This is a genomic window from Bradyrhizobium sp. UFLA05-112, assembly GCF_053572325.1.
On sequence record NZ_JBANBK010000001.1, the window covers coordinates 113,257 to 168,239 of the forward strand.

Annotated in this window: 60 protein-coding genes and 1 pseudogene (2 of these 61 only partly in view); 11 read left to right on the top strand and 50 right to left on the bottom strand. The window is 64.4% G+C overall.

Annotation, left to right across the window (positions count from 1 at the left end; genetic code table 11):
• Both SO180_RS00530 and SO180_RS00535 read right to left on the bottom strand, forming a co-directional pair.
• A protein-coding gene (locus SO180_RS00530) for a class I adenylate-forming enzyme family protein (protein WP_449376889.1) crosses the window boundary here: on the bottom strand, positions 1 to 642 show its 5' end (the start). It extends 948 nt beyond the left edge of the window; 642 of the gene's 1,590 nt are visible here — the first part of the coding sequence; its start codon is at positions 640 to 642; its stop codon lies off the left edge, out of view.
• A 69-nt stretch (positions 643 to 711) separates the two neighbouring features.
• Complete coding sequence (locus SO180_RS00535) at positions 712 to 1,362, bottom strand: 2-hydroxychromene-2-carboxylate isomerase (RefSeq protein ID WP_449376890.1); 651 nt, start codon at positions 1,360 to 1,362, stop codon at positions 712 to 714.
• A gap of 215 nt (positions 1,363 to 1,577) precedes the next feature.
• Between SO180_RS00535 and SO180_RS00540 the strand changes: the two genes are divergently transcribed.
• Positions 1,578 to 2,087, top strand: a complete 510-nt coding sequence (locus SO180_RS00540) for a winged helix-turn-helix transcriptional regulator (protein WP_449376891.1) — start codon at positions 1,578 to 1,580, stop codon at positions 2,085 to 2,087.
• 34 nt (positions 2,088 to 2,121) lie between these two features.
• Here SO180_RS00540 and SO180_RS00545 read toward each other — a convergent pair whose 3' ends face one another.
• Positions 2,122 to 2,742: a TetR/AcrR family transcriptional regulator gene (locus SO180_RS00545; RefSeq protein WP_449376892.1), complete on the bottom strand. Its 621-nt coding sequence runs from the start codon at positions 2,740 to 2,742 to the stop codon at positions 2,122 to 2,124.
• Between the two features lie 195 nt (positions 2,743 to 2,937).
• Here SO180_RS00545 and SO180_RS00550 point away from each other — a divergent pair, with 195 nt between their 5' ends.
• Entirely contained in the window at positions 2,938 to 4,242 is a 1,305-nt protein-coding gene (locus SO180_RS00550; protein ID WP_449376893.1) for an amino acid deaminase, read from the top strand.
• Between the two features lie 70 nt (positions 4,243 to 4,312).
• On the top strand, positions 4,313 to 5,077 hold the full coding sequence (cnbZ, locus tag SO180_RS00555; RefSeq protein WP_449376894.1) for a 2-amino-5-chloromuconate deaminase CnbZ: 765 nt from the start codon (positions 4,313 to 4,315) through the stop codon (positions 5,075 to 5,077).
• 100 nt (positions 5,078 to 5,177) lie between these two features.
• On the opposite strand, the gene SO180_RS00560 is transcribed toward cnbZ, so the two are convergent.
• The 11 genes and pseudogenes from SO180_RS00560 to SO180_RS00610 form a co-directional block, all read right to left on the bottom strand.
• Positions 5,178 to 6,416, bottom strand: coding sequence for an NAD(P)/FAD-dependent oxidoreductase (locus SO180_RS00560; RefSeq protein ID WP_449376895.1), 1,239 nt, complete (start codon positions 6,414 to 6,416; stop codon positions 5,178 to 5,180).
• A complete protein-coding gene (locus SO180_RS00565) occupies positions 6,403 to 7,092 on the bottom strand; it encodes an amino acid ABC transporter permease (RefSeq protein WP_449376896.1) in 690 nt (229 codons plus the stop codon). Before SO180_RS00565 ends, SO180_RS00560 begins: the two co-directional genes overlap by 14 nt.
• Positions 7,089 to 7,760 (bottom strand): amino acid ABC transporter permease, encoded by a 672-nt coding sequence (locus SO180_RS00570; RefSeq protein ID WP_449376897.1) that lies wholly within the window; start codon positions 7,758 to 7,760, stop codon positions 7,089 to 7,091. Before SO180_RS00570 ends, SO180_RS00565 begins: the two co-directional genes overlap by 4 nt.
• Positions 7,757 to 8,572, bottom strand: a complete 816-nt coding sequence (locus SO180_RS00575; protein ID WP_449376898.1) for an amino acid ABC transporter ATP-binding protein — start codon at positions 8,570 to 8,572, stop codon at positions 7,757 to 7,759. The genes SO180_RS00570 and SO180_RS00575 overlap by 4 nt, the downstream gene beginning before the upstream one ends.
• Before the next feature lie 27 nt (positions 8,573 to 8,599).
• Positions 8,600 to 9,469: an ABC transporter substrate-binding protein gene (locus tag SO180_RS00580; RefSeq protein ID WP_449376899.1), complete on the bottom strand. Its 870-nt coding sequence runs from the start codon at positions 9,467 to 9,469 to the stop codon at positions 8,600 to 8,602.
• 371 nt (positions 9,470 to 9,840) lie between these two features.
• Positions 9,841 to 10,603: pseudogene (locus tag SO180_RS00585) on the bottom strand (serine acetyltransferase domain-containing protein).
• A gap of 170 nt (positions 10,604 to 10,773) precedes the next feature.
• Positions 10,774 to 11,259, bottom strand: coding sequence for a DUF2852 domain-containing protein (locus SO180_RS00590; protein WP_449376900.1), 486 nt, complete (start codon positions 11,257 to 11,259; stop codon positions 10,774 to 10,776).
• A gap of 121 nt (positions 11,260 to 11,380) precedes the next feature.
• Positions 11,381 to 12,124 carry a TetR/AcrR family transcriptional regulator gene (locus SO180_RS00595; RefSeq protein WP_449376901.1) on the bottom strand — a complete coding sequence of 248 codons (744 nt, stop codon included), beginning with the start codon at positions 12,122 to 12,124 and terminating at the stop codon, positions 11,381 to 11,383.
• A gap of 83 nt (positions 12,125 to 12,207) precedes the next feature.
• Positions 12,208 to 12,573, bottom strand: a complete 366-nt coding sequence (locus SO180_RS00600; RefSeq protein WP_449376902.1) for a hypothetical protein — start codon at positions 12,571 to 12,573, stop codon at positions 12,208 to 12,210.
• 52 nt (positions 12,574 to 12,625) lie between these two features.
• Entirely contained in the window at positions 12,626 to 13,048 is a 423-nt protein-coding gene (locus SO180_RS00605) for a YciI family protein (protein ID WP_449376903.1), read from the bottom strand.
• Positions 13,049 to 13,194: 146 nt separating this feature from the next.
• Entirely contained in the window at positions 13,195 to 13,569 is a 375-nt protein-coding gene (locus SO180_RS00610; protein ID WP_449376904.1) for a cupin domain-containing protein, read from the bottom strand.
• Positions 13,570 to 13,664: 95 nt separating this feature from the next.
• Between SO180_RS00610 and SO180_RS00615 the strand changes: the two genes are divergently transcribed.
• Positions 13,665 to 14,453, top strand: a complete 789-nt coding sequence (locus SO180_RS00615) for an SDR family NAD(P)-dependent oxidoreductase (protein WP_449376905.1) — start codon at positions 13,665 to 13,667, stop codon at positions 14,451 to 14,453.
• A 129-nt stretch (positions 14,454 to 14,582) separates the two neighbouring features.
• Positions 14,583 to 15,020: a hypothetical protein gene (locus SO180_RS00620; protein WP_449376906.1), complete on the top strand. Its 438-nt coding sequence runs from the start codon at positions 14,583 to 14,585 to the stop codon at positions 15,018 to 15,020.
• Positions 15,021 to 15,088: 68 nt separating this feature from the next.
• On the opposite strand, the gene SO180_RS00625 is transcribed toward SO180_RS00620, so the two are convergent.
• The 4 genes from SO180_RS00625 to SO180_RS00640 all read right to left on the bottom strand — a co-directional run bounded on the left by SO180_RS00625 (position 15,089) and on the right by SO180_RS00640 (position 17,941).
• The gene (locus SO180_RS00625; RefSeq protein WP_449376907.1) at positions 15,089 to 15,502 is read right to left on the bottom strand and encodes a VOC family protein; all 414 of its coding nucleotides are present in this window, start codon (positions 15,500 to 15,502) and stop codon (positions 15,089 to 15,091) included.
• 24 nt (positions 15,503 to 15,526) lie between these two features.
• Positions 15,527 to 16,063, bottom strand: coding sequence for an SRPBCC family protein (locus SO180_RS00630; protein ID WP_449376908.1), 537 nt, complete (start codon positions 16,061 to 16,063; stop codon positions 15,527 to 15,529).
• 223 nt (positions 16,064 to 16,286) lie between these two features.
• Entirely contained in the window at positions 16,287 to 17,576 is a 1,290-nt protein-coding gene (locus tag SO180_RS00635; RefSeq protein WP_449376909.1) for an RNA polymerase sigma factor, read from the bottom strand.
• Positions 17,573 to 17,941, bottom strand: a complete 369-nt coding sequence (locus SO180_RS00640) for a YciI family protein (RefSeq protein WP_449376910.1) — start codon at positions 17,939 to 17,941, stop codon at positions 17,573 to 17,575. Before SO180_RS00640 ends, SO180_RS00635 begins: the two co-directional genes overlap by 4 nt.
• A gap of 141 nt (positions 17,942 to 18,082) precedes the next feature.
• On the opposite strand from SO180_RS00640, the gene SO180_RS00645 reads away from it, so the two are divergent.
• On the top strand, positions 18,083 to 19,048 hold the full coding sequence (locus tag SO180_RS00645) for a 2-hydroxyacid dehydrogenase (RefSeq protein ID WP_449376911.1): 966 nt from the start codon (positions 18,083 to 18,085) through the stop codon (positions 19,046 to 19,048).
• Between the two features lie 26 nt (positions 19,049 to 19,074).
• Here the strand turns inward: SO180_RS00645 and SO180_RS00650 are convergent, their stop codons facing one another.
• The 5 genes from SO180_RS00650 to SO180_RS00670 all read right to left on the bottom strand — a co-directional run bounded on the left by SO180_RS00650 (position 19,075) and on the right by SO180_RS00670 (position 23,740).
• Complete coding sequence (locus tag SO180_RS00650) at positions 19,075 to 19,644, bottom strand: hypothetical protein (RefSeq protein WP_449376912.1); 570 nt, start codon at positions 19,642 to 19,644, stop codon at positions 19,075 to 19,077.
• A gap of 71 nt (positions 19,645 to 19,715) precedes the next feature.
• A complete protein-coding gene (locus SO180_RS00655; protein WP_449376913.1) occupies positions 19,716 to 20,129 on the bottom strand; it encodes a Rieske (2Fe-2S) protein in 414 nt (137 codons plus the stop codon).
• Positions 20,126 to 21,226 (bottom strand): amidohydrolase family protein, encoded by a 1,101-nt coding sequence (locus SO180_RS00660; RefSeq protein WP_449376914.1) that lies wholly within the window; start codon positions 21,224 to 21,226, stop codon positions 20,126 to 20,128. Before SO180_RS00660 ends, SO180_RS00655 begins: the two co-directional genes overlap by 4 nt.
• Positions 21,223 to 22,329: an amidohydrolase family protein gene (locus SO180_RS00665; RefSeq protein ID WP_449376915.1), complete on the bottom strand. Its 1,107-nt coding sequence runs from the start codon at positions 22,327 to 22,329 to the stop codon at positions 21,223 to 21,225. Before SO180_RS00665 ends, SO180_RS00660 begins: the two co-directional genes overlap by 4 nt.
• Positions 22,330 to 22,360: 31 nt before the next feature.
• Positions 22,361 to 23,740, bottom strand: coding sequence for an MFS transporter (locus SO180_RS00670; protein WP_449376916.1), 1,380 nt, complete (start codon positions 23,738 to 23,740; stop codon positions 22,361 to 22,363).
• Between the two features lie 125 nt (positions 23,741 to 23,865).
• Here SO180_RS00670 and SO180_RS00675 point away from each other — a divergent pair, with 125 nt between their 5' ends.
• Positions 23,866 to 24,786, top strand: coding sequence for a LysR family transcriptional regulator (locus SO180_RS00675; protein ID WP_449376917.1), 921 nt, complete (start codon positions 23,866 to 23,868; stop codon positions 24,784 to 24,786).
• A gap of 30 nt (positions 24,787 to 24,816) precedes the next feature.
• Here the strand turns inward: SO180_RS00675 and SO180_RS00680 are convergent, their stop codons facing one another.
• Positions 24,817 to 25,467, bottom strand: coding sequence for a TetR/AcrR family transcriptional regulator (locus SO180_RS00680; protein WP_449376918.1), 651 nt, complete (start codon positions 25,465 to 25,467; stop codon positions 24,817 to 24,819).
• A gap of 109 nt (positions 25,468 to 25,576) precedes the next feature.
• Between SO180_RS00680 and SO180_RS00685 the strand changes: the two genes are divergently transcribed.
• Positions 25,577 to 26,221 (top strand): glutathione binding-like protein, encoded by a 645-nt coding sequence (locus SO180_RS00685; protein ID WP_449376919.1) that lies wholly within the window; start codon positions 25,577 to 25,579, stop codon positions 26,219 to 26,221.
• 42 nt (positions 26,222 to 26,263) lie between these two features.
• Here SO180_RS00685 and SO180_RS00690 read toward each other — a convergent pair whose 3' ends face one another.
• The 5 genes from SO180_RS00690 to SO180_RS00710 form a co-directional block, all read right to left on the bottom strand.
• A complete protein-coding gene (locus SO180_RS00690) occupies positions 26,264 to 27,124 on the bottom strand; it encodes a sugar phosphate isomerase/epimerase family protein (protein ID WP_449376920.1) in 861 nt (286 codons plus the stop codon).
• A 2-nt stretch (positions 27,125 to 27,126) separates the two neighbouring features.
• Positions 27,127 to 27,894, bottom strand: coding sequence for a substrate-binding periplasmic protein (locus SO180_RS00695; protein WP_449376921.1), 768 nt, complete (start codon positions 27,892 to 27,894; stop codon positions 27,127 to 27,129).
• A gap of 38 nt (positions 27,895 to 27,932) precedes the next feature.
• Positions 27,933 to 28,166 (bottom strand): c-type cytochrome, encoded by a 234-nt coding sequence (locus SO180_RS00700; RefSeq protein WP_449376922.1) that lies wholly within the window; start codon positions 28,164 to 28,166, stop codon positions 27,933 to 27,935.
• 200 nt (positions 28,167 to 28,366) lie between these two features.
• Positions 28,367 to 30,085 (bottom strand): pyrroloquinoline quinone-dependent dehydrogenase, encoded by a 1,719-nt coding sequence (locus tag SO180_RS00705; protein ID WP_449376923.1) that lies wholly within the window; start codon positions 30,083 to 30,085, stop codon positions 28,367 to 28,369.
• Positions 30,086 to 30,381: 296 nt separating this feature from the next.
• The gene (locus SO180_RS00710) at positions 30,382 to 31,239 is read right to left on the bottom strand and encodes an NAD-dependent protein deacetylase (RefSeq protein ID WP_449376924.1); all 858 of its coding nucleotides are present in this window, start codon (positions 31,237 to 31,239) and stop codon (positions 30,382 to 30,384) included.
• Between the two features lie 108 nt (positions 31,240 to 31,347).
• On the opposite strand from SO180_RS00710, the gene SO180_RS00715 reads away from it, so the two are divergent.
• On the top strand, positions 31,348 to 32,676 hold the full coding sequence (locus tag SO180_RS00715; RefSeq protein WP_449376925.1) for a dicarboxylate/amino acid:cation symporter: 1,329 nt from the start codon (positions 31,348 to 31,350) through the stop codon (positions 32,674 to 32,676).
• A gap of 8 nt (positions 32,677 to 32,684) precedes the next feature.
• Here the strand turns inward: SO180_RS00715 and SO180_RS00720 are convergent, their stop codons facing one another.
• The 12 genes from SO180_RS00720 to SO180_RS00775 form a co-directional block, all read right to left on the bottom strand.
• Positions 32,685 to 34,349 (bottom strand): hydantoinase B/oxoprolinase family protein, encoded by a 1,665-nt coding sequence (locus tag SO180_RS00720; RefSeq protein WP_449376926.1) that lies wholly within the window; start codon positions 34,347 to 34,349, stop codon positions 32,685 to 32,687.
• Positions 34,350 to 34,351: 2 nt separating this feature from the next.
• Positions 34,352 to 36,436, bottom strand: coding sequence for a hydantoinase/oxoprolinase family protein (locus SO180_RS00725; RefSeq protein WP_449376927.1), 2,085 nt, complete (start codon positions 36,434 to 36,436; stop codon positions 34,352 to 34,354).
• Between the two features lie 127 nt (positions 36,437 to 36,563).
• Positions 36,564 to 37,937 carry an amidohydrolase family protein gene (locus SO180_RS00730; protein WP_449376928.1) on the bottom strand — a complete coding sequence of 458 codons (1,374 nt, stop codon included), beginning with the start codon at positions 37,935 to 37,937 and terminating at the stop codon, positions 36,564 to 36,566.
• Positions 37,934 to 39,517: an ABC transporter substrate-binding protein gene (locus tag SO180_RS00735; protein ID WP_449376929.1), complete on the bottom strand. Its 1,584-nt coding sequence runs from the start codon at positions 39,515 to 39,517 to the stop codon at positions 37,934 to 37,936. Before SO180_RS00735 ends, SO180_RS00730 begins: the two co-directional genes overlap by 4 nt.
• Positions 39,518 to 39,529: 12 nt before the next feature.
• Positions 39,530 to 40,849: a dihydroorotase gene (locus SO180_RS00740; protein ID WP_449376930.1), complete on the bottom strand. Its 1,320-nt coding sequence runs from the start codon at positions 40,847 to 40,849 to the stop codon at positions 39,530 to 39,532.
• 10 nt (positions 40,850 to 40,859) lie between these two features.
• Positions 40,860 to 41,516: an aspartate/glutamate racemase family protein gene (locus SO180_RS00745; RefSeq protein WP_449376931.1), complete on the bottom strand. Its 657-nt coding sequence runs from the start codon at positions 41,514 to 41,516 to the stop codon at positions 40,860 to 40,862.
• Positions 41,517 to 41,523: 7 nt separating this feature from the next.
• A complete protein-coding gene (locus SO180_RS00750; RefSeq protein WP_449376932.1) occupies positions 41,524 to 42,408 on the bottom strand; it encodes a polysaccharide deacetylase family protein in 885 nt (294 codons plus the stop codon).
• Positions 42,395 to 43,210, bottom strand: a complete 816-nt coding sequence (locus SO180_RS00755) for an ABC transporter substrate-binding protein (RefSeq protein ID WP_449376933.1) — start codon at positions 43,208 to 43,210, stop codon at positions 42,395 to 42,397. Before SO180_RS00755 ends, SO180_RS00750 begins: the two co-directional genes overlap by 14 nt.
• A gap of 14 nt (positions 43,211 to 43,224) precedes the next feature.
• Positions 43,225 to 43,989, bottom strand: coding sequence for an amino acid ABC transporter ATP-binding protein (locus SO180_RS00760; protein ID WP_449376934.1), 765 nt, complete (start codon positions 43,987 to 43,989; stop codon positions 43,225 to 43,227).
• Positions 43,986 to 44,843 carry an amino acid ABC transporter permease gene (locus SO180_RS00765; protein WP_449376935.1) on the bottom strand — a complete coding sequence of 286 codons (858 nt, stop codon included), beginning with the start codon at positions 44,841 to 44,843 and terminating at the stop codon, positions 43,986 to 43,988. Before SO180_RS00765 ends, SO180_RS00760 begins: the two co-directional genes overlap by 4 nt.
• The gene (locus SO180_RS00770) at positions 44,840 to 45,667 is read right to left on the bottom strand and encodes an ABC transporter substrate-binding protein (protein ID WP_449376936.1); all 828 of its coding nucleotides are present in this window, start codon (positions 45,665 to 45,667) and stop codon (positions 44,840 to 44,842) included. Before SO180_RS00770 ends, SO180_RS00765 begins: the two co-directional genes overlap by 4 nt.
• A gap of 38 nt (positions 45,668 to 45,705) precedes the next feature.
• Complete coding sequence (locus SO180_RS00775; protein WP_449376937.1) at positions 45,706 to 46,662, bottom strand: N-carbamoyl-D-amino-acid hydrolase; 957 nt, start codon at positions 46,660 to 46,662, stop codon at positions 45,706 to 45,708.
• 151 nt (positions 46,663 to 46,813) lie between these two features.
• On the opposite strand from SO180_RS00775, the gene SO180_RS00780 reads away from it, so the two are divergent.
• Together SO180_RS00780 and SO180_RS00785 are read left to right on the top strand one after the other, a co-directional pair.
• Positions 46,814 to 47,731 (top strand): LysR family transcriptional regulator, encoded by a 918-nt coding sequence (locus SO180_RS00780; protein WP_449376938.1) that lies wholly within the window; start codon positions 46,814 to 46,816, stop codon positions 47,729 to 47,731.
• 39 nt (positions 47,732 to 47,770) lie between these two features.
• The gene (locus SO180_RS00785) at positions 47,771 to 48,523 is read left to right on the top strand and encodes a type 1 glutamine amidotransferase (protein ID WP_449376939.1); all 753 of its coding nucleotides are present in this window, start codon (positions 47,771 to 47,773) and stop codon (positions 48,521 to 48,523) included.
• An 87-nt stretch (positions 48,524 to 48,610) separates the two neighbouring features.
• Here SO180_RS00785 and SO180_RS00790 read toward each other — a convergent pair whose 3' ends face one another.
• The 9 genes from SO180_RS00790 to SO180_RS00830 all read right to left on the bottom strand — a co-directional run.
• A complete protein-coding gene (locus SO180_RS00790; RefSeq protein ID WP_449376940.1) occupies positions 48,611 to 49,078 on the bottom strand; it encodes a nuclear transport factor 2 family protein in 468 nt (155 codons plus the stop codon).
• Between the two features lie 75 nt (positions 49,079 to 49,153).
• Positions 49,154 to 49,561 (bottom strand): tol-pal system-associated acyl-CoA thioesterase, encoded by a 408-nt coding sequence (gene ybgC / locus SO180_RS00795; RefSeq protein WP_449377020.1) that lies wholly within the window; start codon positions 49,559 to 49,561, stop codon positions 49,154 to 49,156.
• A 113-nt stretch (positions 49,562 to 49,674) separates the two neighbouring features.
• Positions 49,675 to 50,586, bottom strand: coding sequence for a metallophosphoesterase (locus SO180_RS00800; RefSeq protein WP_449376941.1), 912 nt, complete (start codon positions 50,584 to 50,586; stop codon positions 49,675 to 49,677).
• Between the two features lie 86 nt (positions 50,587 to 50,672).
• Positions 50,673 to 51,542 (bottom strand): DUF6869 domain-containing protein, encoded by an 870-nt coding sequence (locus tag SO180_RS00805; RefSeq protein WP_449376942.1) that lies wholly within the window; start codon positions 51,540 to 51,542, stop codon positions 50,673 to 50,675.
• 93 nt (positions 51,543 to 51,635) lie between these two features.
• Positions 51,636 to 52,685, bottom strand: coding sequence for a Holliday junction branch migration DNA helicase RuvB (gene ruvB / locus SO180_RS00810; RefSeq protein WP_449376943.1), 1,050 nt, complete (start codon positions 52,683 to 52,685; stop codon positions 51,636 to 51,638).
• A complete protein-coding gene (locus SO180_RS00815) occupies positions 52,682 to 53,101 on the bottom strand; it encodes a cytidine deaminase (RefSeq protein ID WP_449376944.1) in 420 nt (139 codons plus the stop codon). The genes ruvB and SO180_RS00815 overlap by 4 nt, the downstream gene beginning before the upstream one ends.
• 46 nt (positions 53,102 to 53,147) lie before the next feature.
• Positions 53,148 to 53,765, bottom strand: coding sequence for a Holliday junction branch migration protein RuvA (ruvA, locus tag SO180_RS00820; RefSeq protein ID WP_449376945.1), 618 nt, complete (start codon positions 53,763 to 53,765; stop codon positions 53,148 to 53,150).
• Positions 53,762 to 54,289 carry a crossover junction endodeoxyribonuclease RuvC gene (ruvC, locus tag SO180_RS00825; RefSeq protein ID WP_449376946.1) on the bottom strand — a complete coding sequence of 176 codons (528 nt, stop codon included), beginning with the start codon at positions 54,287 to 54,289 and terminating at the stop codon, positions 53,762 to 53,764. The genes ruvA and ruvC overlap by 4 nt, the downstream gene beginning before the upstream one ends.
• A gap of 208 nt (positions 54,290 to 54,497) precedes the next feature.
• Positions 54,498 to 54,983, bottom strand: partial view of a YebC/PmpR family DNA-binding transcriptional regulator gene (locus SO180_RS00830; RefSeq protein WP_449376947.1) — the 3' portion only. The gene runs 261 nt beyond the window's last position; 486 of the gene's 747 nt are visible here — the last part of the coding sequence; the start codon falls outside the window, past its right edge; its stop codon occupies positions 54,498 to 54,500.

The following is a 54,983-nucleotide window of genomic DNA, read 5'->3' on the forward strand; positions in this document are numbered from 1 at the left end:
ATAGATGCGATCGCCGGGCGCGGTCCGGCGGAGATTGCCCGATACCCTTGCCGCGACGAGCAGATTGCGATGGCTGAGCATCACGCCCTTCGGCGCCCCCGTCGTCCCGGACGTGTACATCAGCGTGGCAACCTGCCGGTCGCTGCCCGCTTCGACCGGCTCGGCCTGCGCCGCATCATTCAGCGCGCCGACGCCGATGCTGCCGAACGGGCCGACGGCGCGCAAGCTTGCGCAAATGCGGTTCGCGTGCTCGGCGGCCTCCTTCGACAGCGCCGCATTGAACAGCACGCGGCGCGCGCCGCTGTGGGTAGCGATGAGATCGAGCTCGCGAGCAGAGAGACGCGGATTGACGGGAATCGCCCAGGCATCGATTTGACTTGCCGCAAACAGCATGGCCCCGAGCGCAACGCTGTTCTCGCTCACCACCATGACCCGATCGCCGGGCCTGATCGCGAGATCGGCGAAATCTTTCGCGGCCGCAGTGACGGCATCGGAAAATTGCCGGTAGGTCCAGACGCGTCCGGCTTCGATAAAGGCGGGCAGATCGGGCGAGGTCCGGGCGAAGGGGGCATAGACCTCATGAACCCTGCACGGCAGCCGCGCGATGAGATCGACCATGTCGACGTCGTTGACGCTGGTCATACAGTCCTCCCTGGTGGACAGGCGCCGGCCCTTGCCGGGCTCTATGCGCGTGCAGTCGAACGAAGCGAATCAGGACGAGGCGACGAGCCGCCTCGTGTCGGAGAGTTGTGTCAGGATTTCCTCTTCGACGTCGCGGAGCTGGTCCTTGCCGAAGAACATCTCGTCATTGACGAAAAAGGTCGGCGAGCCGAACGCGCCGCGGGTAACCGCGTTCTGCGTCAGCTCCATCAGGCGGTTCTTGACCGTCTGGTCCTGCGATTTCGCTGCGATGAGGGCAACATCGATCCCGGAGGCGGTCAGCGCCTGACGCATCACCTCGGGGTCGTCCATCTTCTTGGGCTCCTCCCACATATGGTGATTGACCGCGCGGAAATACGCCGCGAACAGCCCCAGCTCCTGTGCCGCGACGGCACCGCGCATCAGTTGCAGCGTATTGACAGGGAAGAACGGATTGGGGCGGAAGGTCGTGATGCCGTGCCGGCGCAGGAAACGCGCCGTCTCGACCTCCATGTATTCACGCTTGTTTCTGATGCCCTTCAGGGAATCGGCCGGCGAGGAATTGCCGGTGAGCTTGAAGATGCCGCCGAGCAGCACCGGTACGTAGTCGAACGTCACGCCGGTGCGGGCCTCGATCTCAGGAATAACGCGGTCGGCGAGATAGGCGTTCGGGCTGCCGAAATCGAACAGGAACTGCACCCGCACCGCTGGCGCGCTCGACATGTTTTGCATCCTCCCGCCGATTGACTCGCAGGGCCGCAAAGGGCCCATCTTCGGCGGCACCATATAGTTCTAAAACAGAACTGTCAAACATCTCGCGCCATCCAGGCTGGCGGAAGGGTAAGCATTGTCCTTCGGGTTATTTCATTCCATTTTGGAATTTTGTATTGTTGCAGTACGAACGCGTTGGAAAATGCGGCCTTTTCGGAGTTAGACGAATGCGATGGGATTTGCTTGAGCAGGAGCAGTGCTCGGTCGCCAGGACGGTGGCCGTGATCGGCGATCGTTGGAGCCTGCTGATCCTGCGCGACTGCTTTCTGCGCGTGCGCCGGTTCGAGGAGTTTCAGTCGCGGCTCGGGGTGACCCGGCACGTCCTCGCCGATCGCCTGAAGAAGCTCGTCCGGTTCGGCGTGCTCAGGCGCTCGCCCTATCAGGAGAATCCGACACGTTATGAATACATCCTCACCCAGAAAGGGCTGGATCTCTATCCCGTGGTGATGGCGATCGTGCATTGGGGCGACACTCACATGGTGGATGAGCGCGGCCGCCCCCTGCTTCACGAACACAAGCGTTGTGGCAAGATGTTCGATCCGGTGCTGGTCTGCTCCGAATGCGGCGAGCCGATCATCGCAAAAGAGGTCCACGTGCACGCAGGCCCCGGCGCAGCCGAAGGCGCGGCCGAGGAGATCGCAACGCGCGAGGCTGCATTGACTGCCCGCGCGAAATAGCGGCACGCCCAAACCGCGCGACGCACCGCTTGAGTCAGGATTTACGCGCCCGGGAGGGCACGGTAGCGTCACCGCTGCCCAGTTCGCCACCGTCAGCCAAGCCCAGCAGCTTCATGACGATCTTTCGGCGCTCCATATCCGTGAAGGGCGAGACGCCGGCCAGCTCCATGTACCAAAGCCCTTCCACCGCGAGGTGCACGATCGCCGCGCGGTCGAAGTCGATGCCCGCGCTGATCTCGCGGAAACGCTCCGCGTAGTAGGCTTTACCGGCTCGGTTATTCCATAGCCCGGACATGCGCAGCCGCGCACTGGCCTTGTCCGCCTTTGAGCGGTTGTGCATCGAGGCGATCGCATAGCCCTTGAGCTCGCGCGATGGCGTGTCCGGCAAGCTCTCGGTCGTCCTCTGGCGAGCTTCGGCATAGCGCTCGACGAGCCGCTCGGCGAGCGCATCGATCAGGGCTTCCTTGCTGAGGAAGTGGTAGAGCAGACCGCCTTTGCTGACGCCGGTGCGCGCCGCGAGCGCTTCGTAGGTCAACGCCGCCACGCCCTCCTCGGCAATCAGATCGAGGGCAGCATCGAGCAGCATCGGCCGCGCGCTTGGACGGCCAACACTGCGCTCGGTGGCCGACTTCGACTTGGCTGCCTTCTTGCTCATACGGCGACTATTTTCAGAAGCATCTCTGGCTGTCAAGCTTAATTACTGCACCGTATGGACGGTTTCTATAGCGAATAAGAGGAATCCCGATTCTGCTTGGATTTACCATTTGACAGGGTCGTTCACTGGAATATTTATTTACAGTACAGACGGTATAGTATTTGGCGCATTGTGCGCAGGACGAGACGCAAAAGAATGACCAGACACATTCCTCGCAACGACGAACGTCCGCTCGACGATACCGAAAAGGGAATCCCCGGCCACGTTGGCGTCATCCCCATCGATGCTTTGCGTATGCAGGGGTGGAACCTGCTGAAGGAAGACTTGCCGCTGCCGGTCGCCGTGCTGAAGGAGGACGCCGTGTGGCACAACGTCCGCTGGATGCAGCGCTTCATTGCGCAGAGCGGCGTGGCGATCGCGCCGCATGGCAAGACGACGATGAGCCCAGCACTCTTCGATCTGCAACTCGCGGCGGGCGCCTGGGGCATCACGGTTGCCACCGTGCATCAGCTTCAGGTGGCGCGCCGGTTCGGCTATTCCCGTATCGTGATGGCGAACCAGCTCGTCGGTCGTCGCAATATCGACTACGTATTGGAAGAACTGAAGCGCTCCCCCGGTTTCGAATTCTGCTGCCTCGCCGATTCGATCGCCAATGTTGAGCGCCTCGCAGATGCGGCGCGCCGCATCAACGCAGACCGGCCGCTGCGTCTCCTGGTCGAGATCGGCTATCGCGGCGGCCGCACCGGCTGCCGCGATCTCGAGTCCGCACTCGCAGTTGCGCGCGCGATCGCGGCAGGCTCACCCGTTCTTGCCTTGGCGGGGATTGAAGGTTTCGAGGGTCTTATGCACGGCGGCACTCCGGCAGAGAGCACTGTCCTGGTTGACGGTTTCCTCGAGCGGATGGCGTCCCTCGCCAGGGCTTGCGCAAAGGAGAGACTGTTTGCGCCAGGCGAGGTGCTGCTGAGCGCGGGCGGTTCGATCTACTATGATCTCGTCGCGGCAAAGCTGCGATCCATCGAGATCGGCCAGCCAACCAAGGTGGTGCTGCGGAGCGGCTGCTACATCACGCATGACGACATCCTGTACAGGCGCGCGTTCGAAGCCCTGCGTCTCCGGGACCCCGAACTGGCAGCCATGGGCGGCGGACTGCGACCGGCGCTGGAGATCTGGGCCTATGTCCAGTCGCGGCCCGAGCCCGAAAAGGCGATTCTCGGCTTCGGCAAGCGCGACGCGTCCTATGACGATCCGCCGCTGGCGCTGAAATGGTTCCGTCCGGGCAACACGATGACGGCTCCGGCAACGATCCCGCCCGGCCACCGCGTGACCCATCTGAATGACCAGCACTGCCATTTCGCCATTCCGCCTGACTCTCCTCTGGCCGTCGGCGACATGGTTGCGTTCGGCATTTCTCATCCCTGCCTGACCTTCGACAAGTGGCGCGTCATGCAGATGGTCGACGACGCGTACAACTGCATCTCGGCCATCAGGACCTATTTCTAGTCGCCGACCCGGCGGCGCCGGCGCTGAGACTATGCTTCTTCTCCTCCCACGTTCGAAAGGACACGCGACCATGTCGGCCTCTCACCCCGCAACCAAACCCACTGCCTCCGGCGGCTACTCCTACATTCCCTTCGAGTTTCAATACTCGTCCGGCGTCGCGGCGCTTCCCGGCTTCCGGCTGGAGCGGGCACGCTTCAACCGGCTGGTGCCAATGGCCGAAGGCTTCGCGCGGATCAAGGCGCATCTCGGCTCGCTTGGACGGCCGCTCACCGCATTTGCCGCATGTGAATTGCGCTCGACGCTGCCTTTCACCGCGGACGGCTTTCGCGAGTTCAATCTGGGCTATGCCCAGGTGTTGCGAGAGTGGGGCATCATGAAGGGCGAGGATAATCCGGTTGCACGAAGCAATGTATGTCCCGAACTCGATCCGCCGACGGAGTCCGGATTCTACGCCTTCACCTACACCGTTCCGGACACGTCCGCGGCTCCAACATTCCTGATCTCGGGCGGCGCCGAGACACGCAGCGCCACGGTGCCACAGGATCGGATCGTCGCTTTTGGAGACACCTCGCCCGCCGGATTGCGCGCAAAGGCCCAGCAGACCCTCGGCGAGATGGAGAAGCGACTGGCGGCCTTCGGGTTTGGCTGGGCCGATACCACTGCCGTCCAGGTCTATACCGTTTTCGATCTGCACCCCTTCTTTCTGGATGAGATCACAGCGCGCGGCGCCGCTTGCAGCGGCTTGACCTGGTATCCCTGCCGGCCGCCCGTTCAGAAGATCGACTTTGAAATGGACTGCCGCGGTCTCACGCGCGAGATCGTTCTGTCGGCATAAGATTCAGCCGGAGCCGAGACTGCCCGCCGCTCCGCGACATCTCAAAACATCCACAGAAGCGCGGCGGACCACCGCCGCGCGTCGCGATTGAAGTTGACGATCAGGCGGCCGGCCGCGCACTCGTCGGCGACGCATAAATATAGTAGTGCACGTAGCGATCCCGGCACTTCTCCTGTAGCTCCGCCTCGGACAGGTCCTCCGCGAACCGCGCCGGACTCATGAGGGACAGATCGTAGGTCGTACGACCGTTGACGATGAGCTCCACCAGTTGCTCACTCAAAGCCGGCGCGGTTGACAACCCCCCGACGTTGCAGCCGCCAATTACATAAAGATTTCTGACACCGGGCGCCTGTCCGATGATGTGGTGGCCGTCCATGGTCATCGTCGGCAATCCCCCACGGTGCTCACGCAGCGAAAGCTCCGTCTGGAAGATGGGAAACTGATCCTTGACGAGACCCGCAAGTCGCTTCAGCACGGCCAGATCGAGCTCGAGATTTTCGATCCGGAACGAGCCCGGCAGTTTGGAGAGATCGACCGGCATGGGATCGCTCTCGTATCCTCCGAACATCAGCCCGCCGCGATCCGGCCGCACATACACATTGGCATCGATGATGCGCGTAATCGGCTGCTGATTGCTCACCCCCGGCAGCGGATTGGTGATCATCAACTGGTGGCGCATGGCAACGGCTGGGACCTTGGTGCCAGCCAGGGAGGCGACGAAACGAAGCCATCCGCCGGCGGCATCCACAATGACGGGCGCAGAGAATTCACCGCGATCGGTGACGACCCGCGTGACAGCGCCGTGTTCGACAACCAGCTCGGAGACCTTCGTATGAGGCACCATCGTAGCCCCCAGCCGCACCGCGCCCTTCGCGTAGGCGCGCGGGACCTGCACCGGCTCCAGGAAGACGTCCCGCCGCATCAGCGTCGAACCGACGATTCCCTTGTTCTGCAGAAAGGGGTTGCGTTCGCACGCCTCCTCGGCCGTAATCATGTCGACTTCGAGCCCGAGCTTCTTCGCAGCGGCGACCCGCTCCGCCAACAGCTTGAGATGTTCCGGTCGACGTGCAACCGACATGCTGCCGGGCTGGAAGAATTCGATCGGCTCGCCCGTATCCTCGGCCAGGCGCTCGATCTTCTCGACCGCACGAACCGCAAGCCTGGTCATGACCTCGGTCGAGCGGACCTGACCGCTCAGCCCGGCGGCGCGCGCCGAGGTCTGCGAGGCGATCTCGGCCTGATCCAGCACCGCAACATCGCGTCCTGCCTTGGCGAGATGGAAAGCTGTGCTCGAGCCCAGCGCGCCCGAACCAATGACGATTGCATCAAACTTGTCCATAACCGGCTTTCCTTTCTTCCGATGATTGCGGGCTCAGGCGTGCTTCCATCAACTTGGCGAGATAGGACAGCGGCAACGCCATGATCAGGTACATGAGACCGACCGCGATATAGATCTGCAGCGGCATGAAGTATTCGCTGGTGAGATCCCGTGCCTGCAGCATCATCTCCGGTGCCGCAATAAGTGACGCAACCGACGTATCCTTGAGCAGCGCGATACCGTAGTTGCCCATCGGCGGCAGGACGATGCGAAGAGCCTGCGGCAACACGACGTAGCGAAGGACCTGAATGTTGCGCATGCCCAGCATCTGCGCGGCCTCGCGCTGCCCCTTGTCGATCGCCTGGATGCCGGACCGATAGACTTCGGCAACGTAGGCAGCACCGTTCAAGCCAAGGCCGAGCACGGCCGCATTGAACGAATTGAGCGTGATTCCGATCGAGGGCAGTCCGAAATAGATGACAAACAGCAGCGTCAACGACGGCATGCCGCGGACGATCTCTACGTAGCCATATGCAATCGCCCGCAGCCAGGCCCGCGAGGACAACCGGGCCAGCGCCAGCGGCAACGCGAGCACAGCGGCGAGGATGAAGGCCAGCGACATGAGTCGCAGCGTCCAGACGGCGCCGCGCAGGAGCTGGGGCAGCCATTCCAGAAACAGCGAAAAGAAGCCGATCATGTCAGCCTCCCGCGGCGGAGCCGGTTTTCGAGCCACTGGGCGAGCCGCGACAGCGGAAAGCTCATCGCGATGTAGATGACCGCGACCAGGATGTAGATCGGTCCGCTGAGATAGCTCTTCGTAACGAGGTTGCGGGCGTAGAAACTGAGTTCGGGCGCGGCAACGGCCGATGCGAGCGAAGTCTCCTTGAGTAGACCCACGGCAAAATTCGCCAGCGGCGGCAGGACCACCCGCATCGCCTGCGGCAAGATCACGTAACGAAGCGCCTTTGGGCGCGTCATGCCGATCATGAAAGCCGCCTCGAGCTGACCTGCATGGACCGACTGCAGGCCCGCACGGAAAACTTCCGTCAGATAAGCGCCGCCGTTCAAGCCGAAGCCGAGTACCGCCACGGGAATCGGATCCAGTTTCACACCGACCTGCGCCAGGCCGAAATACAACACGAACAGCTGGGTGAGGATCGGGACGCCGCGGAATATCTCGACGTAGGTCCTGATGCCCAGTTTGGCGAGGCGTGACGGAAACGTCTGGAGCAACCCCAAAACGAGTCCAATCAGAACCGCAACGATGAAGGCGCCGACCGTGATCTTGACGGTTGTTACCGCCCCCGAAAGCAAGACCGCCGTGAATTCAGGCAGCAACGGCAGTGCACGCGACCACTCGTTCACGACGCGAGCCCCGTTGGGGAAGCGCTACGTCGGTCACGTTGTGGGCGCAGCAGTGCCATCGTCCGCGGATGAGCCGGCTTGCTCAGAAGATCCCGCGGCGCTCCTTCGTCGACGACGGCTCCGTGATCCATCACGATGATGCGGTCGGCAACCTCCTCGGCGAACGACATTTCGTGAGTGACGATCAGCATCGTCATGCCCTCATTGGCAAGCTGCTGCATGACATCCAGCACCTCACCGACGAGCTCTGGATCCAGCGCAGACGTCGCCTCGTCGAACAGCATCAATTTCGGCTTCATCGCCAGCGAACGCGCGATCGCTATTCTCTGCTGTTGTCCGCCCGACAAGTGGTCGGGATAGGCGTTCGCCTTTTGCGGGAGGCCCACCTTTTCGAGAAGGCCGCGCGCTTCGGGTTCGACCTCGTCGCGCGGGCGCCTCAGGACCTTGAGCGGCCCGAGCATGATATTTTCGAGCGCCGTCAGATGCGGGAAGAGATTGAACCGCTGGAAGACCATGCCGATGCCGGTTCGAATGTCGGCGATCTCGCGGTCGGACATCGAAGTCCGCTGGCCATCGACGAACCTGTCACCGATGTATCTGCCGGCGACGATGACTTCACCGGAATTCGGCTTCTCCAGATGCGCAATGCATCGGAGAAGCGTCGTCTTGCCGGAGCCGCTCGAGCCGATGATTGCCACCCGTTCGCCGCCTGCGACGTTCAGGCTGACATGGTCGAGCGCCCTGTAATTTCCGAAGGTCTTGCAAAGGCCCGACACCTTCACAAGGGATGAGTTCGCTGCAACGTGATTCATGCCGCCTGCCTGCTCGCCTGGGATCGTTCAGCCGAACAAGGCCGAGTAGTCCTTTGGCTGGTGCGCCCATTTTCCAATGACGTTGCCGTTCTCGTCGCGGTCGACGCCGAGACGCGGATTGCTTTCGTTGGAAAGAGCTGCGAGGTAGTCGTCGGCCTCCATGCCGTATTTCTTCAGCAGCTTGCCGTTGGTGCCGGATCGCCAGAGCCAGCGGACACCGGCGTTCACGGCGTCGAAAAGATCGAAGTTTTCGACGTTCATGCCGATGACGGTGGTCTGCTTCTGGCCCAGCATGTCGAAGTCCGGCAACGAATCGGTCGGCACCAGCTTGAGGCTCCAGTTGGGATTCTGCTGGATCATGTAGGCGACCGTCGGCGCGTCCAGGAACGCGAAATCGAGACGCCCGGCCTGCACGTCACGCACGCACGCATCGGTCGTATCGTAGAGCTTGAGCTCGCTCGTTCCGGGAATTCTCTTCAGTTCGGGGACGATCGTGAATCCGCTGACCGTGCCGATGCTGCGGCCCTTCATGTCGTCGACGACCAGGCGCGGGCCGACCTTCATGTCCTTTCGCGTCAAGGTGTACTTGCCGGTGTAGTAGATCGCGTCGGTCAGAAGCAGCACCTGCGAGCGCGCTTTCGTCCACCCCATATTGCCAAGCATGACGTCGGCGCGGCCTCCCCGGATCGACTCGATCGTCGCTGACCAGTCCATCAAGGCTGGCACCGTCTTGAGACCCATCCTCGTCGCGATTGCCGTGATCATCTCGCCATCGGCGCCAAGGATCTGACCGTCCTTGATGCTGGTCATCGGCATGTCCCCGTTCATCGCGACCGTCAGCGCCCCCGGCACCACCGTCTTGAATCCCTGCGGAACTGCCCTGGCGCTGCTTGCCATGACCAGGGCAGCGACCCCCCCAATCGCTCCCGACAAGACGTCTCGACGGGAATGAAAGGCCATTCTCTGGCGCGAAGAAGAGTGGTCGAAAGACATGAGCTCCTCCTGATTGTTCCACATGGCAAGCAATCGCATCGCTCGAAGCGGTCGCGTGCCGGGCACCCCGACATTTTTATACCGTACGTCTGGTACAGTAACTGCTTTCGAGGCGTGTTGCAAGGCGATCGCATAAGCGCGTTTCACGCGACCTCGCCCTCAGGCTGTGCGGATTTCATCGTGCTCGCTTGAAGGACACTGCACGTCTCGGGCTCACGGCCCGCGGGGGCGCGTCACGGAGTTGCCTCGCGCAATAGGGCCGATCGCGGCGACGATCAGGCGACTTCTTCCGGACAGTTGGTCAACCGCGCGGGATTGCCGACAGCGGTGCAGCCGTCCGGCACGTCGGAGATCACAACCGACGCGGCGCCGATCTTGGCGAAGTCGCCGATGCGAATGTCACCAAGAATGGTCGCGCTGGCCGATGAAGACACGGTTTCCGATCCGAGGCGAGCGGGTCGGCAGTTCGCCATTCCGGCCAATGCTGACATTCTGGAGAATCGTCACGGCGTCGCCGATCACGGCGTTAGCACCGATCACGATGCCGCTGGCGTGGTCGAGATACACCGACGAGCCAATGTGCGCCGCGGGATGGATGCTGACCTGCAAGGCGTTGGATGCTTCGTTCTGAAAGAGCAGCGCGGCATCGATATGGCCGCGGCTCCAGAGCCAGTTCGAGACGCGCCATGCCTCGAGCGCGACATAGCCCTTGAAATGCAGCAGTGGCGACAGCAGGCCCGCGATGGCAGGGTCCCGGATCGCGATGGCGCGCAAGTCGAGGCTTGCCGTCTCAATCAGGTCGGGCTGCTGACGGAAAGCGTCGTTGGCGAACGCGGTGAAGCGCGCACCCACAGTGGTATTGCTGCCGCCAAGACGGCGGCCGATCAGATCTGACAGAGCGGCGGCGAGATCGTCATGTGCGAGAACAGTTGCCGCCGAGACCGTGCCGAAGACGGGATCGGCTGCGGCCGCGTGTTCTGCCTCGCCGCGGATCGCCTGCCAGAGACTGGCGCTCGATATGCTTGCAGCCTCCGCCATCGCCGACCCCGGTCCTTCGCCGCCTGGTTTCGCCACTGAATATAGGATGTCCGCGGCGGTGTGGCACCAGGCTAGCAAAACCAAACCGCCCGCCTGCGGGGCTCGCAGGCGGGCGGCTCGGGGCCATCAGGACTTTTGGGGGCGTGCGCCTGAAGGCTTTGCGGATCGGATCAACCCTGCGGCGGCGGCTCGTTCGGCGGCGTCGGACGGGTCTTGTGCTGCGCCATGAACTGGTCGAACTCTTCCTTGTCCTTGGCGTGACGAAGCCGCGTCAGGAAATCCTTGAACTCGCGCTGCTCTTCCTCGAGCCGCTGAAGGGTCTCGGTGCGGTACTCGTCGAACGCGCGGTTGCCGGAGGACGGCGGCCCGAAGCCAAAGCCGAAGCCGCGGCGCTCCATGCGGTCGCGCATGCGGTCCATCTTGTACTGCATCTTCTCCATCTTGTTCTGCCAGCGATCGTGGCCGCTCCAGCACGACATTCTTCTGCTCCCGAGTGTGAAAAAGAGAAGGGCAAGCCCGATCGGCCACCAGATGATGAAGCCCAGGACGGTCACGGCAATCCAGCCGGGGTGCCAGGGCGTATCGAGCATGTGGGGGCGGTAGTAGGGGTCTTCCGAGGGGCCGCGCCATCGATTGACATCAGCGGTGTAGGCCATTTCCCATCTCCATCACGGCTGTCACGCCGTTGTGAATGTAAATAACATTTACATAGGTAGCCGATCCCTCGGTTTTGTCAAGCTGGCCACCAGACAGGCCCGCCGATTTATTTGCGCAACTTTATTTCAGCTTGCCCCAGGGGCTGTTGGGAGAGCCGGTCGAACCGGAGGATGCCTCCGGTGGCACCGGCGGCGGCTCGGCGCTTTTCGCCGTGGGACGACGGTCGATCGGGAAGCCGAGGCCGCGCAGATAGATCAGCACTTCGGCTTCGAGCAGCTCATCCGGCGACATCGGCAGCTTGCGGCGCGCACCATCGCCGCGGGAGAACAGCGAGGCCACGCCGTGCGACATCGACCAGATGTGCAGCGCCATCATCATCGCCGGCGGCCGCGGCGTGCCTGGCGGCGTCAAGGCCGCGAGGCGCTCGGCGGCCGCACGGATGACGCCGAAGGCGCGTTCGCCGGCAGCCATCAGCGCCGGATTGGCGTCGGCCGGCAGGCCGGATTCGAACATCGCGGAATAGAAAGCGGGCTCTTCGCGCGCGAAGGCGAGATATGCTCTGCCGACGCGCTCGAACGCCGTGAGGGTGTCCGGGCGGCCATCATCCCAGGCCGCGGTCAGACGCGCCTCGAACTGTTCGAAGCCGCGCTGGGCGATCGAGGAGAGCAGTTCGTCGCGGTCGCGAAAGTGGCGGTATGGAGCGGCCGGGCTGACGCCTGCCATCCTCGCGGCATCCGCAAAGGTGAAGCCGGCCGCGCCTTTCTCGGCGATCAGCCCCAGCGCTGCCTGGAGCAACGCCTCCTTCAGATTGCCGTGATGATAGCCGCGCTCGGCGCGGCGCTGCTCGTCCTTGCGCCAGCTCATGTGAATGACTTTTACATGAGCCGTGCGCGAAGGTCACTAGCGCGGGCGGGGATTGATTAACCCGTACTTCCCCGGAATGGGAGCTAGCCGCCGGGAATCGGCAGCACCGGCATGATCTCGACCCGCTCGCCCGGGAAGATCGCGAAATGCGGATGGTTCTCGAACATTTTTGCCGCGGCCTCGTGCGAGGCAGCCTTGACCACGGTGAAGGCGCCCATCTCGTTGGCGATGTCGGCGACGCCTTTGGTATCGACCTTCTTGGTCTTGCCTAGCGGGCCGCCCATGGCCTGGATCGCGTCCTGGTGCTGCTGGACCCAGGCGTGCCACGCCGCCATGCCTTCCTTCTCCTTTGCCTTGCGTTCGGCTTCCGGCAGCGCAGTCCAGGCGGCCATCTTCGCGCTCTCCTTGCTACCGAGGAAGACGGCGAGATAGGTGTCGTTGGTGTTCATGGGCTTCACTCCTCTGTTGCGTTGACGCTTTGACGAAAGGCAATCGTGCAGGCTAGCGGCCGGACTGGCCGCCTTTCCGCAGCTCGGTGAAGCCGGCGGCCGCTTCCCGCACATCAGGCGAAAAGTCGGCCATCTCCTGCACCTGGCGGATCTCGATGATCTCGTTCGGCGAGGCCGGGCACTTCTTGGCCCAGGCGATCGCCTCATCGCGCGAAGCGACCTCGATCATCCAGTAGCCGCCCAAAACTTCCTTGGACTCGGCAAAGGGTCCGTCAGTCACGATGGGCTTGCCGGTCGCAAACGAGACCCGCGCGCCCGTCGAGGGCGGATGCAAACCTTCGAGCGTGATCAGAATGCCGGCATTCTGGAGCGCCTCGTTGTAGCGCATCATCGCGGCGACACGCTCGGGATCGAGTTGAACGTCCTTGGGCGCGGTCTCGTAGCCGAGCGGGATCATCAGCATCATGAATCGCATGGTGGCATCCTCTGGGTCATGTCAGTCCGCTTTCGCTTTGGGGCCGAGATCACCGGCTCTCACGGATAAGACGAACCGCATCCTGCAGTCCCGACATGCCGGTGAAAATTATTTCGGAGGTAAGGTCCGGTGAATCGCTCGCTGGCTCAACGATCCCAGCGCCGCGTCATCTCGCTCGCGCCTTCCGGCAGCATTTCGAAGATCGCTGACGCCAGCACGGCGTGGACGTGCAGCGTGACGGTTCCCGCGTTGCGGAAGCCGTGCTTGCGCCCGGCCGGCACCAGCACCGACTGTCCGGCGGCGACCCTTGCCTGCGTCTCCTCGAGCCAGATCTCCGCCTCGCCTTCGCGCACCGTCAACACCTCCTCGACGGGATGGCTGTGCGTCGGCGCGCCGGCGCCGGGGGCGACCCACTGCTCGAAGATGCAAAGCGCGGTGGCGCCGGTGCGGGCCGAGGCCAACATGCGGGTCTTGACGCCCGGCCGCCACTCTTCCAGCGCGGATGGATCGGAGGGCTGCATGCGGAGGCCTTTCTTGCGGGGAAGAAAGCACGGTAAAAGATGCGAAGGCCGTCCGCCTTGGTGGCCGGCGTTTCGGGCACGGGACAGATTAGCAGATGACTTCAGGCCAGCCAAAGGTTGCCCTCATTACCGGCGCTGCGCGCGGCATCGGACTTGCGACAGCCAGGAAGTTCCTCGCAGAGGGCTGGCGCGTGGCGCTGCTCGACATCGAGGACGATTTGCTCGCGCGCGCCGTCGCCGCAATCGACCGGCCCGATGAGACGTTGGCCTTGAGCTGCGACGTCTCCGACGCCGCAGCGGTCGGCGCCGCAATGAAAGGGATCGCGCAGCGGTTCGGCCGGCTCGACGCACTGGTCAACAATGCCGGCATTGCAGTGTTTGCACCGCTGATGGAGACGTCGGATAAGGACTGGAGCCGCATACTCGAGGTCAACCTCACCGGGCCCTTCGTCAGCACCAAGGCCGCGGTGCCCCTGATGCGCGAGTCCGCCGGCGGCGCCATCGTCAACATCACCTCGATCTCGGCGGTGCGCGCCTCGACGCTGCGCTCGGCCTACGGCACGAGCAAGGCGGGACTGGCGCATCTGACGAAGCAGCTCGCTGTCGAGCTGGCGGTACTCAACATCCGCGTCAACGCCGTCGCGCCCGGACCGGTCGACACCGCGATGGCCAAGGAGGTGCACACGCCGGAGATCCGCGCCGACTATCACGATGCCATCCCGCTCAACCGCTATGGCCTCGAAGAGGAACTCGCGGAGGCGATCTTTTTCCTGTGCTCGGATCGATCGAGCTACATCACCGGCCAAATTTTGGCCGTCGATGGCGGCTTCGATGCAGCAGGCATCGGCCTGCCGACGCTGCGCGGACAGCGGAGGAATGCGTAGACATTTGTAGTTCGTAGGGTGGGCAAAGCGAAGCGTGCCCACCATCTGTCCGGGTTGCGGCTGCATTGGTGGGCACGGCGCTTGCGCGCCTTTTGCCCACCCTGCGAGATTGGATGTGTGGAGAGTGCTATGCGACGCGTTGCATTGGTCAAGGCCGTGACGGTCGCCGCCGCATTGTTCGCAGCCTTGCCCGCGTCCGCCGAGATCCGCATCGTCCAATCTCCAGGCGGACGGGTCGGACCATTTCTCGAACTGTTCGAGCGGGTGCGCGACTCCGGCCAACGCGTGGTAATCGACGGGCCATGTCTGTCCGCCTGCACGCTGGTGCTGAGTCTGGTGCCCGGCGAGCGCATCTGCGTCACCAAGCGTGCGGTGCTCGGCTTCCATGCCGCCCGCTCGGTCGACCGGCAGGGCCGCTTCTATGCCGAGCCGGAAGCCTCCGAAGCGGTCTTGGCGGCCTATCCGGCGCCCGTGCGCGACTGGATCAGAAGCCGCGGCGGACTGACGTCGCGGCTGTTGCTGCTGAAGGGCCGCGAGCTCGCCGCAATCTATCCGCGATGCAGGTAACAATCGATGTCCACCTTCTCCCGCAATGGGAGAAGGTGCAGCGCGCGCGGCAGCGCTTCAATTCTTTCTCACATCCCTTCCGCCGGGCAGTTCACCATCCAGGGGATGCCGAACTGGTCGACGCACATGCCAAAGCCCTTGGCCCAGAACGTCTTGCTGAAGGGCATGGTGACGGTGCCGCCATCGGCGAGCGCGTTGAACTTGCGTTCGGCATCGGCCGCGTTGGTGATCGTCAGCGAGATCGAGAAGCCCTGCGGCTTCTGCGAGTGCTCGGGCGGCGCGTCCGAGGCCATCAGCACGCTGCCATCGGGAAGCGACATGCGCGCATGCATGATGGTCTTTTCGCGGCCGGGTGCAGCGGGCATCTCCGGCGGAGCGTCGGAGGCGCGCAGCATCGCCTCGACCTTTCCATCGAGCACGCGCGCATAATAGTTGAACGCGGCTTCGCACTTGTCCTGGTAGAACAGGTATGGATTGAGCATGGTTCTCTCCTTGACGTGAGGCTTCTACTTCTCGGTGAGCTTCTTCAGATTGGCGAGGCCGGTCTCGAAATCCTTGCCGATCATGTTATCCATGTTGACGAACACCTGCATCAGCTTGGACAGGAACGGGGCCGGACCGTACATCGCCCATGTGACCAGTGTTGCACTGCCTTGCGGCACAAACGTGAACTCGGCAATGTTGTGACCTTCGAAGGGGCGCTCGAAATCAAGCTTGATGCGAAGTTTCGGCGGTGTGCTCGCTTCGAGAATTTCCATGCGACCAGCACCGATGTCCTTGTTCCCGTCCCAGGCATAGATCGCGCCTTTGCCCTGCGTGCTACCGCCGAACGTGCGCTTCAGGCCGGGATCGCGCCCTTCGTAGGGCGACCAGCTCGTCCAGCGCTGGAAATCGGCGATGAGGGGGTAGATGGCATCGGCAGGCGCCATGACGGCGAGCGTGCGTTCGACGCGAAACATGTCCGGCTTGGTGGCGGCGAAGACGAGAAGGCCGGCGATGCCGGCGGCAATCACGATTGCGATAACGGCAACAGCTTTCAGCATGACGGGCTCCCTTCGATTGGCCCAAGGACGAAGGAGAGAGTGCGAGACCGACAGGCGCGGACGTTTTTTTTCGCCACACCATCCACCCGGCGTCATGGCCGGGCTCGTCCCGGCCATCCATGTTCTTGAGTGCTGACGGAAAGACGTGGATGCCCGGGACATCTAGCGCGAAGACGCGCTTCGCGCTTTTGCCCGGGCATGACGATCCGGAGAGCGTCTCGTTCTATTTCGCTTTCGCGCCCTCTTTGGACGCCTTCGGCTGGCTGTCCCTGATCAGGCGATCGAGATGCATGCGAATGTGGGCCGCCTCGGCCGAGGTGTTGGCGAGTGCGATCGCGCGGTCGAAAGCGACGCGGGCCTCGTCGTTGCGGCCGAGCTGCATCAGGAAGGCGCCGCGCACGCCGTAGAAATGGAAGTAGTTGGCCAGCTTGGGGGCGAGCGGCTCGATCAGCGCGAGGGCGGCCTCGGCCCCGCGCACCTTGGAGACCGCAACCGCTCGGTTGAGCGTCACCACCGGAGAGGGCTGCACGAGCTCGAGCGCACCATAGAGCAGGTCGATCTGGGTCCAATCGGTTTCCTCGGGCGTTGCCGCACGGGCGTGCAACGCCGCGATCGCCGCCTGGATCTGATAGGGGCCGCTCCTGCGATGGCGCATTGCCTTGTCGATCAGCGCGAGCCCCTCCGCGATCATGGTGCCACTCCACAGTGAGCGGTCCTGATCCTCGAGCAGGATCAGCGACCCATCGGCTGCAAACCGCGCCGCACTACGCGCATGCTGCAACAGCAATAGCGCGGTGAGCCCCATGATCTCCGGCTCGCCTGGAAACAGCCGCAACAAGAGCCGCGCCAGCCGGATCGCCTCCTCGCATAGCGGCTTGCGTATCTCGGCAGTGTCGCCGCTCGCCGAATAACCTTCGTTGAAGATCAGGTAGATCATCGCGGCGACGACCGCGAGCCGCTCGCCGCGCTCGGCGGCGCCGGGCGCCTCGAACGGCACGCCGGCATCGGCGATCTTCGCCTTGGCGCGGGTGATGCGCTGCTCCATCGCCGCTTCCGAGACCAGGAAGGCGCGCGCGATCTGCTTCACGGTCAGGCCGGAGACGATACGCAGCGCGAGTGCGATCTGCTGCGTCGCCGGCAGATCCGGATGGCAGCAGATGAACATCAGCCGCAGGATATCGTCGCGATAGTGCGAGCCGTCGAGCCGCTCGGCAAGCTTCCCTTCGGCATCGTCGAGATCTGAGATCGCCTGGTCGTCCTCCGGCAGCGGCTCCTGCTTGCGCGCGCGGCGCACCTCGTCGATCGCGACGTTGCGGCCGACCATGATCAGCCAGGCCGCTGGATCGCGCGGCGGCCCGTTCTGCGGCCAATTCTTCAGCGCGCGCAAGGACGCATTCTGGAACGCCTCCTCCGCGGTATCGAGATCGCGGAAATAGCGCAGCAGCGCGCCCACCGCCTGGGGCCGCGCCGAGGTCAGCGCGGTCTCGATCCAGGCGGCGTCGGTCTCGCTCACGTCAAACTCCCTCCCGGCCTGAACACGCCGACGGGACGCACCTCATAGGCACCGCCGGGATTGGCCGCGCCGAGATCGCGCGCGACGTCGAGCGCGTCGTCGAGGTTCTTGCAATCGACGATGTAGAAGCCGAGCAACTGCTCCTTGGTCTCGGCATAGGGACCGTCGAGCACCAGCGGCGGGTCTTCCTTCCGCAGCGTTGCGGCCGCCGTGGTGGGCAGGAGCCGCGCGACGGGACCGAGCCGGCCCTGCTTGGTGAGCTTGTCCTGCACCACGGCGAGCTTTTTCATCACGGCTTCGTCCTGCTCCTTGCTCCAGGAGCCGACAAAATCCTCATCGTGGTAGCAAAGGATGGCATAGAGCATGAGCAGGTCCTGTTTTCTCTCATTATGAAGACGACGCACTATGCCCCGCCCCGACACGACTTGCGGAAATTTTTTGCAAGAAATGTCCACGCGTTCGTGCCAAGGAGGGCCGTGAACCGGGAACTCGATGGGACATGACGAATGACTAAAGGCGCGCTGGCACTCCTGATCAACAGTCGCTCGCAGAACTGGCTGCCGGAGCGCTGGAAAGCGCGTTTTGAGGCGGTCTGCGGCGACCGGCGCGTGGTGCTGCTGCCTGATCCGGACCTCGACCTGGCCAAGGTGCACTATGCCGCGGTGTGGAAGCCGGTTCCCGGTGATCTCAAGGCTTTCCCGAATCTGCGCGCGATCTTCAATCTCGGCGCCGGCGTCGACGCGCTGATGGCGGACAACAGCCTGCCGGACGTGCCGTTGGTCCGCGTCGCCGTGCCCGATCTCACCGGACGTATGACCGAATATGTCGTGCTTCACGTGCTGATGCATCATCGGCAGGAGCTTTACCTGCGGCAGTCGCAGCGCGAGAAGGCCTGGGAGCCGAAATACCAATGGCCGGCGAGTGCAGTCACGGTCGGCATCATGGGGCTCGGCACGCTGGGCGCGGACGCCGCCGAGGTGCTGCGCCGGCTCGGCTTCCGCGTGGTGGGCTGGAGCCGCAGTCCGCGGAGCGTCGATGGCGTGGAGTCATTTCACGGCGCAGGCCAGATGGACGCGTTCCTGCGCGCGACCGACATTCTGGTCAGCCTGTTGCCACTGACGCCGCAGACGCACGGCATCCTCAACCGCGAGGTCTTCACGAAACTCAACCGCAGCAGCCCGCTCGGCGCGCCGGTCTTGATCAATGCCGGCCGCGGCGCCTTGCAGAACGAGGACGACATCCTCGTCTGCCTCGATGACGGCACGCTCGGTGCTGCCTCGCTCGACGTGTTCGTCGAGGAGCCGCTGCCGGCGGCAAGCCGCCTCTGGAGCCATCCGAAGGTGGTCGTGACGCCGCACAATGCGGCCGACACCGATGCGGATGCGATCTCGGCATATGTCGCGGAGCAGATCGCGCGTTTCGAGGCCGGCGCCGCACTGGAAAATGTGGTGGACCGGGCGCGCGGGTACTGAAGCGCCGGCTGACGAGCGTATTGGCCTTAGCGACGAGCGCCGAAAGCCAGCGGCGAGGCGCCGGGCGGCAGTGGCGAATTGATGTCGCTGTCGACGAGTCCGGACGACTGCTGGGTGAAGCTCGCGCCGAACGACAGGCTGAGATTCGACGTCGGACGGAATTCGATCCCGGCACTTGCGCGATAGCCGCCCGGCAGCGTCGGCGAGGTGGTGTCGAAGGGCGAGATCGGACCGCCGGTCCCGAGATTGTATTTCAATGTGTCGAAGCCAGTGTAAACCGTGACGGGTGCATTCGCGAAGTTATAGCCGAACTTCACGCCGTCGGACGAAAGCGAGCCGTAATTGCCGAACGCCCTCGCCTGATTGAAGCCATTCATGCTCCACGCCGTGCTGTCGCGTGAGCTGCTGAGAAACCAGCCGCGCGGGAGCTTGGACTGCGGATCGCCCGCATCGAAAGCCGGATTGTCGCCCCAGCCCATCGGCCAGCCCGAGTTCATGTAGGGCACAGGGGCAGCCTGGGCATGGGCCGTTCGCCCGCCCAGACAGAGCGCCACCAGGATCAATGCAAGGGCCGAACCGCGTGTGAAGATTAACATCCGTGGGACCTTCAGATATCCTGAAAGTATATGCGCCAGATGTCAGGAACGCCAGAACCGCCGCGGCGTGGTCAGAGATCGACGACGATATAGGTGTCTTCGACCGTCACGGGATATCGCTCGGCTACATAGGGGCCCATCACGAGATCGCCGCCCGCCTCGCGCATGACCTCGAAGCTTCGCAACTTGGTGCGGCGCGGATCGCACCAGGATTGGCCGGTCGCCATGTCGAACTCCCAGCCGTGCCAAGGGCAGCGCAGAAACTCGCCACGACGCTCAAGGCGGTAGTCGCCGGGGCCGGAAGACTGGCTGAGGCCGGTCACCGCGCCCGAGCAGATCGCAGCTCCACCGTGCGGACAGCGGTTGAGCAGTGCATACAGGCGCCCCTCGACATTGAACACGCCGATCTCGCGCCCGTCGACGACGACGACCTTGCGCGCGCCGGGCGGCAGCTCGGCTGCGGGGCAGACCACATGGCGGCTCATGCGAGGCGATACAATGCCATCGCATTGTCCCTGAAGATCTTGCGGCGCTGCTCTTCTGTCATCGGGAATTTGAACGCGAAGGACGGATTGTCATAGTCCCAGTGCGGATAGTCCGATGAATAGAGCAGCCGGTCCCAACCGATCCAGTCGATGATCTCGACGATGTGGCGCGACTGCGCCGGCTCCTCGATCGGCTGCGTCGTCCACCAGATGTGTTCGCGCAGATATTCCGAGGGACGCCGCTTGAGATGCGCGACCTCCTTGCGGAATTTCTCGAAGTGCTTGTCCATGCGCCAGGCCAGCGCCGGCGCCCAGCCGAAGCCGCCCTCGACCAGCACGACCTTCAGTTTCGGGAAACGCTCGAACACGCCCTCGATGATCAGGCTGCTGGCCAGCGCTTCCATGCAGGCCACGAAGACGTAGTGCTCCTGCAAATAGAACGTCGGCCAGCCGGAGCCAGTGGAAGGATGGCCGCCATTGTAGCCGACCGGATGCAGGCCGATCGGCAGGCCGGCACGCTCCGCCGCCTCATAGATCGGCCAATAGCGCCGATGGCCCAGCGGATCCGACGGCCGCGACGACAGCATGATCTGCACGTAGCGGCGATCGCCGGCGCAACGTTCGATCTCTGCGACCGCCGCCTCGGGAAACTCCTGCGGCACGACGATGCCGGCGCGAAGCCGCGGCTCCTCGCGCACCCAGCGATCGATCTGCCAGTCATTGGTGGCGCGCGACAGCGCCGCCGCAAGACCGGGATTGCGCTCCTCCATGCCGCCCTTGCTGAGCGCCATCAACAGGCCGAACTCGACATTGACGGGATCCAGATGCTGCTTGCGAAGGAGATCGAGATCGGATCCCGCAGGGCCACCGCCTTCAGGAAGCGAATCCGCGCGCATGCCGGCAGCCATCATGCGCGGATACATCAACCCGTTCGGCAGCGCCTGCCGCACATGCACGCCATGGGTCTGGTAGTGCTCGCGCCAGCGCGGCGCGAGATAGGGCAAGAGTTCGGTGGGCGTACGGTGCGCCGGATGGATATCGCAATCGACGATCGCGAGCGTCTGGCGAGACTTCTGTTCGATGAAAGGTGCATTCATCTGACGTTCTCCTTCGTCTGCTCGGCAGCGGGTGCAGTCGCGACCTGCGCCAGACGGGGATAGGTCTGAAGCGCATTCTCGACGAGGATTTTGATGAGCGAGTGCGCCGACAGCCCGTCCGGCAGCACGTCATCGCCGTCGAACTGCCAGTGCGGATAGTCGGTGGAGAACAGCAACACCTGATCGGTACCGATGCGGTCGATCGTTTGCGCAACCGCCGTCGCGTCGGGCGCATCGAACGGCTGGATGGTAAAGCGCAGATGCTCGCGGATGATGTCCGAGGGCCAGCGGTCGATCCAGGGGACTTCCGGTCGCGCGCCGCGCCAGGTCTTGTCGGTGCGCCACACCGTCATCGGCAGCCAGCTCACGCCGGACTCGAGCATCACCACCTTGAGCCGCGGAAAGCGGCGGAATACGCCCTCGGCGACGAGGCTGATGGTCTGGTTGGCGAAGGCCTGGGCCTGCGCCACGTAGTCCTCGAACTGGTAGGACGGCCAGCCCACGATCGTCGGCGCGTAGCGGTAGGTGCTGCCCGCATGCACGGCAATGACGAGCCCATGCCGCTCAGCCGCCTCGTAGAGCGGGAAGAACTCGCGGCGCCCGAGCAGCTTCTCGCCCATCACGGGCAACAGCACCTGCACGAAGCGCTGATCCGGCGCAACACGCTCGATCTCGGCGACGGCCTGTGCCGGATCCTGCGGAGCCACCAGGATCGAGCCACGCAGCCGCGGTTCGCGATCGAGCCATTCGGCGCGGAGCCAGTCGTTCACTGCGCGGCAGATTGCCGCCGCCAGATCATCATTGTAGAGCGCGATCGCACCGTGGATCACATTGGCGATCCCGAAGCCGAGATCGAAGGCGTCGAGAACTTGGGCGCGCAGCGTATCGAGATCGCTTCGCCCGGCCTGCGGCACGCGCCAGTCGGCCCGTGCGCTGATCGGGGCGTTCGGCGGATAGCTCATCATGGCGAACTGCATGCGGTCGATCGCGCGGTTGGTGATCTGATCGCGCCAGTAGTCGTCGAGATAAGGCAGCAACTGCGCCATGCTCGGCATCGGCGGATGCAGATCGCAATCGATCGCCCCTGCAAACGGTATTCTCATCTTCGGCCTCCGTTGCTGCGCGCGAATGCGGCTAGGCTGTTGCCGTCTGGTCAATCTTGCGCGCCGCTGCAGTGTGCTTGCGCTGCGATATTCCCAGCACCAGGACGCAAGCCGCCACCACCAGCGGCGGCAGCGCGGCGAGCAGGAACAGGCTCGAGAACGGCAGGTGCTGCGCGATCAGGATCCCGGCGACCAGCGGTCCGCTGATCGAGCCGATCTTGGCGACCGACAACGCCCAGCCGACGGCCGTCGTGCGGTTGGCGCTGGAATAGAACTGGCCGACCGAGCTGTTCAGGCCCTGGTGACCGCCAACCACGAAGAAGCCGACACACGCCATCGTCGCAAGGTAGGTGCTGTCGCCAAGACCGGCCCAGCCGAGCGAAGCGACCAAGGGTGAGGCAATCAGCGGCACGATCGCAATGGCGATGACGCCGAAACGATCGAGCACGCGGCCGATGGTGAGGCCGCCGACTGCGCCGCCCAGGCTGAACACAGTCAACCCCATGGCGGCTTGCGCGGGCGTATGCCCGGACGCCTCCGCCAGGATCGGCGTCCAGCTATTGAGGAAGAACATCGTGATCGAGCTTGCGATATAGGCCACCCACAGGAACGGCGTGATGACCGCAAGCCGCCCGTCGAACAGTGTCGCGAGTTTCGACAGGAGACCCGTGTCGGCCGTACCGGGCGTAGCTTCATCACGAAGTATGAAGCGCGTCGTTGCCTGCGCCTGGAGTGCGGGCTCGATCCGGTTCAGGATGCGGGCGATTTCTGCAGGCTCGCGATTGCGCACCACGAGGAACTTGATCGATTCCGGAAGCGCGAAATAGCACAGCGCTGCGCCGAGGAGAGGCAGCACGCCGCCGATCCAGAACACGATGGTCCAGCCGAACTGCGGCACGAGACCGGCGGCGATGAAGCCACCGATGCTGCTGCCCGCGACATAGCCGACCATGATGATCGCGACCGCCGTGCCGCGGTACCGGCTCGGCGCATATTCCAGGTTCAGCGCGTAGCACAGCGGCGACAATCCGCCGATGCCGATACCCGCGAGGAAGCGAAGCACGATGAGGCTGGTAATGTCGCTGGCCCACACCGTCGCGAGCGTGAAGCCGCCGAACACCAGCATCGATGCCACGATCGAGAGCCGCCGGCCGATGCGATCGCCGAGCGATCCGAACACGAGGCCGCCGACGAGGATGCCGAAAATGCCGGCGCTGAAGACGACGCCGAGCGCTGCCCGCTCGATGCCCCAGGAGCGGATAATTGACGGCGCGGCGAAGGCCATCGCCTGAAGATCGTAACCGTCCAGGAACATGATCGTCGTCGACAGGATCAGGACGGTGAGGACCAGGCCGTTGCGGCGCTGGCGCTCGATGACGTCGGTGACATCGATGACGTCGGGTGCGCTCATGCTCGTTCCTCCGCGTTGCCGTTCGCTTGTTTTGGTGACGGCTTATCGCGCCAAGGAGCCTATTTCCTTCGAGAACGAGGGAGAATAAGCTATTTCGCGCGATGATCTTTTCCGGATCGGATTAAATGGCGGATAGCCTTTTGAATATGAAGGCGTTTCTGGCGACCGCGCGGGCCGGCAGCTTCTCCGAGGCGGGCCGGCAGCTCGGGGTCGCGCCGTCCGTCATCACCAAGCGGGTCGGTCAACTGGAATGGTCGCTAAAGGCTACGCTGCTGCGACGGAGCACGCGGCGCCTGGCGCTCACCGAGGTCGGTGAACGCTACCTCGATGTCATCCGCCAGATCGTCCGCGAATACGACGAGATGGCCAAGGGGATCATGCGATCGCCGAACGAACTCGAGGGCCAGTTGCGGATAAAGGCGCCGGCATCACCGATGGTCATCGACCTCGCCCAACTGCTGTCGTCGTTTCAGATCAAGTATCCGCGCGTGACTCTCGACGCGGTGCTGGTGGACCGCACGGTCAATCCAGTCGAAGAGGGCTTTGACATCGTGCTCACCATGATGCCGTCGTCCTTCGACGGCGTGCTCGAGGAACCCCTGCACGTCTTCGAACGCGTGCTTTGTGCCGCGCCTTCCTATCTGGCGCGGCGCGGCCATCCCCGGCATGCCCGCGATCTCGTCAATCATGATTGCATCGTGTTTTCGCCGATCGGGCCGGGCTGGACCTTCGAAGGCCGCAACGGCGTGACGACGGTAGCGGTTCGGCCCCACCTCGTGACCAACAACGGCGCGCTCGTGATCGACAGCCTGTGCGCGGGCAGCGGAATTGCGATCGTCTCGCGCACCGCGGCGGCGGAGCGCCTCAAGTCCGGCGCGCTCGTCGAGCTGCTCCCGCAACTCCAGGTCCCTGATCTCTGGCTCAAGGCGCTGGTCCCGGCGACGCGCTCCAATCTTGCGCGTGTGCAGACCCTGCTCGGCTCCATTCGCGATGCCTTCCGGGAAGCCGCGACAGGGGCACCGGCACTCGCGCGGGACGCGGGGTAGCCGCGCTCTCGCCCTTATCAGGGCGAACGATTAGCCTTTCTCTCCCACCATCACATCGATCGCACCCTTCACGATCGCATCGAGCTCCTTGCGCGGGACGCGGGCGCGCGAACGGATGGCGACGGTGTGGATGGTGGCCGAGGCGAGCTGCGCCAGCACGACCGGATCGGCGCTGTCGGGCAGCTCGCCCTTCTCCTTGGCGCGGCGGAAGCAATTGGCAAAAGCCTTGTCGAGCTCGGCGAGGCCGTCCAGCACCATGGCGCGGATCTCGGGATCGCCGACAGCTTCGGATGCCGCGGTCACCACGGTGAAGCAACCGCGCGGACCGGTCTCGCCCGAGAGATAGATGGCGAGCGCGGAGGAGAAGATGCGCTCCAGCCGTTCGCGCAGCGGCAGATCCGCACGAAAGATCTCCACCATCACTGCGCGGGCCTGCTCGCGGTAGCGCTGATAGCTTTTGATGTAGAGCTCACGCTTGTCGCCGAAGGCGCCGTAGAGGCTCGGCCGATTCATGCCGGTAGCCTCGCTGAGATCGTCGAGCGAGGTCGCGGCAAAGCCCTGGGTGCGGAACAGGTCGAGCGCCTTGCCGAGCGCGACATCGGGCTCGTAGGCGCGCGGCCGGCCGCGGCGCTTCTGTGGCTCGGGGGGACCGACAGACGGACCTTTCGATTTTTGTACCATCTCGCAAATAATCCTTGACCGCCTTCATATTATGCGGAACAGTACAAAAATCAATCCGGCCGGGTTGCAAACGCAAGGTCAAACGATACCACGCCCAAGGAGGTACCCCATGGATCTCTATTTCTCGCCGCTCGCCTGCTCGATGGCGACCCGGGTCGCGCTGTATGAAGCCGGCGCCGAGGCGAATTATCTCGAAGTCGATTCACCGACCAAGACCGTGCTGAAGGACGGTTCCGACTTCCGCGCCGTGAATCCGATCGGCCTCGTGCCGACGCTACGCACCGACGAGGGCGTGGTGCTGACGGAGAACGCGGCGATCCTGCAATATGTCGCCGACCGCTTTCCGCAGTCTGGCCTCGGCACCGCGTCCGGCATCGATCGCACGCGGCTGCATCAATGGCTCTGCTTCATCGGCACCGAGTTGCACAAGGGACTGTTCATCCCCGTGCTCGACCGCAAAGCGCCGCAGGAAAGCAAGGCCTATGCGCTGGAGAAGAACCTGTCGCGGCTCGACTATCTCGACAATTACCTGAAGGGCCGCGACTACCTGCTCAATCACTTCACCGTCGCGGATGCCTATCTCGTGACGGTGATCAACTGGACGATGGCGACACCGCCGATCGACCTCGCCAAATGGCCGAACGTGAAGGCCTATTACGAGCGCCTCAAGCAACGCCCGTCGATCGCAAAGGCGATCGCGGAGGAGTTCGAGCTGTACAGGGCTGAGCAGGCGCGACGGAAGGCGGCGGCGTAAGGCGCGTCGATCGACATATCGTCCCGACCACGGCCGGGACGATCACGTGCCGCGGGAAAAATAGCGCCGGTTGCGAAGGAAAGCGATGCTGGTCTCGATGCTGCGCAGTGGATCGGCAGAGACGTCCTGCTCGACGAAGGCGTGCTGCACGCCGCTTGCGGGCATGGCCGCGAATATCCCCGCGAAGTCGATCGTGCCCTGACCAAGCTCGGTGGTCGATCCGTCCTTCGCCATGTCCTTGAGATGAACCAGGCGAAATCGCGATGGATAGGCGTTCAGCACGTCGGCGGCATTGCGACCTCCCCTGGTCGCCCAGTAGACGTCAAGCTCGAGCGTGACGACACGCTCGTCGGTACGGCTGAGCAGAACGTCGTAGGGCTGGATGCCTCCAGCGAGCTCTCGAAACTCGAAATCATGATTGTGATAGGCGAGCGTCAAGCCGGAACCCGCCGCAAGTTCGCCGATCCTGTTCAGATCGTCGCAGATCCGCTTCCAGTCGTCGATCGTCTGTCGCACCGGTGGGTCCAGCCACGGGCAGACGACGAAGCGGCTGTCGAGCGAATGGGCGGTCTCGAAGGATGACGCGGTCTTATCCCGCAGGCCGGCGTAGTCGAGATGCAGCGACGGTGCGGTGAGATCGAGGCTGCGCAAGAGTTCCCGGGTGCGACCCACGTCAGGGCCGAGAATGCCAGCGAACTCCACCTCGCGATAGCCAAGGCGAGCAACCTTGCGGAGGGTGCCCTCGAAATCGCTCTTCAGGAGGTCGCGGACTGTATAGAGCTGGAGACCAATCTTGCGCCCCTCGCCGCCGGATGCCGGGGCAGCTCCCAGCGCCGCCGCGGCAGCGAGGCCTCGAAGGACGTCGCGCCTGCTGACCGGCGGGTTGCCGAGGCGGCGACGCATGGCTATTTCGGCGCCTCGAGGACGATACCGTAACGACGATAGATCCGATCGATCGTGCCGTCGGCACGCAAGCGCTCGATCGCTCCATCGACCGCATCGCGCAACGCGTCGTCCGGGCGAACCATGCCGACGGCGACGTTCCAGTTCAAGTCGGTCACGCTTTCGTCGCGAGCGAGGATCCGAAGCGGCTTCTCCGGATGCGTCAAGTTGAAATAGCTCGCCGCCGTCGGCGTGACCGCCGCGGCGTCCAGTTCATTGTTCGACAGGGCGTCGAGGCTGTCACTCTCGAAGCCGAAAGTCGAAGTCGGCACGCGCCGCTGGCCGATGATCATGGCGGCGACGGAGCTGACCTGCACACCAACTTTGGTATGCTCGTTCAGGCTCTTGAACGAGCTCAGCGTGCTCGAAGATGGCACCGCCAGCGCAACGCCCGTGCGGTAGTACGGTTTCGAGATTCTCAAGCGGGTTTCGCCTTGCGCCTCACGGTCGGCGATGACGTCGAGAAGAACATCACAGGTGGCGCTGCGCATCTGATACTGCGTGATGATCCAGTCGAGCCTGAGCGAGACGCCGAGCTCTCGCGCCAGTGCCTGTCCCAGCTCGACCTGAAATCCCGGCGGATCGCCGGCCTTGCTCGCGAAGGGAAGCGAGTTGGGATGGGCGCACAGCCCGAGCGCGCCGGAGGAGCGGATGGCCTCCAGGGTTCGCGCCTGCGCCGCTGCCGAGAGCGCGACGGCAGCACCGATGATGAGCGAGAGGATCATCTTCATTCCGAAGGCCCCTGTGGATGGATCGGGCTCGTCACGGCTCAGCCCGCGCGCGGTTTAAGGCCGCGAATGTACGTGACGATCTGATCGATCTGCACGTCAGTCAGGGCGCCGTCGAAGGCCGGCATCGCACCTTGCTTGCCGTGCTTGATGCGGTTGCGAATGAAGTCGTCGTCGCGCTGCGTGTTCATGAGCTGCGGTCCCTTGCCGGCGGCCCGGCCGCCGTCGGAGTGACAAAAGCCGCAAGTGCCCGCGAACAACTGTTCGACGTCCAATGTCTCGCTGTCCGGTGCAGGTGTGGGAGATTGCGCCTGCACCGCGGCACACGACAATGAAGCGGCCAGTACTACGACGGGCAATGCGGCAATCCTGTTGGCACACGGCAAGGCGTCGCGCTCCAGTTCCTTACATCGGCACTTCGACAGGCCGGGGAGCAGGCTTGCGCCCGCTCCCCGGCAGTTCGTTTGCACTGAGCCTATTTCAGGCTGTAGACGATCAGCGCGCCGTCGTCGCGCGGCATGCTCTTGTAGACACCGCCGAAGTTCGGCGCATAGTCGTCCGACAACATGCCGCCAAAGCCAGCCGTCACTGCGATGTATTGCTTGCCGCCCGCGGTGTAGCTGATGATGCCGCCCTGGTGACCAGTGCCGTCGGAGTGGTTCCACAACTCGGCCCCGCTCTCGGCATCGTAGGCGTGAAGCATGCCGCGGGAGTCAGGCACGAAGACGAGATTCCCCGCAGTCGACAGCACGCTGCCGAGCGGAGGCTCGGGATAGCGGATTTCCCATTTCTTTGCTCCCGTGATGGGATCGCGCGCGTCGAGGTGTCCATAGATCTCGCCGCCCGGAGGAGGCGCCATCTTGAAATCGGCGCCGATGTTGAGCTGGGCCTGGGGCGTGGTGACCGGAGTCGTCTTCTGGACTTCCAGCGTCATGCACCATTCCTGGCCAAGCTTGTAGTAGAGGCCCGTCTTCGGGTTGTACGAGCCGGCGTTCCAGCTGACGCCGCCGCCGATGTATGGGCACAGCGGCGGTTCGGTGACTTTCCCGACGGCGAAGTCGCGACGGCCGATCAGCTCGCCCGTCTTCGGATCGATGCTCTTGACGAAATTGATGTTCTGGACGAGCGGCCAGACGTTCTTGAGGCCGAGATTGCGGTCGTAGACGAAGACGAAACCGCTCTTGTTCGGATGAACCACGTATTTCTGGCCATCACGCTCGAGCATCACGAACTCACCGACGGCACTGTCGAAGTCCCAGGCGTCGTGCGGCAGTTCCTGATGATAGAACTTCAGCTTGCCACTATCGAGATCGAGACCGATCACCGAGCTCGTATAGAGATTGTCGCCGGGCCGTGCGCCCTGCGTCTTGAAGTCGGCGCCCGACCAGTCATAGAGCGGCGCCGGATTGGCGGTGCCCCACAGGACGGTGTTGGTTTCGGAATCGTAGGTCCCCGGCATCCAGCCGCCACCGCCGCCGGTGCGCCAGGAATCATTGCCCCACGTCTTCATGGCATCGTCGGTGCCGGCGACCGTGAGGAACTCCCACTTCTTCTTGCCCGTCGTGGCGTCCACGGCGAAGATCGGGCCGCGGCCGGGCCACTCACCGCCCTGCGAGCCGATGATCACGGTGCCCTTGGCATAGAGCGGCGCACCGGTGAAGCCGACCGTCAGCTTCTGCGAGTCGATCAGCTTGGTTTCCCAGAGGACCTTGCCTGACTTCGCATCAAGCCCGAACAGGCGACCGTCCATCGTTCCGACGAAGACCTTGCCCTCGCCGAGCGCGACGCCGCGATTATAGGGAGAATGAGTCTGGCGCGCGATCAGCGCCTCGTCGAGCTCGGGGAAATAGGACCAGATCACCTCGCCGGTCGCGCCATTGAGCGCGAATACCCGACTGTAGGACCCCGTGTAGTAGAGCACGCCGTCGGCGGCGACCGGCATGGACTGCAGGCCACGCGTGGAGCGGCCGGGAATATGGATCCAGGCCACACCGAGATTGCCGACATTGCCCGCGTTGATCTGTGACAGCGGGCTGTAGTGATAGGATTTGTAGGACCCGTGATAGGTCAGCCAGTCGTTCTGGCCGGCAGCCTCGATGCGCGCAGTGTCCACGGTTTGAGCCAGGGCCGACGACACGGTGAGTGTCGCACCAACGACAAGAGGCAGACCAGAATAGCACCACCACGTCTTCATGTGCAGTTCCTCCCGCTTTTGTGCTTGTTGACCGCGTTATGCGAACGCCGCCGCGAGGGACATTTGCAGCCCAATATCTGTCGGTTCGTCTCCATCGCAGGATGAGCCGGCAACAGTGTTCCCGCTCGTTCGGCGCGTATCGCCAAATGAGGCGGGATCATTTGTATTGGGTACTGTCCCCTCTCGCTCGCAGAGATAGAGTACGCCGGATCGCGAGGAGTGCAACCAAGGAATGCGCGCGAACGATGAGATGGAATGTCAGTTGCGCTGACTATTTCAGCGATCCCACTCCGCGCTCACAACAGGAACTTGAGCGCTGCTTCACAGCGCTCTTCGACCTTTAGCGTGAGGAGTTCATCCGCGCGGGTGCGTCCGAGATTGACGGCGGCAATCGGAATGTTCCTGCGCGCCGCCATCTGCACGAAGCGAAAGCCGGAATAGACCATCAGCGATGAGCCCACGATCAGCATGGCGTCGGCCTGCTCCAGATGTTCTTGCGCTGTTGCCACGACCTCGCGCGGCACGCTCTCGCCGAAGAACACGACGTCGGGCTTGAGGATGCCGCCGCAGGATTGGCAAGCCGGCACGCTGAACGATGAGAAATCCTCGTGCTCGAGATCGGCATCGCCATCGGGCGCATCCGCGGCATCGAGCGAGAGCCATGCGGCATTCGCGCGGCCGAGGGAGCGCTGGAATGCGTTGCGCGGCGTCTTCTCGCCACAGCCCATGCACCGCACGAGATCGAGCCGGCCGTGCAAATCGATCACCTGGCGATGGCCCGCCGACTGATGCAGCCGGTCGACATTCTGGGTCAGCAGCATCTCGCACTGTCCGTTCGCCTCGAGGCGAGCCAGCGCATGATGCGCGTCGTTCGGCATGGCTTGGCCGAAGCGCCGCCAGCCGATCAGGCTGCGTGCCCAGTATCGCTGCCGCGTGCCCTCTTCGCCCATGAAGGCCTGGTAGTTGACCGGTTGGGTTCGCTTCCAGTTGCCCTGCTTGTCGCGATAATCGGGAATGCCGGAATTGGTGCTGCAGCCTGCCCCGGTCAGAACGAAAAGACGCTGGTGCCGGCCGACGAAATCTTCGAGCGGACGTTTTGCCATGCCTGAGGATGTAGTCCGCTTCGATCGCCTTTGCCAGATGGAGCTGCGCATGACGATGCTGCGCTGCGGCCCCCGCGCCGACGAAATTGTGATTGTCGGCCCTGCCCCGGACGGCCCATGATGAAAGGGCGCCGACCTGCAATGCAATCCGGGGTACCCATGACACCCGTTGCGATTCCGCCCGCCGCCCATCGTCGTCATCAACCCTGGTACAAGATCCTCTACGTCCAGGTGCTGATCGCGATCGCGCTGGGGATCCTGGTCGGCTATTTCAATCCCGACCTCGGCAAGGAGTTGAAGCCGCTGGGTGACGGCTTCATCGCGCTGATCAAGATGATGATCGCGCCGGTGATCTTCTGCACCGTGGTGCATGGCATCTCCTCGATGGGCGACCTCAAGCGGGTCGGCCGGGTCGGGCTGAAGGCGCTAGTCTATTTCGAGACCGTCTCCACCGTGGCGCTCGCGGTCGGCCTGCTCGTCGGCGAGGTGCTCCAGCCGGGGCACGGATTCAACATCGATCCCTCCACGATCGATCCGAAGTCGGTGGCGACCTACGTCACCAAGGCCAAGGAAGAGGGCATCGTCGCCCATCTGATGGCGATCATCCCGGACAGCTATGTCGGCGCGATCGCGCGCGGCGACATCCTCCAGGTGCTGCTGATCTCGATCCTGTCGGGGTTTTCCATCGCGTTCCTCGGCAAGGCCGGCGAGCCGATCGTCGACGCCATCGACAAGGCCGCAAAGATGTTCTTCGGCATCATCCGCATCGTCGTGCGCGTCGCCCCGATCGGCGCGTTCGGCGCGATGGCATTCACCGTGGGGGCCTATGGCCTCGGATCGCTGCTCAACCTCGTGGCGCTGATCGGTACGTTCTATCTCACCAGCATCCTGTTCGTGCTGATCGTGCTCGGCGCGATCGCGCGGGTCGCAGGCTTCTCGATCCTGCGTTTCATCGCCTACATCAAGGACGAGCTCTTGATCGTGCTCGGCACCTCGTCATCGGAAACGGTGCTGCCGCAGATGATCCAGAAGATGGAGCACCTCGGCGCTTCGCGCTCGGTGGTCGGCCTCGTCATTCCGACCGGTTACAGCTTCAACCTCGACGGCACCAACATCTACATGACGCTGGCGACGCTGTTCCTGGCCCAGGCGACCAACACCAACCTCACGATCTGGCAGGAGCTCGGCATTTTGGGCATCGCCATGATCACATCCAAGGGCGCCTCGGGCGTGACCGGCGCCGGCTTCATCACGCTGGCGGCGACGCTCTCCATCGTGCCCGATATCCCTGTGCAGTCGATCGCGATCCTGGTCGGCATCGACAAATTCATGAGCGAGTGCCGCGCGCTGACCAATCTGATCGGCAACGGTGTCGCCTGCGTCGTGATCAGCATGTCCGAGGGCGAACTCGATCGCACCGCGCTGCACGAGACCATGGCCCATCCGCTGGAGATGGGCGAAGCGCTGGAGCCTGGTGGCGGGTCCTGAGACCCAGATCACGATGTGATTTCGGCGAGCCCGTAGATCGCAGCCGCGTTCTCGGCAGACACAAGACCGCTTTCAACGTCGTCCTTGACGGCCGCGCGTTCGCGCTCCCGAGGATCGCCGATGCCGGCACCGCCCGGCGTCAGCACGACGAGGCGATCCTCCGGCGGCACCTGCTGAAAGCCCTTGCCGCGCATCCTCTTGCCGGACTTCAATCCGACATAGCCCGCCTCGCCGTCACGGCCGCCATCGCGGCCGCGCGGCGGATGATCAATGCGGTCGAATGCCGCCAGAATGTCGAACGGCGCGTCGACGCCGCTGCCGACCTCGATGATCTGGCCGAGACCGCCACGGGTGCGGCCCGCGCCGCCGGAATCCGGGCGCAGCTCCTTGCGCCAGAAGATCAGCGGCGTCTGCGTCTCTGCAATCTCGACCGGCGTGCCGCGCACGCCGCTGGGATAGGCGGTCGCCGACAGCCCGTCCTTGGCAAAACGCGCGCCAGTGCCGCCATTGCTGGTCACCGCCATCGAGAACCCGTAATTTCCGCCAGCGCCGGAACGCGTCTGTCCGCGCACGTTGAGATTCCACAGGCATGAGGTGCCTTCGGCCGGCACGCGCTCCGGGATGATCTGGCGCAGGCAACCGAACACGACGTCGGGCAGCATCTGGCCGATCACGTGGCGCGAAGCCACCGGCGCAGGTTTTGGCGCATTGAGGATCGCGCCTGATGGCGCCGACACAGTCAGCGGCGAGAGCGATCCGGCATTGTTGGGGATCTCCGAGGCAACGACGCAGCCAAGGCCGAACACAGTGTAGGCGGTGGTGTAGGAGAGCGGCACGTTGATGCCGAACTTCGAGGCCGGCGAAGTGCCGGTGAAATCGACGTGAATGCCGCTCTCCGAGATCGTCAGTATTGCCGATAGCGCCACCGGCGCATCATAGCCGTCGACGATCATGGTGTTGCGCCAGCTTCCCTTCGGCAGCTTTGCGATCTCGGCAAGCACGGCCTCGCGTGAGCGCTCGCAGATGTAGTCGCCAAGTTCATCGAGCGTGTCGATGCCGAACTCGGTCATCATCTCGACCAGGCGCTCGCAGCCGACATCGTTGCAGCCGGCGAGCGAATAGGTGTCGCCCTCAGTGTCGATCGGCAGCCGCGTGTTGGTGCGGATCATCGCCATCAGCGTCTCGTTGACGACGCCCTGGTCGATCAGCTTCAGCATGGGGATGTACAGCCCCTCCATGAAGACGTCGGTCGCGTCAGGCCCGAAGCCGATGCCTCCGATGTCCATCAGATGGCTGGTGCAGGAGAACAGCGCGACCAGCTTGCCGTTCTTGAAGCAGGGCGTGGTGACGACGAAGTCGTTGAGGTGGCCGGTGCCCATCCAGGGATCGTTGGTGATGTAGGCGTCGCCCTCCTTCATCGTCTCCAGCGGAAAATGCGCGATGAAGTGCTTGACCGATTCCGCCATCGAGTTGACGTGACCCGGCGTGCCCGTCACGGCCTGCGCCAGCATGCGGCCGCTAAGATCGAACACGCCGGCGGAGAGATCGCCGCATTCGCGCACGATCGGGCTGAAGGCGGTGCGCAGCAGCACCTGCGCCTGCTCCTCGACCACCGCGATCAATCGGTGCCACATGATCTGAAGATCAATCAGGCTTGTGCTTGCATTATCCATGATCACGCCGCCTTTCGTTCCATGACGATGCTGCCGACACCGTCGATGTGGGCGTCAAAGCTCGTCGAGACGAATGTCGAGGTCTCGTCTTCCGCGATCACGGCAGGGCCGGCGATGGTCGCCCCTAGCTCCATGTCCTCGCGGCGGTACAAGGGAATTTCGACCAGGCGCCCCGCCCTTCCGTCGTAGAATTTGCGGCTCCCGGATGCTTTGCCGGCCGGCTTGCGCGCGACGCCATCGACGACTGGTGGATTGCGCGGCTCGGTGGTCGCAAGCACCGACCAGCTCAGCACCTCGATCGCAGCGCCCGGGATCGGGCGCTCGAACATCGCGGCATAATCCGCCTCGAAGGTTTTTCGCAAGCCGGCGAGATCGGCCGCGGTCAACGGCCGGTTCGGCAGTTCGACCGTGATCTCGTGGCCCTGGCCGACATAGCGCATGAAGGCGGCGCGGCGCTCGCGCACCGGCGCGCCGGCAGCGCCGGGCTCGACCAGCGCCCGCGCCTCGGTCGCCATCTCCTGCAGGAGGCTCGAGACCGCCGCGGTATCGAAATCGTCGAGCCGGACATGTCGGCTGCGCACCAGCTCATAGGCAATGGGTGCGGCCAGAAATCCGACGGCCGAGCCGACGCCGGCGTTGGACGGCACGATCACCCGGGAGACACCGATCTTCTCGGCAACGCGCGCCGCATGCAGCGGCGCGGCGCCGCCGAAGGCGATCAGCGTATGCTGGCCGGCCACGGCGCCACGCTCGACCGCATGCACGCGCGCCGCGCTCGCCATGTTCTCGCAGACGACCTCGTGCACTGCGTAGGCGGCATTCTCCGCTGACAGGCCCAAGGCCTCGCCGACATCGTGCAGCAACGCCTGTTTCGATAGCTCGGGATCGAGCTTGATCGTGCCGCCGGCAAAGGCGTCGGGATCGATCATGCCGAGCGCGACGTCCGCATCGGTCACCGCGGGACGCGTGCCGCCGCGGCCATAGCAGGCCGGGCCCGGCTCAGATGATGCGCTCTCGGGACCGACGGTGACGCGCTTCATGGCATCGATCCGCGCGATCGAGCCGCCGCCGGCGCCAATCTCGACCATCTCGATCACGGGAATGCGCACTGGCAGGCCCGAACCTTTCAAAAAGCGCGCGGCGCGATCGACCTCGAACACCCGCGAGGTCTCCGGCTGATACTTCTCGATCAGGCAGATTTTTGCCGTGGTGCCACCCATGTCGAAGGAGAGCACCTTGCTCTCGCCAAGTCGTGCCGCGATCTGCGCTGCGAAGATCGCGCCGCCGGCAGGACCGGATTCGACGAGACGCACCGGAAAGCGCCGCGCCGTCTCGATCGAGGTGACGCCGCCGCCGGAGGTCACGAGATAGATCGCGCCGCGAAACTGCTCGACCGCCAGCGCCTCGGCCATGCGCGCGAGGTAGCCGTCGATCAAAGGCTGCACATAGGCATTGGCGACCGCGGTCGAGGTGCGCTCATACTCGCGGATCTCGGGGCAGACCGCCGAAGACATCGTCACGGAGATGCCGGGCATTTCCTGCTCGAGAATCGCGGCCGTGCGCCGCTCATGCTCGGGATTGGCGTAGGAGTGCAGGAAGGCGATCGCGACGCTCTCGACCTTCAGCGCACGCAATTTCGGCCCCAGCGCACGCACCGCAGCCTCATCCAGCGGCAGCCGCACCGCGCCATGCGCATCGACGCGCTCGGGAACGGTGAAGCGCAGCGAACGCGGCGCCAGCGGTTTCGGCTTGTCGATGGTCAGATCGTATTGATCATAGCGGCTCTCGGTGCCGATATCGAGCACGTCGCGAAAGCCTTCGGTGGCGATCAGCGCTGTCTTGGCGCCGCGGCGCTCGATGATGGCGTTGGTCGCCAGCGTCGTGCCGTGAATGAACACGTCGATATCGCTGATATGCGCATGCGCGTCGGTGAGAATGAGACGGATGCCGTCGAGCACCGCCTGCTCGGGACGCGTCGGCGTCGTCAGCACCTTGCGCGTCCTGCGATCCTGTCCCACATCCAGCACGATATCGGTGAACGTTCCTCCGATATCGACGGCAAGCCGCACTTCGGCTCCCTCACGCATTCCAGATGTCTCCGTGCTGATCGACAGGCTCAAGTGTTGAGCAATTTGTATGCCATCGACTCGACCGATGGCAATGCGCTCTGCGATTTTGCCGGACACCTATGCGATAGCCAAGGATGCGCGCGGCTCAGCCGTTGAATGCCGCCTGCGCCTCCGGCAGATCCCAGATCTTCCCGATCGCGGCTGCGCCTTGCGCGGTGATCGCGGCCTCATTGCCATGAACGTAGCGGCCAGCATCGATGAGCACGCGACCGTCGACCACGACCTGGTCGATATTGGCGCGGTTGGCGAGCGCGACCAATGCACGCCTGACATCGAAGAGCGGCTGCAAATGCGGGTGGGTGAGATCGACGACGGTGAGATCGGCGGTCGCGTCCGGCGCAATCCGGCCGAGATCGGGCCGCTTGATGATGTCGGCAGCGGTTGCCGTGATCGACTCGATCAGCTCGGGAGAATTCGCGACATCGGCGCGTTGCGACGACGTCTTGGAGATGAGCGAGGCGGCGTTGAGTTCGCCAAGCAGGTCCATGTTATAGCCGTCGGTGCCGACCACGGTGCGGACGCCATGGCTGGCGAAGCGGCTGAATGCCGCAGTCACGCCGGCGCGCGCGAACACGCGTGGGCAGTTCAGCACGGTCGCGCCGCGCGCGGCCATCAGCTTGAGGTCGTCATCGGTGCTGGTGATGCAGTGCGCGGCCAAAAGATCGGGCGCGAGCAGCCCCAACCAGTCCAGATATTCCGCCGGCGTGCGCCCGCCATAGCGCTTGCCGATGGTCTCGACCTCGGCGCGGCTCTGGGCCAGGTGGGTCGTGATGGGAACACCAAGCTCGCGCGCCCTTGCAGCACAGGCTTTCAGCAGATCGGGCCCGCAGGTGTCGGTCGCGTGCGGGCTCATCGCAAGGCCAATGCGCCCCTCGCCACGGCCGTTCCAGCGCTGATAGAGCGCGTCCCAGGTCGCCATATCAGCCGCCCCGTCGTCGCCGGCATAACGGACCACACCGTCGGGACCGGCCTTGGCGTCCGATGTCGAAAACAGGTAGGGTGCGCCGTAGAACCGGATGCCCATCTCCTCGGCGGCATCGAACATCTCCGGAATGGAGTTGCGGAACGGCTCCATCACGGTGGTGGCGCCGCCCTTCAGGAGCTGGAGAATGCCGAGCCGCGCGACGGCCAGACGCTCTTCCGGCGACAACAGGTCGGCGCCGCGCTTGGTTAGCGGCAGGAGCACGGTGTAGACGATGCTCTGATTGTTGCGACGGCCGTTGCCGTCCTCGGTGTGGCTGCGCGCCACCGCTTCACTGAAGCAGTGATTATGCAGGTTCAACAGGCCCGGCAGGATGAAACGGCCAGGACGGTCATAGACCTGATCGGCGCTCGGCTTGTCGCGCGTCACCGTGGCGATCCTCTTGCCCTCGACCAGGACCCAATGATCGCGCAAGACATCCTGCGCGCCGTCCTTGCGTGCCAAGACATAGCTGCCGAAGATCGCGATCGTGCTCATGCGGGGCGTACGTTCCAGAAGACGGCGGTGCCGTCGAGAATGCCGGTGATGTTCTTGCGGTAGGCGGTCGGCTGCTTGTACAGGCCGATCGGCAAATAAGGGATTTCCTCGAAGGCCAGCGCCTGGATCTGGCGGCAGATGCGCTGCTGCTCGGCGAGCTCAGAGGCAGCAAGCCACGCGCTGCGAAGAGCGCCCATCTTCTCGCTCTTGTACCAGCCGGCGACCTTGCCTTCGCCGCGCAAATTGGTATTCCCCGCCGGATTGAGCCAGTCGATGCCTTGCCAGTTGCCAACCGCAGCACTCCAGCCGCCCTGCGGAAGCGGCTCCTTCTTCAACTGCCGTTGCAGCACGACTGCGAAATCGAGCGCAGCGTATTCGACGTTCATGCCAGCCTTGCGCAACGTGTCGGCGGCGATCTCACCGAGGGGACGCTGCGCGAGCGAATTGGTTGGCACAAGCAGCACGATCTTCTCGCCATTGTAGCCGGCGGCCTTCAGCTCCGCCTTGACCTTGGCGTAGTCGCGCGGACCGCGGAAGACGTCGAGCCCGACCTCGCTCGCCATCGGCGTGCCAGGAGCAAAGAAGCCGATCGGCGACACCTGATAGGCCGGATCGATACCCGCAACCGCCGTCATGAACGACGACTGGTCGATCGCGCCCAGCAATGCGCGGCGAACCGCGGGATTGTCGAACGGCGGCTGGAGATGATTGAGCCGCAGCATGCAGGTGTAGCCACGCGGATCAAGCACGCGCGTTTCGATGTCGCCCGCCGCCTTGATCACCGGCAACAGATCGTGCGGCGTCGTTTCCTGCCAATCCTGCTCGCCGGTCTGGAGCGCCGCGACGCCGGTGCCGGCGTCCGGCGTCGTGGTCCAGACCACGCGGTCGTAGTGCACGATCTTGGGGCCGGCGGTCCAATCCGGCTTGCCGTCGCTGCGCGGCTGGTAGCGGTCGAACCGGGCATAGGCGTTGCGCGCGCCCTGTACGCGCTCGTCGGCGAGATAGCGGAACGGCCCACTGCCGATCACCTCCGTCAACGGCTTGAACGGATCCTGGCTCGCCAGACGCTCCGGCATCATGAAGCAGGCGTTGATCGCGGCCTTGCCGAGCGCTTGCGGCAATAGCGGAAACGGATGCTTGAGACGGAAGCAGATGGTACGGTCGTCGGCAGCCGACAGCTCCTCGGTCGCCTCCATCAGCTCGCCGCCAAAGCCGTCACGCGCCGCCCACCGGCGGATGCTCGCGACGCAATCGCGCGCCAGCACGCGCTCGCCATCGTGCCAGAGCAGGCCGTCGCGCAAAGTCAGGTCCCACTGGAGCCCGTCATTGGAGATGACATGACCCGACAGCATCTGCGGCGAGACCTGGAGCGAGGCGCTCATGCCGTAGAGCGTGTCGTAGACCATGAAGCCGTGGTTGCGCGACACCTGCGCGGTCGAATAGATCGGGTCGACGAAGGCGAGATCGATCACCGGGATGAAGCGCAGCGTGGTCTGCTCCTCGGCGCGCAAGATCCCCGGCAGCGACAGTGCCGGTGCTGCGGCTGCGGCCTTGAGCAGGGAGCGGCGAGAGATCGGCATCGAACAAGACTCCTATGACGCAAGACGCGCGAGACGGCCGATCGGCGCGCCCTGCACCTCATCGTCGCGCATGACGGCGTGGCCGCGCACGATGGTGGCAACGGGCCAGCCCGTGATCTTCTTGCCCGCGAACGGTGTCCAGCCACAGGGAGAGACGATCCAGGAATCCTCGATGGTGCGCTTCGCCTTCATGTCGACCAGCGTGAAATCGGCGTCGTAACCTGCAGCCAGCCGTCCCTTCCCGACGAGGCCGTAGACCCGCGCAGGCCCGGCGGCCATCAGATCGACCATCCGCGACAGCGAGAGCCGGCCGGCATTGACGTGATCGAGCATGACTGGAACGAGTGTCTGCACACCGGTCAGTCCCGCCGGGCAATCCGGCCAGGGCAGTTCCTTGGCGGCGCGCGAATGCGGCGCGTGATCGCTGCCGATGGTGTCGGCGATGCCGTCGCGCACGGCGGCCCAACTCGCCTCTCGATGCCGCTCGCCGCGGATCGGCGGGTTCATCACGCCAAATCCCTTCAGCGCATCGTAGCATTCCGGCGCCACCTGCGTCAGATGGTTGACCAGCACCTCCACGGTCGCGACATCGCGATAGTCGCGCAAATAGTTCAGCTCCTCCGCCGTGGAGACATGGAGGATGTGCGCCGGACGACCGGTCTTGCGCGCCAGCGCCATCAGGCGGCGGGTACCGAGGAAGGCGCATTCCTCGTCGCGCCACTCCATGTGCGAGCGATGCGGCATGCCGCGCGAAAACATCGGCTTGCGCGCCTGGAGGCGATATTCGTCCTCGCTGTGATAGGCGATGCGGCGACGCCCTGCTCGCATCAACTTTTCCAGATGCTCGTCGTCCTCGACCAGCAGCGACGCCGTGGACGAGCCGGCGAACACCTTGATGGCGCATACGCCGGTCTCGCTTTCGAGATGCGCGAGCTCGCCGATATTGGTTTTGGCGCCGGCGATGTAGAGACCGATGTCGCAATAACTCTGCGCTTCCGCGTAACCGCGTTTCCAGTCGAGCCGCTCCTGATCGACGATCGGCGGATTGGTGTTGGGCATGTCGAACAGCGTGGCGATGCCGCCGAGCACGGCGGCACGCGTGCCGGTGCCGAGTGTCTCCACCGTCGCGTCACCAGGATCGCGCAGATGGACGTGGCTGTCGATCAGGCCCGGCAGGACGTGAAGGCCGCTGGCGTCGATGGCCTGATCGGCCGTGTCGGCCGGAGTCGCGGATAGCGTCGCAATGCGCCCGCCGGAGATGCCGACGTGGGCTGCGTCCTCGCCCCAGGGCGTGACGCAGGTGCCGTTCCGGATCAGGAGATCAAAATGCATCGTTCGCCCTTCATGCTTGCAACAACACCGCGCCGATCGCCGCAGCGACCGCCTGCTGCGCCGGCTCGACCACGGGAACGCCGATCGCGTCCTCGATCGCGGCGCGATGCGAGGCCATGCCTGCGCAACCCATCACGACGACATCGGCGTGGACTTGCATGACAAGCGCGCGGCCCGCCTCGATCAGGCGTCCACGGATATCGGCGCTCGCCGTTTCCGCCGCGCTCGCGCCGACCGACCAGCTTCCGGCATAGCGACCGTCCACCCCCATCTGCCGCACCATGCGCTGCTGGCGGCGAATGCTTTGCGGCGATAGCGCGATGATGCCAAAGCGCTCGCCGAGCGTCAGCGCGTGCAAGATGCCCCATTCGGCAATGCCCATCACCGGGCGGCCGCCGGCCGCCTCGCGCACCGCGTGCAGGCCGGGATCGCTGAAGCAGGCAAGCACGAAGGCATCGGCATCCTCGCGCGCGACGCGATTGACGAGCGGCATCACGACACTGTCGGCGTCGCGCTGCGAGGTGATGCTGGGCGGGCCTTCGGGCAAGCCCACCACCACGATCTCGGGCCCGCCGGGAATCCGCAGTGGCGCGACGGCTTCGTCGATCGCCGCCGTGACCGCCGCGGACGAGTTCGGGTTGATCGTGAGGATGCGACGGCGGGTCATGCTTGGCTCAACGCTTGGCAGCCTCATGGCGCTGGAAGTTGGCGGCGATGGCCTCGCCGGTCGTGATCCAGAGGTCCGGACAGGATTTTGCGTAGGTCAAAAATTCGCGCAACAGACGAAGTCGCATGGGACGTCCGCTGCATTGCGGATGCAGCACGGTGGTGACCATCGCGCCCCAGTCGCGGATCTCGTCGAGCTCGTCCTTCCAGATCGAGAGCACGTGCTCCTTGGGGAAGATCGGCCGCGGGCTGAAGCGGGCGGAAAGGCCATGCATCCAGTCATCATAGCTCGCGGTCACCGGCAGCTCGATCGTGCCCGGTTTACCGTCGGACAGACGGTGACGATAGGGCCGCACATCGTCGCGGAACGAGGACGTATAGACGATGCCGTGGCGCACGAGCGCTGCGCGCAGCTCCTCGGTGAACTCGCCATAGGGCGCGCGGTAGCCGATCGGCCTGACGCCGAGCCGGCGCTTCAGTGCGTCAAAACCGCGCTCGAGCTCCTCCTCGATCCAGGGATCGCCGGGATCGGGCAAAAGGTGATGATAGCCGTGATGGCCGATCTCGTGGCCGGCCTTGAGAATGGATTCGGCCATCGCCGGATGCGCATCGACCGACCATCCCGTGACGAAGAAGGTCGCCTTGAGATCGAGCTGATCGAGCAGCTCCAGCAGCTTCGGCGTGCCGACGCGCGCCTCAAAGCCGCCATAGCTCATAGTGATCAGGCGCTGTGCGTGAAGCGCATCCTTGCTGGTCCATGCGCTCTCGGCGTCTACGTCGAACGACAGGAACATCGCCGACGTATAGGGTTTTGGCCAGGGATAGTGGGGCGCAGGGTCCGCGGTGTTTGCCGGGATGAGCGGGATGCTCTGAAGTGCCTTACTGTCCAGCATTGATGGTCGCCTTCTCTATTCCGTTGTCGTTCAATTTCCATTTCGCCAGCAGCGCACGATAGGTGCCATCAGCGATCAGCGCATCGATGGCCTCGACCATCGCCTGCTGAAGCGCCTTTTCCTTGACCGGCAGCGCGATGCCCGTGAACTGCGTCGCGAAGGCGTCGCCGACCGGCGCATAGATGCCGGGCTCCAGGTCCATGATATAGGGCAGCGTCTCGTTGCCCTGCACGGCGGCGTCGATGCGGCCCTGCCTGAGCTGCGTGCGCGCATCGGCCGAGCCGTCGGTGCCGACGAACTGGATCTGGTTGCCGCCGCAATTCTTCTCGCTCCACGCCGCGATCTCGGCCGGGAACATGGTGCGGCGGCTGGCGCCAACCTTCTTGCCGCACAGCGCGGCCATGTCCTTGAACTCGGCTGCGCGGGATTGCTGCACGAAGAATTTCGGACCGCTGCGCAAGTAATCGACGAAGGACGCGATCTCGTGCCGACTCGCATAATCGGTGAAACCCGACAGGATCGCGTCCACCCGGCCTGTCGAGATCGACGGCATGAACTCGGCGAAACTGGTCTCCTGCCATTCGACCTTGACGCCGAGCTTGCGACCGAGCGCCTCGCCGAGATCGATGTCGAAGCCGGACAGCGCGTTGGTGGCGGGATCTCGGAACTCCATTGGCGGATAGTTCGGCACCAGCGCGACCTTGATGCTGCCTCGTTTGGCGATCTCGGCCGGCAGCTCGATCGCCATCACTGATGCCGTTGTCGCACAAACCAATGCCGCCGCAACCAACACTCTCATCATCGAAACGCCCCCATTCAGATCACCGCGGAAAGAAAAGCCTTGGTACGCGCCTCGCGCGGCGCGCCGAGCACGTCGGATGCCGTCCCGGATTCGACGATCGCACCCTGGTCCATATAGACGACGCGGTCGGCGACCTCGCGGGCGAAGCCGAGCTCATGCGTCACCACCATCATGGTCATGCCGCTTTGCGCGAGCTTCTTCATCACAGCGAGCACCTCGCCGACGAGCTCGGGATCGAGCGCGCTGGTCGGCTCGTCGAACAGCATCAGCATTGGTTTCATCGCGAGCGCCCGCGCGATCGCGACACGCTGCTGCTGGCCGCCCGAGAGCTGCGCGGGATAAGAATCAGCTTTGGTCGCAAGGCCGACACGCCTGAGGAGCTCGATGGCTTCACCGCGCACCTCGTCGGATTTCCTGCCCTGCACCTGCACCGGGCCTTCGGTGATGTTCTCCAGCGCGGTCTTGTGCGGGAACAGGTTGAAGCGCTGGAACACCATGCCGGTCTTCAGCCGTTGCCGCGCGATCTGCCGCTCGGTCAGGCGATAGAGCCGCCCGCCCTCCTCGCGCACGCCGAGCAGCTCGCCATCGAGCCAGATGCCGCCACTGTCGATCGTCGTGAGCTGGTTGACGCAGCGGAGCAGCGTGGTCTTGCCCGAGCCGGACGCGCCGATCAGGCACATCACCTCGCCGGGCCACACGTCGAGCGAGACGCTTCTGAGAGCCTGGAACTCTCCAAAATGCTTGCTAACGGAGCGGATCGCGACGAGGGGCTTTGTCATCGGGCAAACCGCAATGTGCCGCGGGCAAAGCGTCGCTCGAGCAGCATCTGGAGCGGCGTCAGGATCGACACCACCAGGAGGTACCAGAGCCCGGCGACGATCAGCAGCTCGATCACGCGCGAGTTGGCGTAGTAGATGTTTTCCGCGTTGTGCAGCACCTCCGGATACTGGATGACGCTGGCGAGCGAGGTCGCCTTGACGAGGCCGATGAACTCGTTGCCGATCGGCGGAATCACGACCCGCATCGCCTGCGGTAAGATGATCCGGCGCAGCGCGCGCAAGCGCCCCATGCCGATCGCCTGCGCCGCCTCATATTGCCCGATGTCGACCGACAACATGCCGGCGCGCATCACCTCGGAGGTGTAGGCGCCCTGGTTGATGCCGAGCCCGAGCAGTGCCGCAAGGAACGGCGTCATGACATCGACCGCGCGGGCGCTCCACAGGCCGGGAATGCCGATGGTCGGAAACACCAGTGCAAGATTGAACCACAACAGCAGTTGCAGGATCAGCGGCGTGCCGCGGAACAGCCAGGTGTAGCCGGCAGCCACGGACTTCAGCACCGGATTCGGCGACAGCCGCATGATCGCCACGACCACGCCGAGGACAATACCGAGCGCCATCGCGAGCACGGCCATCACCATGGTATTGACGATGCCCTCGATGATCACTTTCGCCGTCAGGAAGCGGCTGACATAGGACCATTCGATCTGGCCGCCCGCGAAGGCGCGGCCAATGGCAGCCAGCACCAGAACGATCAGCGCCGCGCTGAGCCAGCGAAACCAGTGCGGCTCGCGCGCGACGTGCAGCCCGGACAGGTCGGGAAATCCCTCCGCGAGTGCGGGCGCGGCCTTCATTGCGGCGCCGCGTTCATCAAGGGCTTCTCGACGGCGTTCGCGCCCAATCCCCATTTGTCGAGAATAGCCTTGTAGGATCCATCGGCGATCATGGCGGCGAGCTTGTCCGTCACCACCTCGCGCAGGGCCGCATCATCCTTGCGGAACATGACGCCCTGAAAACCCTTGGCGAAGGGCTCGCCGACAACGCGGTACTTGCTGGCCTCCTGCGATTGCGCATAGGGCAAGGTCTCGCTGCCCTGCACGGCGGCGTCGATGCGGCCCTGCTTGAGCTGGTTGCGGACGTCGATCGAGTTCTCGCCGGGAACGTACTGGATGCCCGGCTTGCCGGCCGCCTCGCAATTCTGCTTGCTCCACTTCTCGATCTCGACCGGGAAGCTGGTGCTGCGCGTGGTGCCGACCTTCTTGCCGCAGAGATCGGTCGCGGCTTTCGCCTCGCTCTCGGCCATGACGAAGAACTGCGGGCCCGTGGTGAGATAGTCGACGAAATCCGCGGTCTCGCGCCGCGAGGCGCGATCCGAGATACCGCTGATGATAAAATCGGCGCGCTTGGTCTGGAGCGAGGGGATCAGCTCGGCAAACGGCGTTTCGCTCCAGACGATCTTGAGGCCGCCGAGCCGCTTGGCGAGCTCGTTCGCAAGATCGATGTCGAGCCCGACGAGTTCACCCGTCGCGGGATCGCGATATTCCATCGGCGCGTAGGTCGAGTTGACCGTGAGCTTCAACGTGCCTGCCTGCTTGATCTCCGCCGGAAGCTCGGCCGCCTGCGCGGACGTCACGGCGGCCAACGCTGCGGTCTTCAGGAAGTGCGAGAGGCGTGTCATGTCAGCTCCTTCCAACGCCGCAATCGGCTGTCTGATTGTTAGTCCGCGTCGAGAACGGCCGGCTCGATGACGCCAGCGCGTTCGGTGATCACCCTGTATTGCTCCGGCCGCCGGTGGGCGGCGAAGTTGAACATCTTGTCCTTGCCCTGACGGCAGAGGTCGAGATCGATGTCGGCGACGATCACCTCATCGGTCAGCGTCTCGGCCTGAGCGACGATGCGGCCGTTGGGATCGACGATGCAGGAGCCGCCGATCAATCCGGAGCCGTCCTCCTCGCCCGCCTTTGCTACCGAGATCGCCCAGGTCGCGTTCATGTAGGCGTTGGCCTGCGTCACCAGCGTCGAGTGGAAGGTGCGAAGGCTCGCGTCTTCCGTCGTGCCGCCATTGGGATCATAGGCCGCCGAATTGTAGCCGATGCAGACGAGCTCGACGCCTTGCAGACCGAGCACGCGCCAGGATTCCGGCCAGCGCCGGTCGTTGCAGATCATCATGCCCATGATCGCGTGGGCCCAGGCCGAGCCGGCGCGGAAGGCTGGAAAGCCGAGATCGCCATATTCGAAATAGCGCTTCTCGAGCTGCTGATAGCGCGCGCCCGGCCGCGGCTCGACCGAGCCCGGCAGATGCACCTTGCGATAGCGGCCGAGAATCTCGCCGTCGCGATCGACCAGGATGGAGCAATTGTAGCGGCGGCCGTCTGCTGTCAGCTCGGCATAACCGACATAGAAGCCGACGCGGAGCGCATGCGCGCGTTCGAACAGCCTTGCGACGGCCGGGTTCGGCATGCCGCGCTCGAAATAGTGGTCAAGCGCCGCGCCTTCGAGCAGCCAGCGCGGAAAGAAGGTGGTGAAGGCAAGCTCAGGAAATACCACGAGGCTGGCGCCACGCGCGGCCGCCTCCTCCAGCAGCTTCAGCATCCGGTCAAGCGTATGCGCGCGCGTATCGGCTTTTTGCGTCGGCCCCATCTGGGCGGCGGCGGCGCGAAGGACACGAACCAAGACTGCCTCCAATCTGTGCGCGCTGCTGCCTCATTGGGCGAAAGAACTCTTTGATCCAGCGTGCAAATCCGCGGCCATTACGCGGAAACGGGAGTTGAAAAGCAATTCATTGTGCTATGATATTTTGGCCGAGAGTATAATCAGGACTTATATGAACCTGCGCCAGCTCGAGATCCTGCGTGCCGTCATTCGCCACCGCACCACGGTCGCGGCGGCGGACGAGCTGGCGCTCTCGCAACCCGCGGTCAGCAACGCACTGAAGACGATGGAGGCGCAGGCGGGCTTTGCGCTGTTCGAGCGCGTCAACAACCGCCTGTTCCCGACCGCAGAAGCGATGGCGCTCTACAAGGAGAGCGAGGCGATCTTCGCGCTCCATGCCAAGCTCGAAAGCCGTGTGCGCGATCTGCGGGAGAACCGCTCGGGGCATCTGTCGCTCGTGGCGACGCCGCCGCTCGCCTACAGCATCATTCCCTCTGCCCTGTCCGGCTTCCTGCGCCGCCGTCCGGAGACGCGGGTCTTTTTCGACGTTCGTCGCTACGAGGGTATCATCGAGGGCGTGCTGAGCCATGTCGCCGAGCTCGGTTTCGCGCTTGGTCTCACCCACCATCCCGGCATCGCTCATGAGGTGGTGCATACCGGGGAGATGGTTTGCGTCCTACCGCCAACGCATCCGCTCGCCGCGCAGCCGGTCGTCTCCGCCTCCGATCTCGTCGGCCTGCCCTTCATCGGGCTCGAACGCGGCACCCGGCTGGGCGAAGACGTGCGCGACAGTTTTGCCCGTGCAGGCGCGCCATTCCAGCCGACCGTCGAGGTGCGCTACTGCAACACGGCCTGCGTGCTCGCGGCCGCCGGCGTCGGCGCGGCGGTGGTCGATCCATTTTCGCCGCGGCAGAACGGCGGCAACGGCCTGGTCGTGCGGACATTCGCGCCGTCGACGCGCGCGGTCGCCTACATGCTGTGGTCGGAAGCAGAGCCGCTGTCGCGCCTGGCGAAGGCCTTCCTCAATGAAGTCCGCAAGGAGAGCAGGCTTCTGGAGAGCGGAACACAACAGGAGGCAAGGCGCGACTGAGCTTGCGCAGGCACGCACAATCTCTTAACCGAGGAACACATGGCACGCATCACCATCATCGAGACGGGAGCCGTCCCTCGCAAATATCGCGAACGCCACGGCTCCTTTCCGGACATGTTCGAACACATGATCCGCACTGAGGATCCTTCTGCTGCGTTCGACGTCGTCAGCATTCCCGATGGCGAGGCGCTTCCTGACCCGCACCAGTTGGAGGCGATCCTGATCACCGGCGCGGCGGCCGGCGTCTACGACGGGCTCGACTGGATCGCGCCGCTCGAAGAATTCGTGCGCAGCGCCCATGCCAACGAGACGCCGATGGTCGGGGTCTGCTTCGGGCACCAACTGATCGCGCAGGCACTCGGCGGCGTGGTCCGCAAATCGGACAAGGGCTGGGGCATCGGCCGGCACGTCTATCAGGTGGCGCCTGATAACGGCGTCATCGGCGGCGAGCAGCTCGCCATCGCCTGCTCGCACCAGGACCAGGTCATCGAGCCACCGCGGGACGCGCGGACGATCCTGTACTCGGAATTCGCACCGCGCGCCGGCCTGCTCTACGCCAACGGCACGACGCTCTCGGTGCAGCCGCATCCGGAATTCGACGCGGGCTTCGCGCAAGTCTGCTGCGCGCTCCGCGAAGGCCATGCGCCGGACGACGTCGTCGCCACCGCGAAAGCCTCGTTGGCCGAGCCGCTGGACAGCGCGAAACTGGGCGGCGCGATCGCGAGGTTTCTGACCCGAAAGTCCATCTCCTCATCCTCAGGAGCGCGCACTTACGCGCGTCGCGGAGGATAGAGACCGAGATGCAGCGGCGGAGGCCTTCATGGTTCGAGACGCCGCTTCGCGGCTCCTCACCATGAGGGGCAATGGTATTCCTGGAAGCTAGAACGGACTGTCGCCCAGCCCCGCCACATCCGCAGGCCTTGGCCCCGGCGCGGGCCAGTGGAAGCGACGATCCCCCTCCGCGATCGCGATGTCGTTGATCGACGCCTCGCGCCGATTCATCAATCCGTGCTCGTCGAACTCCCACTGCTCGTTGCCGTAGGAGCGATACCACTGGCCGCTCGCATCGTGCCATTCGTACTGGAAGCGCACAGCGATGCGGTTGCCGTCGAAAGCCCAGAGATCCTTGATCAGGCGGTAGTCGAGCTCCTTTGCCCATTTGCGGGTGAGAAACGCCACGATCGCCTCGCGCCCGTGAAAGACTTCCGAGCGATTGCGCCAGCGGCTGTCCTCGGTATAGGCGAGCGCGACGCGCTGCGGATCGCGCGAATTCCAGGCGTCCTCGGCCATGCGGGCTTTTTGCGCGGCGGTCTCTCTCGTGAAGGGCGGAAGCGGCGGACGCGACATGGCTGGCCTCATCGGTTGGGGACACGCAAATCTACGCTCGCGCGGCTGGAAGTCGATGGCCCCTTCCCTATTGGCTCATTTCGAAATCACATCGGCCTTCATCAGGTTGCGGATCGATTTCGGGATCGGCTGGGCGCGGCCACCGCTGATGAAGGCGACGCGCACTTCGGCTTTGACCAGCACGTCCTCGCTGCGCCGGATCTCCTGTGCCAGCATGATCGAGGCGCCCTTCACCGCGATCGGCCAGGTCACGACGTCGAGCACGTCATCCATGCGCGCGGGTTTCAGGAAATCCAGATGCATCGAGCGCACCACGAAGGCGAAGCCGGCGTCTTCCGTCTCCGCCTGCTCGAACAGCGCCTGCTGCTCAGCGCCCATCAGCCGCAGATGATTGGTGCGGCCGCGCTCCATGAAACGCAGATAGTTGGCGTGATAGACGATGCCGGAAAAATCCGTGTCCTCGTAGTAGACGCGGACCTGCATGTGGTGGCGGCCGTTGCGGATCTCGCCGTCGAGATGGGCTGTCACGTCGCGAGCCTCGGTTCATTGTCGAAGCTTCGTGTTTTGCGCAAATCAGCCCAACGCGCAAGCAGTGGCTACGACACCGCCTGCCCTGCATTTCCAAGTGTCACCAGCACGATTTCCGGGGGAACACCGAGGCGGAAGGGCATGAGGCTGCAACCGAGCCCGCCGGAGACGATGATGTCGCAATTCTTGCGGATATGGCCATAGGAGAGTTCCTGTCCCGACGGCGCAATCGGCGACCAACCGAGCAGCCGCACCTGGCCACCGTGGGTATGACCGGAGAGCTGCAGCGCGACGCGCGACGGCACGCGTGCGGCAATGTCCGGCTCATGCGCGAGCAGGATTACGGGTGCGCTGTCGGTGATCTTGCCGAGCGTGACGGCGAGATCGTCGACGCCAACGCGGCGGAGGGGACGAAAGCGTCGCGCCGGCACATAGGCGAGTTGATCGCCGAGCCCAGCGAGCCAGAACGGACGGCCCGCGTAGACCAGGCGCTGCGCGTCATTTTCGTAGACCGGAATCCCGGCGGCTTCCAGCGCCTGCCGTGCAACCGGATGCCCCTTGCCTTCGCGCTGCACGGTCCGGTCGTCCCACCAATCGTGATTGCCCAGGATCGCGTGCACACCGAGCGGCGCCTTCAGACGACTCAGCACCGACGCCCATTCGCCCGCCGGAATGGCCCGCCTCATATGGCGCTGGCTGACGACGTAATCGCCGAGCAGGACGGTCAAATCGGGGGCGAGGCCATTGGTGCGCGCAACGATGCCCTCGATCCGATCGAGCGACATCCAGGGATCGCAGGCGTGGAGATCGGCGATGACCGCGATCTTCAGCCTGAAATCGGAAGGCCATTGCGACGGCGAGAGGTCGTAGCGGGTCACTCGCAGCTGCGCCGGTTCGACGCCGAAGCCATAGGCCGCGGTCGAGACGCCAAAGGCGCCGAACCCGCCCATCAATCGCAAGAGATGCCGCCGAGAAAACATGAGATCCTTACCCGTGATGCAGGCAGAGAGTGACGAGCGATTGTAGCGGAATTCGGTTGCGTTTGTGCAGATCGTCAGCAGAAACGTTAACGGTCCCTCGCGCCGACCAGCGCATCCAGACGCGTCTTCAATTCGTCGGACGCCCGGTAATACCAGACGCCGCCGAGCAAGTCATGGAATCGCCTGTCGGCGCGGGCCTCGCGCTCGATACGGTCGATCGTGCGCAGGCTGATCACGTCCTCGAGAGGGCCTGCCGCCAGCAGCGACAGCAGCACGGGATTGGACTCCACCTTGAGGATCTCCAGGATCAGGTCGATCATCCGGTCGGGATCATCCTCGCGCAAATCGCGCTCGAAATCCATGATCACGAACAGATTGTCGTCCTGGTCGCGGTCGGACCTGGAATATTGCTCGATCCAGGCCTGCGCCAGCTCGGACAGCGACAGGCCAGCGCAATCGAGCGGCCCGCGCGGAGTGCGCTGGGCCATGTGATCGGCATGCCAGGCCGCATCATTGGCGATCCCGGCGATGCGCCGCATCAGCGGCTCCTGCTCGCCCAGATGCACGCCCCCGAGCAGCCACCGCAGCCGCGCATTGTGCTTCGCCTCATGCTCGATACGCACGATCACCTCGTCGCCGTGGGCGTAGAGCAGCGCCAGCAAGAACTTGTCGTTGAGCTGCATCACCGTCGGCTTGTCGGTCTCGGTCCTCAGCACGTCAAGAATGAGATCGAGCGCACACTGCGGCCGGCGATGCGGCAGACGATCGAAATAGAGTTTTAGCGCCCAGACACTGCCGGCCTGGTCGCGCCGGCTGACGCGCTGAAGCGCGCACCACATCGAGGCCAGCTCGGCCAGCGGCATCGGATCGAGAAGCGCTTCAGTCTCGTCAGGCGTCCGCAGTTGCGGTGCGGACGCGATGGTTTCAAGCAGTGTTGCGTGCTCACTCAGCCCCATTCTTCCCACTCCAGCCAATGTGCAGTAACGGCACCCCCGATCGCCGCGGGTCCGCATTAGTGGGAGCACAAAACAGGTGGGTTCAACGTCGCTCTAGTCGTCGCTCTCGTCCGTGCCGAACAAGCCGAACTGTGCCGTATCGCGCGAGGGCTCAGCAAGGCCGAGATGGCGGAAGGCGTGCGTGGTGAGGAGACGGCCGCGCGGGGTGCGCTGGAGATAGCCGCACTGGATCAGATAGGGCTCGATGATGTCCTCGATCGCGTCGCGCGGCTCGGACAGCGCGGCCGCCATGGTCTCGACGCCGACCGGGCCGCCGCCATAGTTCAGCGCGATCGTCGAGAGGTAGCGCCGGTCCATGGCGTCCAGGCCCGCGGCATCGACCTCGAGCGCGCTCAGCGCATGGTCGGCGATCTCGCGATCAATGGTATCGGCGTTCGCAGCCGAAGCGAAATCGCGCACCCGCCTGAGCAGCCGGCCGGCGATGCGCGGCGTGCCGCGGGCGCGGCGCGCGATCTCGTTGGCGCCATCCGGGCTCATGCCGACATTGAGCACGCGCGCACCGCGGCTGACGATACCTTCCAGCTCCTCGACCGTATAGAAGTTCAGCCGGATCGGAATGCCGAAACGATCGCGCAGCGGATTGGTGAGAAGGCCGGCACGCGTCGTCGCGCCGACGAGGGTGAACTTTGCGAGCTCGATCTTGACCGAGCGCGCCGCCGGGCCCTCGCCGATGATGAGGTCGAGCTGGAAATCCTCCATCGCGGGATAGAGCACCTCTTCCACTGCGGGGCTCAGGCGATGGATCTCGTCGATGAAGAGCACGTCGCGTTCTTCCAGATTGGTCAGAAGCGCGGCGAGATCGCCGGCCTTGGCGATCACGGGGCCCGATGTGGCGCGAAAGCCGACGCCGAGCTCGCGCGCCACGATCTGCGCCAGCGTGGTTTTGCCGAGGCCGGGGGGCCCCACGAACAACACGTGATCCAGCGCCTCGCCGCGCTTGCGCGCAGCCTCGATGAAGATGGAGAGGTTCTTGCGCGCCTGCTGCTGGCCGACGAACTCGGTGAGCGACTGCGGACGCAGCGCCGTGTCGCCGACATCGTCGCTGCGGCGCTCGGGCGTGACGATGCGGGAGGGCGTGTTCACTCGTTGCCTCGCCGGTACTTGTTCGGCAACAGCTCGCCGATGCTCGCAACCTTCGGCTCGCGGCCGTTGTCGGGAACGATGACCCGCGCCTTGGCGTCATAGTCATGGATCAACTCGCGGCAGATGCCGCAGGGCGAGACGACGGCGATATCGCCGGGTTCGCCTGGCTTCGGATGACGCACCGCGACGATGGTCTCGATGCCGTGATCGCCCGTCTCCGTAATGGCGCGTCCGATCGCGATCGCCTCCGCGCAGACCGCGTTGCGGCCGATATAGGCGTCGATGTTCACGCCCGTGACGATGCGGCCATCGCGGGTGCGCATCGCAGCCCCCACCTCCTGCCATTTGTTGCGATAGCGCTGGCTGATCGCCTTGGTCGCGGCGGCAATGAGTTCCTTGTCTTTATTGCTCAGCATGGTGGGAAATACATTCCTTCGTCAGTCAACGGCCGCGCAGGATAGTCTATTTTGACAATTCTTTCAGACCCAGGCGAATGAGCTGCGCGGTTTCCGCATTCTCGCCGGCATTGCGTGACGCCGTGGCAATGGCGGCTGCCGCCTGCGGCTGGCCGTAGCCGAGATTGACCAGCGCGGAGATCGCGTCCGCGACGGGTCGCGGGGCGCGCTGGTCGTCGACGGCGCCGGCGAGGTGCACGACGTGCGGATCGACATTGGCGAATGCCGGCGCCTTGTCCTTCAATTCGGTGACGATGCGCTCGGCGACCTTGGGACCGACGCCGGGCGTGCGCGACACCGCGGCCTTGTCGCGCAGCGCGATCGCGTTCGCGAGGTCAGCCGGCGACAGCGTGCCGAGCACGGCGAGAGCAACCTTGGCACCGACGCCCTGCACGGTCTGGAGCAGGCGAAACCATTCGCGCTCCTGGTCGGAGCGGAAGCCGAACAGTTTGATCTGATCCTCGCGGACGTAAGTTTCGATCGAGAGCACGGCGGCTTCGCCGGGCGAGGGCAGATGCTGCAGCGTGCGCGTCGAGCAATGCACCTGGTAGCCGACGCCGCCGACGTCAAGGATAACGAAATCCTCGCCGTAGGAATCGATCAGGCCCTTGAGCTTGCCGATCATAACCCGACCACCTTCAAGCGCAGGGCGGCACTCTGCCGGTGATGGGCGTGGGTAATGGCGATGGCGAGGGCGTCGGCGGCGTCCGCCGACGGCGGCTCGGCCTTGGGCAGCAGGATCTTCAGCATCACCGCGATCTGGTTCTTGTCGGCATGACCGGCGCCGACCACGGTCTTCTTGACCTGGTTGGGCGCGTATTCGGCCACCGTGATGCCGAACATCGCGGGCGCCAGCATGGCAACGCCGCGGGCCTGGCCGAGCTTCAGCGTCGCGACGCCGTCCTTGTTGACGAAAGTCTGCTCGACCGCGGCTTCCATCGGCTTGTGGTTGGAGAGCACGGCAGCGAGCCCCTCGTGGATCGCGAGCAGCCGGCTCGACAGCGGTAGCCCGTCCGGCGGTTCCACCGAGCCGCAGGCGACATAGACGAGGCGATTGCCCTCGGCCTCGATCACGCCCCAGCCGGTGCGGCGCAGGCCGGGGTCGATGCCGATGATTCGGACGGGCTGGCGAATCGGGGGCGCGGTCATGGGCCAGTGATAGCGGCTGGCCGGAGGGAGGGAAACAGAAACGGAACGGAAGTAACAGGGGAACTAAGCTCTCGTGCCCCGGGCGCAGCGCAGCACGCAGTGATGCGCTGCTGAACCGCGGCCCATCCCTCATCGGCACGGGAAGCGTGGGTCCCGGCTCTGCGCCGCAGCGTTTCACGCCGCGTCGCGTCCGGGACACGAGACGACCTCAGCCGCCCATCTTCGCGATCAGCGCGTCCGACACCTCGAAATTGGCGTAGACGTTCTGGACGTCGTCGTGCTCGTTGAGCAGGTCCATCAACTTGAGCAGCTTCTCGCCGGTCTCGTCATCGACGGCGACCGTGTTCTGCGGCTTCCAGATCAACGCGGCCTTGCGCGGCTCGCCGAACTTCGCCTCGAGCGCCTTGGCCACATCGCGGTAGCTTTCGGTCGAGGCGTAGATCTCGTGGCCGTTCTCGCTCGAGATCACGTCGTCGGCGCCGGCCTCGATCGCGGCATCGAGCACCGCGTCATCTGACGCGACGCTGCGGTCATATTCGATGATGCCGGTGCGGTCGAACATGAAGGACACCGAGCCGGTTTCGCCGAGATTTCCGCCGGATTTGGTGAAGAAGGAGCGGATGTCGGAGGCCGCGCGATTGCGGTTGTCGGTCAGCGCCTCGACGATGACGGCGACGCCGCCGGGGCCATAGCC

Coding starts and splice junctions, on each gene's coding strand:
- ruvC (WP_449376946.1), bottom strand. CDS start 54,289: ATGACCGCGCCCCCGATTCGCCAGCCCGTCCGAATCATCGGCATCGAC.
- SO180_RS00760 (WP_449376934.1), bottom strand. CDS start 43,989: ATGACAAAGCCCCTCGTCGCGATCCGCTCCGTTAGCAAGCATTTTGGA.
- SO180_RS00800 (WP_449376941.1), bottom strand. CDS start 50,586: ATGTTTTCTCGGCGGCATCTCTTGCGATTGATGGGCGGGTTCGGCGCC.
- SO180_RS00765 (WP_449376935.1), bottom strand. CDS start 44,843: ATGAAGGCCGCGCCCGCACTCGCGGAGGGATTTCCCGACCTGTCCGGG.
- SO180_RS00660 (WP_449376914.1), bottom strand. CDS start 21,226: ATGAATGCACCTTTCATCGAACAGAAGTCTCGCCAGACGCTCGCGATC.
- SO180_RS00670 (WP_449376916.1), bottom strand. CDS start 23,740: ATGAGCGCACCCGACGTCATCGATGTCACCGACGTCATCGAGCGCCAG.
- SO180_RS00560 (WP_449376895.1), bottom strand. CDS start 6,416: ATGGACAAGTTTGATGCAATCGTCATTGGTTCGGGCGCGCTGGGCTCG.
- SO180_RS00630 (WP_449376908.1), bottom strand. CDS start 16,063: ATGCTGAAAGCTGTTGCCGTTATCGCAATCGTGATTGCCGCCGGCATC.
- SO180_RS00550 (WP_449376893.1), top strand. CDS start 2,938: ATGACCAGACACATTCCTCGCAACGACGAACGTCCGCTCGACGATACC.
- SO180_RS00565 (WP_449376896.1), bottom strand. CDS start 7,092: ATGATCGGCTTCTTTTCGCTGTTTCTGGAATGGCTGCCCCAGCTCCTG.
- SO180_RS00735 (WP_449376929.1), bottom strand. CDS start 39,517: ATGCCGATCTCTCGCCGCTCCCTGCTCAAGGCCGCAGCCGCAGCACCG.
- SO180_RS00720 (WP_449376926.1), bottom strand. CDS start 34,349: ATGGATAATGCAAGCACAAGCCTGATTGATCTTCAGATCATGTGGCAC.
- SO180_RS00545 (WP_449376892.1), bottom strand. CDS start 2,742: ATGAGCAAGAAGGCAGCCAAGTCGAAGTCGGCCACCGAGCGCAGTGTT.
- ruvA (WP_449376945.1), bottom strand. CDS start 53,765: ATGATCGGCAAGCTCAAGGGCCTGATCGATTCCTACGGCGAGGATTTC.
- SO180_RS00625 (WP_449376907.1), bottom strand. CDS start 15,502: ATGCTCAATCCATACCTGTTCTACCAGGACAAGTGCGAAGCCGCGTTC.
- SO180_RS00710 (WP_449376924.1), bottom strand. CDS start 31,239: ATGCGCAGCTCCATCTGGCAAAGGCGATCGAAGCGGACTACATCCTCA.
- SO180_RS00705 (WP_449376923.1), bottom strand. CDS start 30,085: ATGAAGACGTGGTGGTGCTATTCTGGTCTGCCTCTTGTCGTTGGTGCG.
- SO180_RS00575 (WP_449376898.1), bottom strand. CDS start 8,572: ATGAATCACGTTGCAGCGAACTCATCCCTTGTGAAGGTGTCGGGCCTT.
- SO180_RS00540 (WP_449376891.1), top strand. CDS start 1,578: ATGCGATGGGATTTGCTTGAGCAGGAGCAGTGCTCGGTCGCCAGGACG.
- SO180_RS00785 (WP_449376939.1), top strand. CDS start 47,771: ATGGCACGCATCACCATCATCGAGACGGGAGCCGTCCCTCGCAAATAT.
- SO180_RS00715 (WP_449376925.1), top strand. CDS start 31,348: ATGACACCCGTTGCGATTCCGCCCGCCGCCCATCGTCGTCATCAACCC.
- SO180_RS00605 (WP_449376903.1), bottom strand. CDS start 13,048: ATGCGATTCATGATGCTGATGATCCCGCTCGGCTACGAGACCGCGCCC.
- ybgC (WP_449377020.1), bottom strand. CDS start 49,561: ATGCAGGTCCGCGTCTACTACGAGGACACGGATTTTTCCGGCATCGTC.
- SO180_RS00675 (WP_449376917.1), top strand. CDS start 23,866: ATGGCGGATAGCCTTTTGAATATGAAGGCGTTTCTGGCGACCGCGCGG.
- SO180_RS00650 (WP_449376912.1), bottom strand. CDS start 19,644: ATGTTAATCTTCACACGCGGTTCGGCCCTTGCATTGATCCTGGTGGCG.
- SO180_RS00615 (WP_449376905.1), top strand. CDS start 13,665: ATGACTTCAGGCCAGCCAAAGGTTGCCCTCATTACCGGCGCTGCGCGC.
- SO180_RS00580 (WP_449376899.1), bottom strand. CDS start 9,469: ATGGCAAGCAGCGCCAGGGCAGTTCCGCAGGGATTCAAGACGGTGGTG.
- SO180_RS00755 (WP_449376933.1), bottom strand. CDS start 43,210: ATGATGAGAGTGTTGGTTGCGGCGGCATTGGTTTGTGCGACAACGGCA.
- SO180_RS00770 (WP_449376936.1), bottom strand. CDS start 45,667: ATGACACGCCTCTCGCACTTCCTGAAGACCGCAGCGTTGGCCGCCGTG.
- SO180_RS00780 (WP_449376938.1), top strand. CDS start 46,814: ATGAACCTGCGCCAGCTCGAGATCCTGCGTGCCGTCATTCGCCACCGC.
- SO180_RS00535 (WP_449376890.1), bottom strand. CDS start 1,362: ATGTCGAGCGCGCCAGCGGTGCGGGTGCAGTTCCTGTTCGATTTCGGC.
- SO180_RS00665 (WP_449376915.1), bottom strand. CDS start 22,329: ATGAGAATACCGTTTGCAGGGGCGATCGATTGCGATCTGCATCCGCCG.
- cnbZ (WP_449376894.1), top strand. CDS start 4,313: ATGTCGGCCTCTCACCCCGCAACCAAACCCACTGCCTCCGGCGGCTAC.
- SO180_RS00730 (WP_449376928.1), bottom strand. CDS start 37,937: ATGAGCACGATCGCGATCTTCGGCAGCTATGTCTTGGCACGCAAGGAC.
- SO180_RS00685 (WP_449376919.1), top strand. CDS start 25,577: ATGGATCTCTATTTCTCGCCGCTCGCCTGCTCGATGGCGACCCGGGTC.
- SO180_RS00750 (WP_449376932.1), bottom strand. CDS start 42,408: ATGCTGGACAGTAAGGCACTTCAGAGCATCCCGCTCATCCCGGCAAAC.
- SO180_RS00645 (WP_449376911.1), top strand. CDS start 18,083: ATGACTAAAGGCGCGCTGGCACTCCTGATCAACAGTCGCTCGCAGAAC.
- SO180_RS00815 (WP_449376944.1), bottom strand. CDS start 53,101: ATGCTGAGCAATAAAGACAAGGAACTCATTGCCGCCGCGACCAAGGCG.
- SO180_RS00805 (WP_449376942.1), bottom strand. CDS start 51,542: ATGGGGCTGAGTGAGCACGCAACACTGCTTGAAACCATCGCGTCCGCA.
- SO180_RS00725 (WP_449376927.1), bottom strand. CDS start 36,436: ATGCGTGAGGGAGCCGAAGTGCGGCTTGCCGTCGATATCGGAGGAACG.
- SO180_RS00620 (WP_449376906.1), top strand. CDS start 14,583: ATGCGACGCGTTGCATTGGTCAAGGCCGTGACGGTCGCCGCCGCATTG.
- SO180_RS00640 (WP_449376910.1), bottom strand. CDS start 17,941: ATGCTCTATGCCATCCTTTGCTACCACGATGAGGATTTTGTCGGCTCC.
- SO180_RS00745 (WP_449376931.1), bottom strand. CDS start 41,516: ATGACCCGCCGTCGCATCCTCACGATCAACCCGAACTCGTCCGCGGCG.
- SO180_RS00610 (WP_449376904.1), bottom strand. CDS start 13,569: ATGCAGCCCTCCGATCCATCCGCGCTGGAAGAGTGGCGGCCGGGCGTC.
- SO180_RS00740 (WP_449376930.1), bottom strand. CDS start 40,849: ATGCATTTTGATCTCCTGATCCGGAACGGCACCTGCGTCACGCCCTGG.
- SO180_RS00695 (WP_449376921.1), bottom strand. CDS start 27,894: ATGAAGATGATCCTCTCGCTCATCATCGGTGCTGCCGTCGCGCTCTCG.
- SO180_RS00590 (WP_449376900.1), bottom strand. CDS start 11,259: ATGGCCTACACCGCTGATGTCAATCGATGGCGCGGCCCCTCGGAAGAC.
- SO180_RS00690 (WP_449376920.1), bottom strand. CDS start 27,124: ATGCGTCGCCGCCTCGGCAACCCGCCGGTCAGCAGGCGCGACGTCCTT.
- SO180_RS00790 (WP_449376940.1), bottom strand. CDS start 49,078: ATGTCGCGTCCGCCGCTTCCGCCCTTCACGAGAGAGACCGCCGCGCAA.
- SO180_RS00600 (WP_449376902.1), bottom strand. CDS start 12,573: ATGAACACCAACGACACCTATCTCGCCGTCTTCCTCGGTAGCAAGGAG.
- SO180_RS00655 (WP_449376913.1), bottom strand. CDS start 20,129: ATGAGCCGCCATGTGGTCTGCCCCGCAGCCGAGCTGCCGCCCGGCGCG.
- SO180_RS00595 (WP_449376901.1), bottom strand. CDS start 12,124: ATGAGCTGGCGCAAGGACGAGCAGCGCCGCGCCGAGCGCGGCTATCAT.
- SO180_RS00680 (WP_449376918.1), bottom strand. CDS start 25,467: ATGGTACAAAAATCGAAAGGTCCGTCTGTCGGTCCCCCCGAGCCACAG.